Below are 56,772 nucleotides of genomic sequence, written 5' to 3'. Positions count from 1 at the left end.
TCTCCTCGTCCGCCGTCTCCAGGCCGTGGGTGTGCAACCGCACCCCCTTGCGGCGGGCCGTCTCGGCCGCGCCGCGCATCAGGTCGTCGGTGACGGCGAAGGGCGCGGAGGGGGCGACCGCGACGTGGAGCATCGACCCGAAGGAGGGGTCGTGGTACGCGTCGATCGCCCGCTCGGTGCCCGCCAGCGCCTCGTCGGTGGACTCCACCGCCGCGTCCGGTGGCAGACCGCCCCCGGACTCCCCCAGGTCCATCGAGCCGCGCGCGACGGTCAGGCGCAGGCCCACCTCGCGGGCCGCGCCGACCACGGCCCCCAACGGATCGCCGGAGCCGCGCGGGAACATGTAGTGGTGGTCGGCGGCGCACGTCACACCGCCCAGGGCCAGCGCCGTCAGGGAGGCCCGGGCGGCGGCGCGCACCATGTCCTCGTCGAGGTGCGTCCAGACCGGGTAGAGGGCGGACAGCCAGCCGATCAGATCGTCGTCCCGAGCCATTCCGCGGGTGAGCCACTGGTGGACGTGGTGGTGGGCGTTGACCAGGCCCGGGGTGAGCAGGTGCCCGGTGCCGTCCACCCGTCGGACCACGTTCCGCAGCCCGACCGGCGCCGGGCCGGCCCCGACCGACTCGATCGTCTCCCCCGCGACGACGACGTGGCCCGGGGCGTGCTCGGTGTCGTCCGCGTCCACGGTGGCGACGGCGCAGTTCTCGATGACGGTGCGGGCGGCGGACGGGGCTGTCATGGGCGGTGTCGTCCCTTCGGTGCTCGGCGGCGGTCCGGGGGCCGAAGCCGGGTCGGGCCCCGGCTTCGGCCTCCCCGGTGCGGGTGCCCCGTCCGGGGCGATCGATCGCCCCTCCGCCCCGCCCCGCCGCCGATCGGTCCCGGACCCGGGCCCGGTCAGCGGCTCCCTTCGCGGTACTCGGTGCCCGTGCCCCTCCCGTCGTCCGCCCCGCCCTCGGCGGCACGCGCCGCGTGCTCGCGCAGTTCGACGCGGCGGATCTTGCCGGAGACGGTCTTGGGCAGCTCCGCGAACTCGATCACCCGCACCCGCTTGTAGGGCGCCAGGACGGCGCGCGAGTGCGCGAAGATCGCCTCGGCCGTCTCCGGGCCCGGCTCCCAGCCGTCGGCGAGGACGACGTACGCCTTGGGCACGGCCAGCCGCACCGGATCGGGCGAGGGCACGACGGCGGCCTCGGCGACCGCCTCGTGCTCCAGCAGGGCGCTCTCCAACTCGAACGGGGAGATCTTGTAGTCGGAGGCCTTGAAGACGTCGTCGGCTCGCCCGATGTAGGTGATCCGGCCGTCCGCGTCGCGGGAGCCGATGTCACCGGTGCGGTAGTAGCCGTCGGCCATGGCCTCGGCGGTGCGCTCGGGGTCGCCGTGGTACCCGGCCATCAGCGCCGGGGGACGCCGGCTCAGGTCGAGGCAGATCTCGCCCTCGTCCACCCCGGCCTCGCCGGTCACGGGGTCCACCAGCTCCACGGCGTAGCCGGGGGCGGGCAGCCCCATGGAGCCGGGCTTCGGCGTCCCGCCGGGGAAGTTGCCGATCTGGAGGGTGGTCTCGGTCTGGCCGAAGCCGTCCCGGACGGTCACCCCCCACGCCTCGCGCACCCGCTCGACGACCTCGGGGTTGAGGGGTTCCCCGGCGGCCACGGCCTCGCGCGGTGGAGTGCGCAGCCGCGTCAGGTCGGCCTGGATGAGCATGCGCCACACCGTCGGCGGTGCGCAGAAGGTGTCCACGCCCACCCGGTCCATCTCCGCCGTCAGCCGGGCGGCGTCGAAGCGGGTGTAGTTGTGCACGAAGATCGTGGCCCCGGCGGACCAGGGCGCGAAGAAGCTGCTCCAGGCGTGCTTGGCCCAGCCCGGCGAGGAGATGTTGAGGTGGGTGTCGCCGGGCCGCAGGCCGATCCAGTACATCGTCGACAGGTGCCCGATCGGGTACGAGGCGTGGGTGTGCTCGACGAGTTTGGGCCGGGCGGTGGTGCCGGAGGTGAAGTAGAGCAGCAGGGTGTCGTCGGCGCGGGTCGGCCCGTCCGGCACGAACTCCGCCGGCGCCCCGTACGCGTCGGCGTACTCCAGCCGGCCCGACGCCGGCCGGCCCGACGCCGCGTCACCGGTCCCCCCGACGATCGTGCGGGTGTAGTCGCCGGGCACCGCGTCGAACTTGGCCGCGTCGGCGGCCCGCACGATCACGTGCGCGATCCGCCCGCGCTCGACGCGGTCGACCAGGTCGGCGGGGCCCAGCAGCGGGGTGGCGGGGACGACGACGGCCCGCAGCTTCATCGCGGCCAGCAGCGTCTCCCACAGTTCGACCTGGTTGCCCAGCATGACGAGGACCCGGTCGCCCGCCCGTACACCCGTCTCGCGCAGTCGGTTGGCGACCCGGTTGGAGCGGACGCGCATCTCCTCGAAGGAGACGCGCAGTTCGCCGCCGTCCTCCTCCGCGATGTGCAGGGCCGTTCGGTCGTTGCCCTCCGCCAGCGGGTCGAACCAGTCCAGTGCCCAGTTGAAGTGCTCGGGCCGGGGCCACCGGAACTCCGCGCGGGCCGCCGCGAGGTCCTCGCGGTGCCGCAGCAGGACGTCGCGCGCGGCGCGGAAGGCCTCGGTCGGGGTGGGGGCCGACGTGGCGTCCGAAGTGGCGGGTGCCGTCATGCGTCCTCCTCGCCGCTCGGAACCGCACCCCGTCGTACGGTCCCGCGCGACCTTGTGTGACTCGTGTGACCTGTGCACCGATCCCATCACCCCGAGGCCCGGCGGGGGAAGGGTCCGGGCGGTGCGGAGGGCCGTCCGTTCGGGGGAGGCGAAGGACGTGCGGGACCGGTCGGGTCGGTTCGTGCCCGGTCACTTCCGAGTGGGCGCCGTCCGTCTCCCGGTCGAGGTCGTGGTCGGCGTCCGGGGCGTGGAAGGCCGACAGGGCGGCGGCGTCTCGACGCTCGCGGCGCGGCAGCGGTTGCCGGGCGAGGGTGGCCCGGCCGAGCTCGCGGAGGCCCAGGGCCCGTGTCATGGGCCCACCGTAGGAGTCGTCGAGGACTGTTGCGGCCCTCGTTCGCTCCGCGTCCGCGTGACGGACGTGTCCACTGGTCAATTTTGACCAATCGACGGTTCGGGTTACCCTGGCTCCCGCTAGTCAAACTTGTCTACCGAGGAGCGGCCATGCAGCGCAGCGAGATCGCCGAGGCCCTGACCGGCTACGCCCCCACCGAGGAGGACCTGGAGGGCCTCCGGAAGTGGTTCGAGACCTATGACGCGCTCGCCGCCGAACCCACGGACGAGGGCGTCGAGCGCATGGCCGATCTGGCCGTCTTCCCGCTCAACCTGGTGACCGACGGCTCCGGCGGCGACGGTTGGACCGGACAGTGGGACCGCGCGGAGTACGTGCGGACGATGCGCGCGGTGATGGGTGGCGCGAGCGGCGGGGGCGACACGGCCGGCGGGACCGGCGGGGAGCTGCGGTTCGAGTCGACCCGCACCCCGTTCTTCCTCACCCCCCGCATCGCCGTCGTCTTCACCGAGGCCACGATGACCACCGGGGACGGTGAGGAGCACCGGCTGAACTACGCCGACGTCCTGGTGCGCAGGGGCGACACCTGGGCCTTCCAGACGATGATCCAGGGCGGTTGGGCCGACATGCTGGAAGGAGGGGACGGCGGGGCCCGCTGATCGGTCCGCCGCCGTCCGGAGCGGGAGGGCCGGACGGCGGCGAGCGCCCGTCGGCCCCGCCCGCCGGTCTTGTAGATTCGAACAAGGTCCGGGGCCCGTCCCCGCGCCCCACGAGTGGTACGAGAGATCGGCGGACGACGAGAATGCGGTTGCGCGCGCTGCTGGAGACGGGATCCCTCGGGCTTCGCCTGCTGAGCGGCGCGGAGGAGCTGGACCGGCCGGTGCGGGGCGTGATGACCACCGACCTGCGCGACCCCAGCCGCTACCTGTCGGGCGGCGAGCTGGTCCTCACCGGGCTGGCCTGGCGCCGCTCCCCCGAGGACTCCGAGCCGTTCGTCCGCATCCTCACCTCCGCCGGTGTCGCCGGACTGGCGGCCGGCGAGGCGGAGCTGGGTCCGGTCCCCGACGACCTGGTGGCGGCCTGCGCGCGGCACCGACTGCCGCTGTTCTCGGTGGACGAGGACGTCGCCTTCGCCACCATCACCGAGCACGTGGTGCGCCAGGTCTCCGGCGAGCGCGCCGGCGACCTGGCCGCCGTGGTGGAACGACACCGCCGGCTGATGTCCTCCGGGCCGACGGGCGGTGGGCCGGACGCGGTGCTGGACCTGTTGGGCTCCGACCTGGACCTGCGGGCGTGGGTGCTGTCCGCCACCGGTCGCCCGGTCGCGGGCCCGGAGGCCGGCCGCCCCTCCGCCCCGGTGCGCGCCGTACTGGCGGGCGAGTACCTGGCGGCGGTGCGGGCCGGACGCGACGGGCCGCACCGCGTGGAGGTGGACGGGACCGTCCACTCGCTGTTCCCGGTGCCGGCCGGCCCGGGGGACGACGAGGAGGGACGGGACCCGCGGCGTGCCGTGCTGGCGGCGTTGCCCGGCTGGCTGCTGGCCGTCGAGGCCGACACGGACGACTGGCCGGCCGAGCGGCTGGACCTGCTGCACGGCGTCACCCAACTGATCGCGGTCGAGCGGGACCGCCGGGACGCCTCCCGCACGGTGGCGCGCCGGCTCGCCCGGGAAGTCCTGGAACTGGTCCGCGCCGGGGCCCCGGCGGCGGAGATCGCCGCCCGGCTGCGGGTCACCGCTCCCGTGTTGCTCCCCGGGCTCGGCACCGCGCCGCTGTGGCAGGTGGTCGTCGCCCGGCTGGAGTGGGAGGACGGTCGGGGCGGCACCGAGGCCGAACGGGCCCGCGCGGCGGGGGCGCTGTTGGAGGAGCTGTCGATCGCCGCCGGGGACGGGACCGCGACCGGCGGCGACCGGGAGCAGCCGGGGGACCGGGTCGCGGTGGCGGCGGTGGACGGCGAGGCCGTGGCGCTCGTCCCGCTCCCGGCCGTCGCCGGGAGCGCGGAACCGCCCCGGACCGAGGACGGGGCTCCCGCGGACGGCGGGGGCGCCGGAGGCACCGGGGGCGGCGAGGCGGCCGACGGCACCGCCGGGGGCGGCGCGTTGGACGCCGCCGCCCTGCTGCGTGCCCTGCGCTCCCCGCTGGAGCGCGGACTGGGCGGCGCCGAGGGGGCCGACGGGCCGGAGGCCGGTGCCGGCGGCCGGTTGACCCTGGGCGTCAGCGCCGCCGTCCACTCCGCCGAGGGGCTGCACGGCGCCCTGGAGGAGGCCCGCCACGCCCGGCGCGTGGCCGCCGCCCGCCCGGGACGGGTGTGCGCGGCGGGCCACGACGAGTTGGCCTCCCACGTGCTGCTGCTGCCGTTCGTGCCCGACGACGTGCGCCGCGCCTTCACCGCCCGGCTGTTGGACCCGCTGCGCGAGTACGACCGTCGCCACCGCGCCGAACTGGTCCCCACCCTGGAGGCCTTCCTGGACTGCGACGGCTCCTGGACGCGCTGCGCGGCCCGCCTCCACCTGCACGTCAACACGTTGCGCTACCGGGTGGGTCGCATCGAGCAGTTGACGGGCCGGGACCTGTCCCGGCTGGAGGACAAGGTCGACTTCTTCCTGGCCCTGCGGATGGGGTGACCCCGGACGCGGTCCGCCGTCCGGGGCCCACCGGGACGTCCGGGCCCGCCCCTCCTCCCCTCACGCCTCCGCGTCACCCGCCGCCGGTCCCGCCGCCGCTTCCGGTACCGGGCATCACGCGCGGCAGGGCCCCGCCGGGCGCGGTGAGCTCCTCCCAGGTGCCCTCGGCCGCGATCCGACCGGCCTCCAGCACCGCGACGCGGTCGGCACGACGGACGGTGGCGGCCCGGTGGGCGATCACCAGCGTGGCCCGGTGCGGGGCGTCCCGTGCCAGGGCGGCGGCCAGTTCGGCGTCCCCGGCGGTGTCCAGGTTGGCGGTGGTCTCGTCCAGCACCAGGACCCGGGGACGGACCAGCAGGGCGCGGGCCAGGGCCACCCGGGCCCGCTGCCCGCCGGAGAGGGTGGCGCCACGCTCCCCGAGGACCGTCGCGTACCCGTCGGGCAGGCCGGCGGCGATCCGGTCGACGCCGCAGACGCGGGCGGCCGCCGCCACCTCGGCGTCGTCGGCTTCGGGCGAGGCGAGCCGGAGGTTGTCGGCGAGGGTGCCGTGGAAGAGGGGGGCGTCCTGGCCGACGACGGCGACGGTGCGCCGCAGGTCGCCGTCGTCCACCCGGCGGAGGTCCAGCGGGGCCCCACCGGGCGGCAGGAGTTCGACCGAGCCCGCCGACGGATCCCAGAAGCGGGCCAGCAGGTGGGCGCAGGTGGACTTGCCCGCTCCCGAGGCGCCCACCAGGGCGGTGGTGCGCCCGGCCGGCACGGTCAGGTCGACGCCGTCGAGGACGGGCGCGCCGCCGTAGTCGAAGCGGACTCGACGCATCCGTATCCCCAGGGGGCCGTCCGGCACCGGACGCGGGTCCAGCGGGGCCGGGGCGAGGGCCGGGGCGCCGATCGCCGTGCCCACCCGGGCGGCGGCGGCCCGCAGGCTCCCCGCGCGTCCCAGCGCGGCCGCCGCCTCGGCGACCGGGGCCAGCACGCCCAGGGCCAGCGCCACCGCCGCCGGTGCCCAGGCCCCCGTCAGCCGCCCCGCGCCGGCCGACCAGGCGGCCACCGCGACCGTGGCGACCACCGCCGCCACCACCAACGTCTCCCGCACCGCCGCCGCGGCCGCCTCCCAGGAGGCCTCGGCGCGTTGGGCGGCGCCCAGCGCACGGCCGCGTTCGGCGAGCCGGGCGCGGTACCGGTCCAGGGCTCCGAACGCCAGCAGTTCGCGCAGTCCGTCCACCGCCTCCACGGCCTCCGCCGACAACCGCGCCGCCTCCCGCCGGGTGCGCGTCCCCCGCTCGGCCCGCACCCGCAGGTCGGCCGGCGGCAGGAGCACCAGCAGCACGGACACCGGTACGACCACCGCCGCCAGCCACGGTTCCACCGCCGCCAGAACGGCCGTGCCGGCGACCAGGACGGTGCCGGAGGCCAGGACGGTGGCGGCGGTGTGGGCGTACAGGAACTCCAGCGCCTCCACGTCCGCCATCGCCGTGGCCGCCAAGTCGCCGCTGCGCCGTCCGGCGATCCGGGCGGGGGCGCTGCGGGCCAGTCCGTCGAAGACGCGGACCCGCAGTTCGGCCAGGATCCGGTAGGCCAGGTCGTGGGAGAGGTCCATCTCCCGCCAGGTGGACACCGCGCGCACCAGTACCAGGACGACCAGCGCGGCCACGGCGGCCGGGTGCGGGGCGGCCCGCTCCAGCACGGCGGTGCCGGTGGTGTGCGCGGCCAGGGTGACCAGGGCGGCCAGGGCCGCGTGGTCGGCCACGGCCGCCGCGCAGGTGCGGGCGGCCATGGCGCGGTGCCCGGCGAGGGCGGGCAGCAGGGCACGCAGCGCGCCGCGGGGCGGGCCGGTCCCGGACGCGACGGCGTTCGAGGGGGCGGCCGGTGCGGTGGAGGACGCCGTGGGGGACGCCGTGGGGGACGCCGTGGGCGTCGGTGCGGTGGTCACGCGGCTCGCTCCTCGCTGTCTCGCCCGCCGTCGCTCACGCCCCGCCCCTCCGGCTCGACCGGCTCGACCGGTCCCGTGGTGGTCGCGGGCTCTGTGGGGGCCGTGGGGTCCGCGGACTCTGTGGGGGCCGTGGGGTCCGCGGACTCTGTGGGGGCCGTGGGCTCCGTCCCCCCGGCGGCGACCAACCCGGCGTACACACCGCCCCGGGCGAGCAGCCCGCCGTGGTCGCCGACCGCCTCGACCCGGCCGCCGTCCAGGACGACGATGCGGTCCGCGTGGCGCACCGTCCGCAGCCGATGGGCGACCACCAGCAGCGTGCGTCCCCGTCCGACGTGTGGCAGCTCGGCGGTGATGGCGGCCTCGCGGCGCTCGTCGACGGCGCTGGTGGCCTCGTCCAGCACCAGGACGGGGGCGTCCGCCAGCAGCGCGCGGGCCAGCGCCAACCGTTGCCGCTGCCCGCCGGAGAGGGTGGCGCCACGCTCCCCGAGGACCGTCGCGTACCCGTCGGGCAGCGCGGCGATCTCGTCGTGGACGCCCGCGGCCCGCGCCGCGCGCTCCAGTTCCGCGTCGCTCGCCTCCGGGCGGGCCAGCCGCAGGTTCTCGGCGACGCTCACGGGAAAGAGGTAGGTCTCCTGCGAGACGACGGCGATGCCGCGCCGCAGCGCCTCCAGGGCGTGGTCGGTGGTGGGGACGCCGCCGAGCGTGATCCGGCCCCGGTCGGGGTCGTGGTGCCGCAGCAGCAGCGCCAGCAGCGTGGACTTGCCCGCGCCGGACGGCCCGACGACGGCCGTGGTGCGCCCGGCCTCGGCGGTGAAGGTCACCCCGCGCAGGGCGGGTCGGGCGGCCCCGGGATGGGTCAGGTGGACGTCCTCGAAGCGGATCTCGGGCGCCTTCGGCCACGCGGCGGTGTGCGCTCCGTCGTCCGCGACCGGTGGCCGCGCGGTGCGCAGGGCGGCGATGCCGTCGGCCGCCGAGACGCCCAGGTAGCCCGCGTGCCATTCCCTCGCCAGGTCGCGCACCGGCCGGAAGCACTCCGAGGCGAGCAGGAGCAGCAGGTAGGTGCCGGTGGCGGTGGTGCGTCCGGAGGCGGCCGAGGCGCAGGCCAGCAGGGCGGCGGCGACCGTGCCGCCCTGGACGGCGAGGTCGGTCAGGGCGGTGTCCACCAGCGACACCCGCAGCTTGGCGACCGTGGCCCGGTGCAGGGCGGCCGACCGTCGCTCCAGCCGCTCGCGGACGCGGCCCACGGCTCCCGCCGCGCGCAGCGCGGGCATGCCCTGGAGGGCTTCCAGGTAGTCGGCGCCCAACGCCTCGTAGGTGTCCCAGTGCTCGGTGCCGCGCCGGGCGAGCAGCCGGTCCCACCAGCGGGGCACCAACAGGGCCGACAGCAGCGCGGGCACCAGCACGGCCGGGGCGTACGGCTCGACGGCCGCGACGGCGACCAGCAGCGGCAGCGGCAGCAGACAGGTGGCGACCAGTTGGGGCAGGTAGCGCGAGACGTAGGCGTCCACGCCCTCCACGCCGTCCACCACCGTGGCCCGCACTCCGCCCGCACGGGCGGAGGTGAGGTGGGCCGGCCCCAGCCGCCCGAGGTGTTCCAGCAGCGCGTCGCGCAGTCGTACGCGCACCAGCGCCCCGGCCCGGGTGGCGGTGCGCCGCTGCCACCAGCCCAGCAGCGCCCGTGCCGCGACGGTGCCCAGGACGGCGGCCAGCAGCGGCGGCACCTCGTCCGTCGCGCCGCGCGCGACGGCGGCCAGGGCGTGCGCCAGCAGGACGGCCTGCGCCAGGTGACAGGCGGCGACGGCGACGAGCAGCGCGGTGGCGCCCACCAGCGGACCGCCCGCGGTGCGGGCGGCGGTGAGCAGTTCCCGGTGGAGCATCACGGCCCTCCCACCTCCCGTCCGTCCGGTTCGGCGGCCTCCTCGGGACCGGCCAGCGCGAGTCCGTGCACCACCCAGGCCCGGCCGGGCGGTTCCCCGAGCGCGGCGCCCAGGTCCGCGCCCTGCCACGCTCCGACGGGCCGGGAGCGCAGGCCGAGGCGGACGGCGACCGCCTGGGCCGTCCCGGCGGCGTACCCGGCGGCCAGGTGCGCGGTCCGCACCCGGTGCGGCGGGGCGCCGGTGGGACACCCGCGGGCCAGCAGCACGGCGCCGGCCTCGGCGAGCCAGCCCTGACGGGCGGCCCAGGCGGCGAGGGTGGGACGGGCCTCTCCGACGGCCGACCGCCGCGGTGCGCCGGAGCCGTCGGAGGCGGGTTCCAGCAGCGCGGGCCGGGGGGAGCCGACGGCCGCGCACCACGTCGGGCCGCCGGGTCCGAAGCCCGCGCCGGCGGCTGCGGCCGCGGCCAGGACGGTCGCCAGCGCGGTGTCGCCCACGGCCCCCGTCAGGGGTGGGGCGGCGCTGCGCCGGGCGAGCAGGTCCGCCCCCGAGGGGGCGGGCGCGGTCGGCGGGGGCGTCCACCAGGTCCCCTGGCCCGCCTGGCCCGGCCGGCCCGGATCCGGCTCCGGCGCGGCGGTGAGCGCCCGCAGGACGGCGCCGGCGTCCTCGCCGTCGAGGGGCCGGGGTCGGCCCCCACCGGCGGGGGCCGCCCAGCGGCGGAGGTCGTCGGGCCGGGGCCGGGTGCCGGGAGGCGTCAACCGCACGGCGAGCACGGGGTGTTCGTCCTCCTCCCGCGCGGGGTGGTCCAGTCCCGCGGCGGCGACCAGCAGCGGGCCGTCCGCGTCCGGGCAGACGGCCGCGCCCACCGGGGTGCCCGCTCCGTCCGGCGCGGCGGCACGGGCGGCCAGGACCAACGCCGCCGCCGCGTGCCCGGCGTCCAGCAGGAGCAGCGGTACGGCGCGGTGGCCGTAGTGGGCCGTGGTACGCCGGGGCGTGACGGTCAGCACGGCGACGACGCCGGCCGGCGCGTCACCGGGGGCCGGGCCGCGGGCGTGCGCCCGGTGGGTGAGCGGGTCGTAGGCGTAGCGGCCGGGCGGCAGTGGGCAGCCGGGGCCCACCAGGAGGTGGGCGCCGACGGGGTGGCAGCCGCCCGCGGAGGGGTGGGGGCGCAGTCTGCCGCCCCCACCGCCGTCCCGCCGCCGCTCGCCGCTCCCGACCGCGGACAGGGAGAGGCGCAGCACGGCCTCCAGCGGGACCTCCCCGGGGGCGGCCGGGGGGACGGGAAGCGCCGGGTAGGGCAGCGCCGGGACGAGGGGGCCGGGGTCGCGGTCGGGGCCGGGTTCCTCGGTCGAGCGCGCTCGGGCCAGGGCCTCCGCCACCAGCCGGTGCGCCCGCGCCCGGTCCGGTCCGGTCGGGGGCGGCTGTGCCGTGGGGGCCGTGGGGGTCGTCGGGTGATCCGTCGTCATGGTGTCCGCCCTCACATGTGCGGCGGCGGGGCGAGGGTGAAGTCGCCCGGCCCGGCCGGGGCCGTGGTGCGCCCGCCGCGGGCGAGCGCGACCTCGGCGAAGCGGGGGCAGCCGTAGTAGGCGAAGGCGGCGGGCGCGTTGGGGACGAGTCCGGAGACCAGGACGCGCGCCACGCGCAACGGCGTCTCGGCCACGTCCCGCGTCGTCAGGTCGAAGGTGACGACGCGGTGGCCGCCCCCGCGCAGCCGGTCGTCCAGCTCCGCGCGGCTGCCGGACGGCACCTCGTCGACGCCGACGGTGCCGAGCGCGGGACGGGTGAAGCGTCGGGCCAACGGTGCCACGCGGTCGTCCAGCCACACCTGGACGTGCGCCCCCAGGTCGCGCACGGCGGCGAAGTCCCGGCCGCAGTCGTCGAGGTACCGGCGGTCGGCGCGGTGGTCCAGGTAGAGGCCCCGGGCGAGGAGCCCGGCGTCGATGGCGCGGAACACCCAGCCGTCGGCGTCGGTGAGGCCGAGGGTGAACACCCAGGTGTGGACGGCTTCCAGCACGGCCTTGCGGGCGGCCTCGGCCGGGTCGAAGCGGCAGGCGAACCCGGCGGCGTGGATGCCGCGCCGCGGGTCGTGGACGAGCGCGGCCACGCAGGGCGCGAACTCCGAGGGCATCTCCACGATCCACGTCTCCAGGCCGGAGCCGGCCAGGTCGTCGGTGAGGCCGGGGACGCTGTCGGGGTCGATGCCGAGCGCGGGAACGTCCAGGTGCCACCACAGCTCCAGGGCGTCGCGTTCGACGACCTCCAACAGGGCGCGCTCGACGGCGTCGGCCGAGCCCTGGCCGGTGGCGATCCCCGCGTAGTTGAGGTGGTGGGTGCGGGGCAGCGAACGCAGTTCGCCCTGGCGCCAGTTGAGGTGGGTGAGCGCCACCGGGGCCCAGCACTCCCGCCCCTCCCCGCCGGGGTCGACGCCGTCGCCGAGGACCTCACGGCCGCGCGTCCACAGCGCGGGGGTGTCCGGGGTGAGGGGGCGGTAGGGGAAGCGGGGGCGGGCGTACTGCCAGTCGGCGTACCGCGGCACGTCGTCCGGTCCGTACGACCGCAGCCCCTTCTCCGCCAGTTCCCGCGCGGTGGCGCGCAGCGGGGCGTCGGGCCGGCCGGGCGGCGGGACGCGGTTGCCGCAGTACCGCTCGACGGCCTCGGCGACGGCGGCGATCCGGGCGCCGGCGGGATCGTCGAAGGTGGTGCCGAGCGCGACCCGGTCGGCGGGCCAGGCGCCCAGCCGTCGGGCGTCGGAGACGTCGGCGGTCATGGCGGTGTAGCGGGGCGGGGCGCCCTCGGGGCGGGCGACGGGCTCGACCGAGCGGACGATCCCGCACACGGGGTCGACCAGGAAGTCGAGCGGTAGGGCCCGGTCGGGGGCCGGGCTCGTCGGGGGGTTCAACGGCAGATCTCCTGGAAGGGGTCGACGGGGCGCGGGCCGGGATCGGTCACCGGCAGCAGCAGGGCGCTGCCGTCCGGCCGCACGGCCCTGCGGGAGGGACGCAGCACGGTGGCGGTGACCGGGTCCTCGCCGGTGTGCGGGTTGCGGGCGTGGGCGGGGAAGTGGTGGCCGGCGACCTCCAGCCGCAGCCGGGTTCCGGCGGGCAGTCGCCGGGCCAGGGGGCCCAGCGGCACACGGGCCTCCACCGCGCGTCCGGGGGCGGCGCGGACGCGCTCGACACCGGTGGCGAGCGGGGCCGCCGTCCCGTCGGGGCCGAGGGCGACCAGGCGGACGGCCCAGTCGGCGTCGGGGGCGTCGGCGAAGACGGTCAGCCGTGCCTCGGCTCCGCCCAGCAGGTCCAGCGGGCGGGGCAGCGGCGCGGAGACCAGCAGGCAGCGGTCGGGGGCGCCGTGGGCGGGGACGGACAGGTCGTCGGAGCGCACCGGGTGCCGCGGGTCGGCGGTGAACTCCCGACCGCGCACCAGGCGCAGGACACCTTCCGCCGTCCACCCCGTGCCGTCCCCGCCGTCGGAGCCACGGAGGTCACGGGAGTCACGGAAGCGGTATGGGACGGTTCCGCGCGGGGCGAGCGCGTCCGCCGCCACCCACAGGTCGCTGCCGCCCAGGGCCACGGCCCCGCCGCGTCCGGGCGCCGTCCGGCCCGAGGTGGCGGCGCGGGCCCAGCGCGCGTACAGCCGTCCCAGGGGGAGCCGGTGGGCGGCCGGGGAGGCGTCGGGACCGGGGGCGGCCGTCAGCCGGTGTCCCCACGGCCCCAACAGCAGCCGCGTCCGGCCGCCCCAGTGGCGCCACAGCGCCACGGTGTCGGCGGCGAAGGGGTCGTGGGTGCCGCCGACGGCGAGCAGCGGGACCCGTGCCGCACCGGCTCCCGCGAGGCCGCGGGGACGGCCCTCCTCGGTCGCCTCTCCCCGCCGGGCCCGCCACACCCGCGGCCAGGACGGCATCGCACGTCCCAACCGCCGGGGCAGGTCCAGCACGGGGAGGTGGTCGAGGAGGTCCGGATCGCGGTCGAGGGCCCGGTCGAGGGCGTGTTCGTCGCTGTCGCGGCGGTCGCCGTGGGCCGCCCACCAGCCGGCGCGGGCCAGCAGCCGCTCGCAGCCGGAGGGCTCGCGGGCGGTCTCGGCGAGGCCGAGGGCGGGCACGGCGGCGATCACGGCGTCGGCGCGTGCCTCGGGGGCGGCCAGGGCCAGTTCCAGGGCGCAGTGGGCGGCGTAGGAGGAGCCGACGGCGACGAGGGTGCCGTCGCTCCAGGGCTGTTCGCGCAGCCGGCGGGCCGTGGCGGCGCCGTCGTCCGCCTCGTGCCGGTACGGCAGCCACCGTCCGGCGGAGCCGTGCCGGCCGCGGACGTCCTGGGCGACGGCCGCGAAGCCGTGCCGGGCCCAGGCACGCAGTTCGGCGCGGTGGTGGTGACGGCCGTAGGGGGTGCGGAGCAACACGACGGGGAAGGGGCCCTCCCCCTCGGGCAGACAGTGGTCGGTGGCCAGCGCGGTGCCGTCGGGGGCGGGCACCACCGTGGTGGTGACGGTGTCCGCGCGCCCAAAGGCTCCGGCGCGGGCGGTGGACGTCATGCCGCACCTCGCGGGCGTGGCAGCGGGGCGACCTCGGGCACCGGCAGGACGGGGTGTGCGGTGACGGTCAGGTCGCGCAGGTCGACGCGGCGCAGTCGGCGCCGCGGGGGGAGCCGGTCGGGCGCGGCCGGGACGGTATGGGTGGCGTCGGTACCGGTGCCGACAGTGGCGCCGGCGGCGAGGTCGGCGGCGAGCAGCGCGGTGACCAGGGCGGCCGGAGTGGGGCCGGTCGGCCGGTCGTCGCCGGTGACGCGCTCACCGGCCCAGTAGGCGGCCAGTTCGTGGTGGGCGGGGGTGGCGGCGAGTCGCCGCAGCCGTACATGGGCGGAGGTGACGTCTCCCCCGTCGAACGCGGGCGGCTCCACCCACGCCTGCCATCCCTCCCGGTGGCAGCGGAGCCAGGCGACGCCGAGGGCGGGCAGCCGGTCCGCGTCGTCCCACAGTCCGGTGGGCACCGGCCGGTCCAGGCACCACACCACGGCGGCGGGCCGCTCTCCGGCGGAGCCGGCCGCGCCCGGGGCGGCACCGGCCCGCACCAGCGCGGTGACCTCCTCCGGAACGGCGGTGCGCGGTGCGGCCCCCGCCTCGCGCAGGTGGCCGGCCAGCGGCCGGGTGAGGACGTCGTCACCCAGCAGCCACACCGTGTCCGGGTGTGCCGGGCGGGGGCGCGTCGCCCCCTCCCCCTCGCGGTCGGCCCGGTCCGTCCGGTCCGTCCGGCCCGTCCGGTCGGCCACGGTGTGGCCGGCGGCGGCGAAGGCGCCGAGCAGCGCTTCGAGCCCGGGGACCGCGTGGGTTCCGGGGGCGTCCGCGTCCGCCAGGTGCTCCAGCAGGATCCGTTCGGGCACCTCCCCGGTGGTCACGCGCAGGAACTCCCCGTCGGCGGTGCGGACGGCCGTTCCTCGACCGGGGACGGTCACGACGGCGACACCGGGGGCGAGTCGACTGCGGGTCACGTTCTCTCCTGGGGCGGTACGCGGGTGGGCGGGGACGGGCGGGCCCGCCCGGTTCGGAGGTGGGAAGCCGGGCGGGCCCTGGGGCGGTGCTTACTCCTCGCCGTCGTCGAAGGGGTTCTCGACGAGCGCGTTGGAGTGGGTGGCCGAGGCGTGGGCGAGCCGGCCCGGTTCGGCGATGGGGGTGAAGACCTTCTCCTGCTCCATGTGCTCCATGTGCTCCATGACGGAAGCCTCCTGATGGGTCGTCGGATGGTGCGACACCCGTTCGAGCGCCGCACGCACACACTATTGAAAACGGTTATCGGATTCAAGGGTGATCGGGTGATCCGGATAGCACACCGGCCAGCCGCCCTCGGGATCCCGCCCCACCCGACCGGCGACGCCCAGCACATCGGCGAGCAGGCCGGGCGTGACGACCCGGGCCGGCGGTCCGTCGGCGGCCACCCGTCCGTCGCGCAGGGCCACCAGCCGTTCGGCGAACCGGGCCGCGTGGGCGAGGTCGTGCAGGACCATCACCACCGTCAGGGCACGCTCCTCGCGCAGCCTCACGACCGTCCGGAGCACCTCCAACTGGTGCCGCAGGTCGAGGTAGGTGGTGGGCTCGTCCAACAGCAGGACGCGGGTGTCCTGGGCGAGCGCCATCGCCAGCCGCACCCGCTGCCGTTCGCCACCGGAGAGGGAGTCGACCGGGCGGTCCGCCCAGTCGGCGACCCCCACGTCCGCCATCGCGCGGCGGCACACCGCGTCGTCGCCCTCGCGGAGCATCCCGAGCGGACCGCGGGCGGCGTACCGGCCCTGCCGCACCAGGTGGCGCACCGTCATGCCGGGAACGGCGGGCGCGGACTGGTGGAGCAGCGCCACCCGCCGGGCCGCCGCCCGGCGCGGGAGGCGGGCGAGGTCGTCGCCGCCCAGCAGCACCCGGCCGGCGGCGGGGCGCGACAGCCCCGCCACCAGCCGCAGCAGCGTGGACTTGCCACAGCCGTTGAGGCCGACGAGGGCCACCAGCTCCCCCGCGCCGATCCGCAGGTCCACTCCCCGCAGCACCGGCCGTCCGGGGTAGCCGAACTCCACTCCCTCGACCACGAGGTCCACTCCGCCCTCCCCCCGGAGGGGCTGCGGCGAGGGTCCCGGGGAGGGGGGCGGCGCGGGTCGGGGCAGGAGGCGGGTCCGGAGCCGGCGGGGACGTGGGGGGTCCGGCTCGCTCCGGAGCACGGGCTCGGTCATGTCCGTCCTTCCTTCCGTCGTGCGGCGCACCGGGGCGCCCGGTCAGTACGTGCGCTCCGGCGCACGGCGCACCACGAACAACAACAGGGCCGCGCCCAGACAGGTGGTGAGCGCGCCGACCGGCAGGGTGAGCCGGTCGGCCTCCAACGCCGAGGCCGCCGCCCGGGAGAGGAGCTGCGCGGCGGCGTCCGCGCCGCCGACCACCACCGCACCGGTGAGCGCGGCACCCGGCAGCGCGAGGCGCAGGTCCGCGCCGACGAGGAAGACGGCCAGGTGCGGGACCAACAGCCCGACGAATCCCAGCGCCCCGACGGCCGAGACCGCCCCGGCCGTCAGCGCCACCGCGCACATCAGCGCCGTCGCGCGGGCCCGTCCGGTCGCCAGCCCCGCCGCCGCGGCCTGCTCGTCGCCGCAGCGCAACAGCGTCAGCGGCCCGGCCGACAGCCAGGCGGCGACCGACCAGACCAGGGCCCAGGGCCACAGCAGGTGCCAGTGCTGCCACACCCGTCCCTCGGTGGTGCCGACCAGCCACTGCACGACGCTGCCCAACTCCCCGGGCGCGACCAGCAGGACCATCGCGGTGAGCCCCGACAGGACGGCCGAGACGAGCACCCCGTGCACGGCGGTCGCGGCCGGGTCGCCTCGCTCGCGGCCGGTCAGCAGCCACAGCAGTCCCGCCCCGGCGAAACCGCCCAGGCACGCGGCGGCCACCACGGCGGCGGGCGAATCCCATCCCGCCAGGCCGAGCCCGGTCGCGACCACCGCGCCGAGGACGGCCCCCGGTGTGACGCCGGTGACCTCGGGACCGGCCAGGGGGTTGCGCAGCGCGGACTGCAGGACCAGTCCGGCCACCCCCAGGCAGGCCCCGGCGACCAGCGCCACCAGCGTCCTGGGCAGCCGCAGCCGCAGCACGAGGTGACGGGCGGTGGGATCCCCGCCGCCCGTGAGAACCTCCCACACCCGGTCGGGCGACAGGGCCCGTCCGGCCAGGAGGTCGGCACAGGCGACCACCGCCACCAACACCAGCAGCACGGCGAGCCGGAGCGCCGGCTTCGACTCCCTGCGCGCCGCCCCCGGCGGCCGTGAGGACGCGATCACCGGGCCGCCTCCGTCCCGGTCGGCCTCGCGCGGCGACCGGTGCGCAGCAGGGCCACCCCCACCGGTACGCCCAGCAGCGCGGTCCAGGCGCCCACCGGGGTCTCGACCGGGGCCAGCGCCAGCCGTGCCGGCAGGTCGGCGCAGACGACGGCCACCGCGCCGAGGACGGCGGAGAGCGGCAGCCATCGGACCGCGCCGGCGTCCGGCAGCAGCCGGCGGGCCAGGTGCGGGGCGAGGAAGCCGACCCAGGCGACCGGCCCGCACACCGCCACCACCGGGGCGATCAGCACCACGACGACGGCCAGCGCGGCCGTCCGGGCCCGGCGCACCCGCACTCCCAGGGCGAGCGCGTCGTCGTCGCCCAGCCGCAGCACGGCGAGCACGGGCGCGCACACCACCAGCGCGGGGAGCGCGAGCAGCAGCCAGGGCCACAGGCCCGTCACGTCGTCCCAGGTGCGGGCCGACAGGCTGCCCAGCAGGTAGCGGTAGATCAGTTGGAGGTCGAGCCGGTCGGCCATCACCATCAGCACCAGCAGCCCGGCCTGGAGGGCGGCGGCCACGGCCGCCCCGGTGAGCAGCACCGCCGAGGGGCCGCGTCCGAACCCGGCCGCCAGCAGCGTCAACGTGCCGCCGAGCGCGGCTCCGAGCAGGGCGAGCACCGGCTGCAGGAGGACGGGCACGGCCAGGTTGAGCACCAGGGGCGCGGCCACGCCCAGGGCGGCCCCGGAGGAGACGCCGAGCATCTCGGGGACGGCCAGCGGGTTGCGCAGCGCCTCCTGGAGCACCAGCCCGGCCGCTCCCAGGCAGGCCCCGGCGACCAGCCCCACCACCACTCTGGGCAGGCGCAGTTCGGCCACCACCACCCCCGCGAGTCCGACCTCGCCGCCGCTGCCGCCCGCACCGCCGAATCCGTCCGCCAGCGCGGCGGGCAGCTCCCACGGCGGCAGGACGGGATCGCCCAGGCACAGCGCGGCCGTCGAGGCGGCCGCCAGCAGGAGGGCGACGGCCGTCCACTGCCGTGCGGCGCTCACCGCAGCGCGGCCGTGGCCTCGGCGACGACGATGCCGAGCGAGCGGGTGCCCCGGCCCTTGGCCCACACCTCGGAGTCCACCTCGTGCACCTCGCCGTTGCGGACCGCGGGGATCTTCGACCACAGGGGGTTGTCGGCGAGCTTCTCGGAGAGCTTCCCGTCGCTCTCCCCGAAGGAGAGGGTCTCGACGAAGAGCACGTCGACATCGCGGGCGAGGATCTCCTCCAGGCTGTAGCTGCCCTCCACGCCGCGGGACTCCCACGGGTAGTGGGCCAACCCGGGGAAGAGGCCGGCGGCGACGTCGGTGCCGGGGGTGGCGACACCGAAGTTCTCGTCGCTGCCGAAGACGATCAGCGCGGTCCTGTCGCTGCGGTGCTCCTCGGCCTCCGCCAGGGTGGTGCGGAAGCGCTTCTCGGCGGCCTCGCCCCGGTCGGTGCGGCCGGTGAGGGCGGCCAGGGCCCGCAGGTAGCCGACGCTGTCCCGCCAACTCTCGGGCTGGACGGGCCAGAAGACCGTGGCGCCCTCCAGGGCGGGGGCGAGCCTGCCGTGCGTGTCGCCCAGGCCGATCACCAGGTCGGGCTCGTGGGAGAGGATCGCCTCGACCTCGGGGGCGAGGAAGCCGCCGGGTATCACCGGGACCTCCTTCGCCTTCTCGGGCCCGAGGAACTCGGGGTGGGCCAGCAGGGAGGAGTTGGTGGCCACCGGGGTGATGCCCAGCTCGGTCAGCATGTCGTCGCACAGGGCCACCAGGCAGACGATGCGCCGGGGTTCGGCGTCGGTGGCGACGGTGGCGCCGTCGGGGCCGGTGACCCTCCGGGCGGGCTCGATGGGCTCGACCGTGACCTCGGTCCTCGGTCCGGCGTCCGGCCCGCCCTTGTTCGAGGCCGCGTCCGGACCGGTGTCGGTCCCCGCGCCGCACCCGGTGATCAGGACCCCCAGCGCGGCGGCGGTGGCGAGCAGGCGGACGGCGCGCGTCGGTGGACGCGTCATGGGCGACTCCCGGTTCTTCCTGTTCCGGGGGTGCGGGCGGGAATCGGCTCGGTGCGGGCCCCCCGAGTCACCCGCACCGAGCATCACACGATAATCATTATCAGATTCATCCGATCGGTCCACCCCTCACGGAGGTTTCCGTCCATGACCACCACCCCGCCCTCGGACTCCCCGCCCCTGCTGCTGGTCGCCGACCACGTCGCCGGCGCCGTCCACCTGCTGACCCTCCCTCGGGGCGAGCTGCTGACCTCGCTGACGGGGCGCCACGCCTCGGAGCACGCGGGCTTCCTGGCGCTGCCCGGCGACCGGGTGGCCTTCGTCGACGACCGGGCCGGCGAGCTGGTGGTGCTCGCGCCCTTCGAAGCGGTGCGCGGCGGGAACCCGGTCGCCGCCACCGTTCCCGTCGCCGTCCCCGCCGAGCACCTGGCCGCCGCCCCGGACGGGCGGCACCTGGTCGTCACCACCGGACTGGGCCGGAACGAGGAACCGTGGAGCGACCTGCTGACCGCCGTGGACCTGGCCGCACCCGGCGGCCCGTACGCGGTCCGGGTGCGGACGCGGCCGGGCGAACCGGGCGCGGCCGTCCCGGCCGGCACGCCGGGCACGTCCGGCGACGGCGGCCCGCTGGCCGTCGTGCGGCACCGGGAGCCCGGCTCCCTGGCCGTCCACCGCCACGCCGACCTGCTGGCGGCCGGGCCCGGCTGTCCGCCCGCCGGCCCTCCGCTCGCGGAACTGCCCCTGCCCGACGACGGGCACGGGGACGCCCACGATCCGGCCACCGGACGGCTGTTCACCGCCACCGGCGCGGGGGTGCACCGGACGCGCTGCTCGGACGGCGGGCCGACCGTCGAACCGCCGCTGCCGTGGGAGGCGGACGGACGGTCCGGCGGGCGTGGGTACTTCCTGCGGATCGACGTCCGCCGCCGGCTGCTGTGGTCCTGTCTGCGCGGCGGCCCGTCCGCCCCGACCGCCTGGCCCGCCTGGACGAACGACGCCTGGTGGCACCACCTGGACACCGGCCGCACCGGCCGGGTGGAGCTGGGCGAGGGACTGGTGTTCCGCATGGCCGTCGCCGAGGAGCACGTGGCGTACGCGCGCTGTCACCCGGACGGCGACGAACTGGTCGTCCTGGCCGCCGCCCCCTCCGGCGCGGGGCGTCCGACCGTCGCCGCCCGGGTGCCGCTGCCGCCGATGGACGGCGCCCCCCGCCCCGGCGCGTCCCCCTGGGACGGAGTGCAGCGGCGGGCCCTGGCCGCCTCGCCGGGCGCGCCGTGGGTGGCCGTCTCCCGGGGCGGACACGGCGAGATCCACCTGATCGACGCCGCGAGCGGGGTCGAGCGGGCCCGGCCGACCCTCCCGACCCCGCTGGACGAGGGCGGACGGCTGGCCCTGCTGGTGCCGGGCGACGGCGCCCACCTGGATCCGGCCGGCCGCTGACGGACACCCGGCGCGCGCCGTCCTCGGCACCCGCCAAGAAAGCGCCAAGATTGTGAAATGATTCACACTTTCCTCTTGGCCGGGCTCCCCGGTTCGTGCTGAGATTCGCTCACATCCGGCTCGACGGCGCGCTTGGGGAGGGCACTGTGGCGGAGACCGCCAGGTCACGTTCGGCACGGCTGGGGGGTACGGACGAGGCGGTCGGCGATCCGCTCGACCACGCGGTGTGGCGGTTGAGGTCGCGCGGCTGCTGGGAGGACGCGGCGGCGCTGCTGGAGCCGCACGTGGCGCGGGACGACGCGACGGCGGCGCTGCGGCGGGCGAGTCTGCTGGTGGAGCGGTGCCTGTTCACCGCCGACGGCTGGGAGCGCGCCGAGGACGCCCTGCGCACGGCGGAGGCGCTGGCGTCGCAGGACGAGGAGCGGGCCGCGGCCGCCTGCGAGCGCGGCTACCTGGCGTACGCCGCCGCCGTGCTGGGCGTACGCGACCGGGCCGACGAGGCGCGCGCGGCGCTGGGCCGGGCGGCGGCGCTGCTGCCGCCCACGTCCCCGCGGCGGGCGCTGTTGGACTTCCGGCGCGGCCTGATGGCCGAACACTTCGGCGACAGCCCCCAGGCGGCACGGGCCGCCTACCGGCGGGCGCACGCCGCGGCCACCGAGCGGGGCGACGCGCTGCTGTGCTCCTTCACCTGGCGGCACCTGGCCGGACTGGCGCGGCGCGCCGGCGAGACGGCCGAGGCCCGGCACGGCTTCGTCGAGTCGCTGCGCCTCCGCGAGGAGCTGGGCTTCCTGGTGGGCATGGCCCCGGCCCTGGTGTCGCTGGCGGACGTCCAGCCGGAGCCGGAGGCACAGCGCCTGGTGGCGGAGGCGCGACGGTTGTTCCGCCTGCTGGGAGGGGTGCCGAGCTGGCTGGCCGACCGCCTGGGGCAGGACGAGGGGTCGGGTGGAGGGCAGAGCGGCGGGCAGAGCGGTGGGCGAGCCGGCGAAGGGGTCGGCGAGTGAGTCGCGTCACTCTCACGGCGTCCCCCGGGTGCCCTTCTCGATCGACTGAGCTAAGGTAAGCCTTACCTGTTATAGCCGTCGATTCGGTGGTACCCGCATGGCCATGAGCACTCTCGCCCCAGCGCCCACGGCGTCCACGGCGTCCACCGGATCGCCCTTCTCGGCCGCGTACGGCCGGTTGGCCGAGGTCTTCCCGGCCCTGCGGGTCCTGGAGGTCGCGCCGGGCGACGCGCTGCCGCACGGCGGCGGCTGGGTGCGGGCGGAGGAGCTGGCCGGGGGCGGCGCGCCGTTGGACGCCTTCCTCGCCTGGGACGACGAGCAGACGCTGCGCGACCACGGCGAGCGGGCCCGCCCCGACGTGATCGCCAGCTTCGGCCTGCACCGCTACGCCTGGTCGGCCTGCCTGCTGATGACGCTGCCCTGGTTCCTGCACCGCCGGGTGCCGCGCGTCCCGGCCGGCGCGGTCGCCTTCGACCGCGCCTCGGGCCGACTGGCGGTGCGGGTCGAGGAGTTCTCCTGCCTGCCGAACGACGCGTCCGCCACGCGGCCCGGCGCCCGCGTCGTCTCCGACGAGGAGGAACTGCGGGCGGCCGTGCGGGAAGCCGTCGCCGAGCACATCGGCCCGGTCCTGGAGGGCTTCCGGCCGCGCATGCGCCGCGGACCGCGCGCCCTGTGGGGCATGGTGACGGACGAGATCACCGAGGGCCTGTGGTACATCGGCCACCTGCTGGGCGAGGAACGGCGCGCGATGGCCGAGGCCGAGCTGCTGCTGCCGGGTTCCGTCGCCCCCTACCCGGCGGGAGCGGGCTTCCGCGAGCTGTCCGGGCCGAACGGCGAGACGTACTCCACCCGCGACCGGGCGAGCTGCTGCCTGTTCTACACGCTGCGTCCGCAGGACACCTGCATCACCTGCCCCCGGACGTGCGACGCCGACCGGATCGAGCGCCTGACCGGAACGAGCGCCTGACCGGAACGAGCGCCTGAGCGGGGCCACCGTCACCCGACCGACCCGGAACGACGACCCGGAACGATCGGGAACCATTCGGTATCGATCGCTTGACCGGCCGTCGACCACAAGTCCGAGTCGCTACACTCCTGTTCGCACGTTCTGGCCACCATCGGCGGTTCTTTGGGCGCAAAGCGCCTGCCTCCCCATCCTTTTTCCGCCAGGATGCTGCGCGTCAACGAAGCCAACGCGAGCACGGCGGAGCCGTTTTCGGCACACCGCCAGGCAAGGGACACCCCCGGATGAGACTGACGGAGATATCTGTGAACTGGGTACTGGCGGGTTCCGTACTGCTCGTCGGTGCCTTGACCGCGGTCGTGTTGATGGGCCGCGGACGCGGCCGCCACCGCACCGAGGAGGAGCAGGGCTCGGACTCCTGGGAGCGCATGGAGGAGCGGCGGCGCCGCAAGGAGACGATCTACGCGATCGCCTCCTACGTCCTGCTGTTCTGCTGCGCGGGGGTCGCCGCCGCGCTCTCCTTCCACGGTCTGGTCGGCTTCGGCCGGGAGAACCTGGGCCTCTCGGACGGTTGGGAGTTCCTCGTTCCCTTCGGTCTGGACGGCGCGGCCATGTTCTCCGCCGTCATCGCCGTCCGCGAGGCCAGCCACGGCGACGCCTCCCTCGGCTCCCGTCTGCTGGTGTGGCTGTTCGCGGGCGCCGCGGCGTGGTTCAACTGGGTGCACGCCCCGCGCGGCGACGAGCACGCCGGTGCCCCGCAGTTCTTCGCCGGCATGTCGATCGCGGCGGCCATCCTCTTCGACCGCGCGTTGAAGCAGACCCGCCGGGCCGCCCTGCGCGAACAGGGCCTGGTACCGCGTCCGTTGCCGCAGATCCGGGTCGTACGGTGGCTGCGCGCGCCGCGCGAGACCTACGCGGCCTGGTCGCTGATGCTGCTGGAGGGCGTGCGGACGCTGGACGAGGCGGTCGACGAGGTCCGTGAGGACCGGCGCCGCAAGGAGCAGGAGCGGGACCGGCGCCGTGAGCAGAAGAAACTGGAGCGGGCCCGTCTGAAGGCGATCAGCCGGATGGGGCGCCGGGGCGGCGAGGCCCCCGTGGAGTTGGAGGTCAGCGCGGGCACCCCGCAGCCGACCGCCCGGCCGCGTGCCGCGCTCCGTCCCGCCGACGACGCCGCCGGGACCGGCGGCGGACTGGGCGCCGAGGGGCTGCGCAAGGTGGAGCCGCCCCGTCCCGCCGATCAGCTCGGCTCGGACGAGAGCCTGACCAGCCCTCGGCTGGACTCCCTGGAGGCGAAGCTCGCCGCGATAGAGAAGCAGTTCGGCTGAGTCGACCGGCTCGGGCGGCGCCCGGCCGGACGGCACGTCCCCCTCGTACGGCCGCCGCGGTCAGTGTTCCCAGACCGCGGCGGCCGTACGGTCCTTCCCGTGCCCTTCGGCGTCCAGCCGAGCGTCGGTCAGGAAGCCCGCCGGGTCCGGGGGTTCGGCCCCCGACCAGCGTCCGGCCAGTCGCTCGGCGAAGCCGGCCGCGTCGAGCATCGGCTCCGCCAGGCCCGCGCCGCACAGCAGCAACGTATCGCCGGGGCGCCCCAGCGAGGTCCGGAAACGGAACGGGCCGGGGGCCGGGCTCGGATCCGTCTCCTCCCGCTCCCCCTTCCCCTCCGCCGCGTCGGCCACCACACGCGGCGGGCGGCTCCCGCGACCGCCGGGCTCGATGTCCTGCCAGACGCCGTCCCTCAACCGGAACAGACCGCCCGCCCCGGTCCCGAAGAACACCCGGACGCGGCACCGGGGGTCCACGGGCAGCAGCAGACACCGCACGCCGACCGTGCGCTCCTCGCCCTCCGAGTCGGCCGCCTCCGCTCCGGTTCCGGTCCCGGAACCGTCGGCGCCGGCGCCTGGCCTGCCGTGGGCACGGCCGGTCAGCCGGTGCAGCCCGGACTTCAGGGCGTCGCGCCGGGCCCCGCGGATGTCCTCCGACAGCCGGGCGTGGTTGCGGCCCACGAAGGCCCCGACGCGGTGGCAGACCTCCCGCGCGGCCCGGTGCGCCCCGGTGCCCGTTCCGGACCCGGTGGCGAGGGCGACCAGGATCAGGGCCCGGTCGCCCTCCCCGAAGCGGGCGGTGAGGAGTGCCTCGCGGCGCGGCTCGCCCCGGTGCCGGGACACGTCGCCGCGCGTGGCGACGGCCCACAGGGTGAAGGGCCCGTACCGCGCGCCGTCGAGTTCGGTGTCGGACGGCAGCCGGGACAGTCCGTCGGGGTCGGCGGCGGGCAGCGCGAAGGGCTCGACGCCGGAGGAGGCGACGGGGGCGGGGGCCGCCGGCCGCTCCGGGGAGGTTCGGGGAGCGGGCGGGAGCGCGGGAGCGGACACGGGGTCGGGGTCGGGGTCGCCGCCGGTGGCGGATCCCGGGGCCTCCGCGGGCTTCTCGCCCGCCACGGTCGGTGCGGGGTTCCGGCCGACCGCGCGGGCCGCCGAGTCGTACCGCTCGTCGATGCTGTCCCGCGCCGGCGCGCGACCGGTGTCCGGGGTGTCACCGTCGTAGAGCCGGCTCCACCAGTCGGATTCGCCCGCACGTTCGCCCTGTTGACCCATGTCCACATTGTCCATGTCCCGGGCGGTAGGGCCACCCCGCCCGACACCCGCGCCCGCGTCCGGAGTCGGCGCGACGGGCGCGCCGGGCGGTGGCGGTCGGCGCCGCCCTCGGGAGCGGTGGTGACGGGGCGTCCGGTACCGTCCCGGTCCCGTTCCGCGCCGGCCGCGGTGGGGCGCCCCTCAGCATGATCCGGCGAGGAACCCCGGGCGTTCACGCCCGGGAGGAATCGCTTCTCTCAATAGGGGTGACCCGCACCGGAGCACGGGTCTGCACTCCGGAAGCGTCCCGACTGTTGACATCGGTCGGGACGCTTCCGGTTCTCGATGTACTCCTTGATGGTGGCGGATGCGCTCAAGGTGCTCCGGCAGTACCGCGAAGGCGAGTCCGACCTGATCGAGCGTGACGGCGTCTTCCACCTGATCGTCACGTGCGAGGTTCCCGAGGCCGAGCAGTACGAGCCCGAAGCCTTCATCGGTGTGGACCTGGGCATCGTCGACATCGCCACCACGTCCACCGGCTACCGGGCCGCCGGGCGCAGCCCGAACCGCTACCGCAAGCGTCAGCTTGCCCCGCGGGCCAAGCTCCGGAAAAAGCGCACCAAGAGCGCGAAGCGCCGGCTCAAGGAGCGCTCCCGCCGCGAACAGCGGCACGTCGAGAACACCAACCACGTCATGTCCAAGACGATCGTGACCGAGGCCGAACGCACCGGGCCCGGCCTGTCCCTCGAAGAACTCAAGGGCATCCGCGACCGGGTACGGCTCCGCAAGCCCCAACGGGTCGCACTCCACTCCTGGGCCTTCGCCCGGCTCGGAGACTTCATCGTCTACAAGGCCAGGCGGGCGGGTGTGCCCCTGGTCTTCGTCGATCCCGCGTACTCCTCCCATGAGTGCGCCCAGTGCGGCTACATCGACCGCCTCGACCGGATCTCCCAAGCCAAGTTCGCGTGCCGGAAGTGCGGGGTCGTTGCCCACGCCGACCGGAACGCTTCCCGCGTTCTCGCCCGCAGGGGCGAGAACGCGTGGACTGCGGGGCGTGAGTCACGCGTCCCTGCCACCCCATAACGGGGTGTCCGGACGGGGGAGCCCACCCGGCAGCCAGTTGGGCGCTACCTCCAAGCCCGGCCGTTCACGGCCGAGTCAGGTTGACAGCACTCCCTCGTGGGTGAGCAGCCACCGCTTGCGCTCCAGGCCGCCCGCGTACCCGGTGAGCGTCCCGTCCGCGCCGACGACGCGGTGACAGGGGCGCACCACCGTCAGCGGGTTGGCGCCCACCGCTCCCCCGACGGCCCGTACCGCCCTCGGCCCCAGCCCGGCCATGGCGGTCAGCTCCCCGTAGGTGACGGTGGCTCCGTGGGGGACGCGGTCCAGGGCCGACCAGACCCGCTCGCGGAACTCCGACCCCCGGGTGGCCAGGGGCACCTCGAACTCCTTCAGCTCCCCGGCGAAGTAGGCGTCGAACTGCCGCACCACCTCGGCGAAGGCGGTCTCGTCGCGCCGCCAGTCGGGCAGTACGCGGGCCCCGCCCTTCTGTCCGGGCACGGTGACCGAGGCCAGGACGCCCGGTTCGGGGCCGGCGAGCAGCAGTTCGCCCAACGGGCTCGGGTGGGTGGTGTAGAGGGTGCTCATGACGTCTCCGGTGTCGTGTGCCTCGAAAGGGTGCGGGGGGCGCGGGGGGCGCGGGGGGCGCGGGGGGCGCGGGACGGGCGGGGGTTCCGCGCGGCCGCGTCCCACAGGTGGTGCAGGGCGTAGGAGCGCCAGGGTCGCCAGTCCTCGGCGTGCTCCGCGTCGGCTCCGATCCGCTCCAGCCCGTGCCGTACGCCCGCGTCGCCGGGCGGAAGGACGTCGGGGTCGCCCAGCGCGCGCATCCGGATGTAGGCGGCCGTCCAGGGGCCGATGCCGCGCAGCGCGAGCAGGGTCCGCTCGGCCTCGTCCCGGTCGGCACCGGGGTCGAGGACGACGGTGCCGTCGGCGAGGGCGACGGCGAGCGTGCGGAGCGCTCGGCGGCGGGCGTCGGGCATCCGCAGCTCGGTCAGGGGCGCCTCGGCGAGGGTGGCGGGGTCGGGGAAGAGGTGGGTGAGGGTGCCGTCGGGGGCGGGCAGCGGCTTGCCGTACGCCGCCGTGAGCGCTTCCGCCAGGGCGCGGGCCGCGCCGACGGTGACCTGTTGGCCGAGCACGGCGCGCACCGCCTGCTCGTGCGGGTCGGCCGCGCCCGGCGAGCGCAGTCCCGGGCGTTCCCGGACCAGCGCCCCGAGGTGCGGATCGTCGCCCAGCCGGTCGGTGACGGCGTAGGGGTCGGCGTCCAGGTCGAACAGCCGCCGCACCCGCTGGACGGCGGTGGTCAGGTCCCGCAGGTCGGTCAGGTGCAGTCGGCACGGCAGCCAGCCGCCGCCCGTCCCGCCGCCCTTGCCGCCCGCCTCCCGGACCTCCACGACGCCGTGCCCGTAGGGCAGGGCGAGGGTGCGCCGGTAGACGCGGTCGCCCGGCTCCCCGGTGACCTCCTCGACGCCGGAGACGGCCCGCGGCCCGAGGAAGTCGAAGACCCCGGCGGCGTCGTACGGCCCCCGGTGGGAGAGCCGCAGGACCACTCCCCCGCCCTCGGCGGCCACCGCGTCGGGCCGGGTACGGGCGCCGGCCCGCAGCCCCCGGGGGGTGTGGGCGTAGATCTCGCGGATCGTGTCGTTGAACTGGCGCACGCTGGCGAACCCGGCGGCGAAGGCGATCTCGGTGACCGGCAGCGCCGTCGTCTGCAGCAGCACCCGGGCGGTGTGCGCCCGCTGCGCGCGGGCCAACGCCACGGGCCCCGCGCCGAGTTCGGCGGTGAGCTGGCGGCGGACCTGGCGGACGCTGTAGCCCAGCCGTCGGGCGAGCCCCTCGACGCCCTCGCGGTCCACGACGCCGTCGGCGATCATCCGCATGGCGCGGCCGACGAGGTCGGCCCGCGCGTTCCACTCCGCCGAGCCGGGCACGGCGTCCGGTCGGCAGCGGCGACAGGCGCGCAGCCCGGCCCGCTGGGCCGCGGCGGCCGAGGGGAAGAAGCGCACGTTGTGGCGCTTGGGGGTGACGGCCGGACAGCTGGGACGGCAGTAGATCCCGGTGGTGAGCACACCGGTGAAGAACACGCCGTCGAACCGCTCGTCCCGGCCGCGGACCGCCTCGTACCTGGTGTCGTCGTCCATCACACGCTCCAGTGTGCGCCGCTCGCCGGGCCGCCACTGGCGGGAATCGGCCACGGCGGTCGGCGGTCGGGAGGGAAGGCGGAGAAGTGGTTGCAACGAAACCCTTGCAAAGCTTTCTTTGCATCCATACGGTCGTCGTATGGCCGACTCCGCACGCCCGGAACACTCGATCCGCACCCTCGACCCGCGCTCCCTGCGCGCCCTGGCCCACCCGCTGCGCATCCGCATCCTCGGCGCGCTGCGCGAGTACGGCCCCTCGACGGCCTCCCGGCTGGCCGAGCGGCTCCACGAGTCCAGCGGGGCGACGAGCTACCACCTGCGGCAGTTGGCCGCGTACGACTTCGTCGAGGAGGAGCCCGGACGCGGCACCGCGCGGGAGCGCTGGTGGCGCGCCGCGCAACAGGGGACGCAGTTGGGCGACGTCGAGGAGTACGTCCACCACCCCGACCCGGAGGTGCGAGGCGCTCTGATGCTGTTGATGCACGAGGTGGCCACCACCCACGCCCGCGAGTTGAACACCTGGCTGGGCACGGTGCACGAATGGCCGGAGGAGTGGCGGCAGGCCTCGGACCTCAGCGACTTCACCCTGCGGCTGACCCCCGAACTCGCCGGTGAGTTGAACCAACGGCTCCACGAACTGATCGAGAGCTACCGGAAACGGGCCGTCGAGGGCGAGGAGGGCACCCGCTTCCGCGTCCACCTGCACGCCTTCCCCCGCACCGAGGACTGACCGCCCGGCCCCGACCCCGGCGGACCCGCCGACCGTCCCGACCCCCCAGGAGGACCCCGTGCACCCCGGCCACCCCGACGTCCACCTCGTCCTCCTGCGGGCGCGGTCCGCCGAGTTACGGCGTCAGGCCCGCCTCCACCACCTGGCCCACACCGTCCGTCCCCCGCGTCCGGCGCACCACCCACCGGGGGCGGGGGCGCGTCGGACGGCCGCCGTACGCCGCCGGATCGGCTGGACCCTGATCGAGGTCGGCCTGCGCCTGGTCCACTCCGGGCGCGGCGTGGCGGCGCCATGAACGCCGTGAACGCCGTGAGCGCCGTGAGCGCCGTGGGCACCGACCGCCGGCCGCTGGCGCTGCTCCTGACCGCCCACGCCGTCTCCGTCGCCGGCAACGCGCTGACGCTCGTCGCCGTCCCCTGGTTCGTCCTCCAGACCACCGGCAGCGCCGCCCGCGCCGGGCTGGTCGCCTTCTGCGCCACGGTGCCGGTGGTGGTCGCGGCCGTCGTCGGCGGACCGGTCATCGACCGGCTCGGGCGGCTGCGCACCAGCGTCGTCTCGGACACGGTCTGCGCCGTCGCCGTCGGTGCCGTGCCGCTGCTGCACCACACCGGGACGTTGCGCTTCTGGCACCTGTGCGCGCTGATGGCCGTCAGCGGCCTGTTCCACGCCCCGGGCGAGACCGCGCGCGGTGTGCTCCTGCCCGACCTGGCCCGGTGTGCCGGAACGACGGTGACCCGGGCCGCGAGCCTCCACGACGGGGTGTCGCGCGGCGCCCGGATGGTGGGCGCCGCGGCCGGTGGGACGCTCGCCGCGCTGCTGGGCGCCGGGACGGTGCTGCTGGTGGACGCCGTCACCTTCGCCGGCTCCGCGCTGCTGGTCGCCGGCGGGCTGCGCGGCCTGTCCGCCGCCGCCCCCCGCCGCCCGGACCCGTCCGCGACACCCCGTTCCCGGCGGACCTACCTCGCCGAGCTGCGCGAAGGGTACGCGTACGTGTTGCGCACCCGCCTGATCCTGGCCGTCGTCCTGATGGTGATGGTCACCAACGGCCTGGGGCAGGCGTGGCTCTCGGTCCTGCTCCCGGTGCACGCCGAGAGCGCGCTGGACGGCGCGCGGTCCGTGGGCCTGCTGGTGTCGCTGTCGGGTGGCGGAGCGCTGGTGGGAGCGCTGGTGTACGGGGCGTTCGGACACCGCCTGCCGCGCCGACCCGTGTTCGCCGTCTGCTTCCTGCTCACCGGGTCGCCGCAGTACGTCACGGCCGCCCTCACCGACGGGCTCGCCGCCCTGGCGGTGGTGACGGTCCTCTCCGGGGTGGCGGCGGGCGCGCTCAACCCGATCCTGTCCACGGTGCTGTTCGAGACGATCCCCGAGTCCCTGCGCAGCCGTGCGATGAGCGTGACGACGGCCGGGGTGCTGATGGCGATGCCGCTGGGCGGGCTGGCCGCCGGGCTCGCGGTGGAGGGCGTCGGACTCGTTCCCACCCTGCTCACCGTGGGCTGCCTCTACTTCGTGACCACGCTGGGTCCGCTGGTCTTCCCGGTCTGGCGCGCGATGGACCGCCCCGCGGGAGTCGACGACCCGGACGGGACGGGCGGCGGGGGCGGCGGGGGCGGCGTCAGCGCTCCACGAGCCGCTGGAGCAGCCCCCACCCGAATTCCGCGATCACCTCGTGCCGCCTCCCCTCCCGGTCCGGGGCGGTGAAGGCGAGCCGCCACCGGGTGGGGGCGGAGCCCTCCATCGGACGGGCCGGCGCGAACGCCCGGGCGACCTCGTCCACCGTGCACGACCACGGCAGCAGGTCCTCGACGGTGCGCAGCTCGGGCCCGGCCTCACCCGGGGCGCGCACCAGCCACTCGTTCCACACCGCGCCGCCCGGCGCGGTCAGCACCTCCAGGCGCAGAGCGGGCCAGAGCGGCACCGGCCAGCGCAGCGCCCGACAGTCCAGGTCGCCCACCCGACGCTCCTCCACGGCCTCGGGCTCGCCGAGCACGGACCGGTAGCGCGCGACCGCGCCACGGGCGCGGGACGAGCGGCCCGTCGCGCTCCGGGCCTGCCAACGGCGGTTGGCCTCGCGCATCTCGGCCCGGTCCGCGCCCAGCTCGCGCAGCGCGTCGAGCACCTTGTCGGGCTGGAAATCGGCCATCCGGCGCAGCAGGACGAGTTGGAGCTGTCGGGGACCGAAGGGCGCGGCGGGGCTGTCGGGCGTCACGGGCCCCACCGTAGCCCCACCGTGGCCTCGCCGCGGTCCCACCGTGCCCCGCCCACGGCCCGTCCGCGGCCGCGCCGAGTGCCCGGCCGTCCCGTCCGGTCCGGGGGGACGGCCGGGCGGCGGTCACCGGCGCGGGCCGCGCTTGCGCTCCATCATGTGACGGCCGAGCGCCTGCTTCTGTTTCCAGTCCCGCCGTAGCTCCGCCCGCAGCCGGGCGTCGGCGCGGGCCGCGAGGTACCGGTTCTCGCGCAGCAGCTTGCGGTAGCTCTCCAACCGACGTTCGGGCAGGGTGCCGTCGTCGACGGCGGCGAGGACGGCGCACCCCGGCTCGACGGAGTGCGCGCAGTCGTGGAAGCGGCAGTCGCGCGCCAGTTCCTCGACGTCCGCGAACGTCCGGCCGAGCCCCTCCTCGGCGTCCCACAGTCCGACGCCGCGCAGGCCGGGGGTGTCGATGAGGACCCCGCCGCCGGGCAGGGCGAACAGCTCGCGGGTGGTCGTGGTGTGCCGCCCCTTGCCGTCGCGCGCGCGGGTCTCCGCCACGGTCAGGACCTCCTGTCCGACCAGCGCGTTGACGAGGGTGGACTTGCCGGCGCCGGACTGGCCGAGCACCACCGCGGTGCCGCCGGCGAGCACGGCCGCGAGCACGTCCAGCCCCTCCCCGGTGACGGCGCTGACGGCCAGCACCGTCACGCCCGGCGCGACGGCCTCGGCATCGGCGACGGCGTGGGCGGCGTCCGGGGCCAGGTCGGTCTTGGTGAGGACGACCAGCGGCCGGGCGCCGCTCTCCCAGGCCAGGGCGAGGAAACGCTCCAGCCGCCCGAGGTCGGGCGGGACGGCCAGGGAGACGGCGACGACGGCGTGGTCGACGTTGGCGGCCAGCACCTGTGCCTCGGAGCGCTTGGAGGAGGTGGAGCGGACGAAGGCGGTGCGGCGGGGCAGCAGGGCGCGCACCTCGGGCAGCGGCCCGGGGCCGGGGCCGAGGGCGGCCCAGTCGCCGGTGCAGACGGCCTGCGCCGGATCGGGGCCGGCCACGGGCGCGGTGTCGGCCCGCACGGGCCCGTCGGCGGTGACGGCGTCACAACGGCCGCGGTCCACGCGGACGACGCGGGCCGGGGTCAGGCCCCGCCGTTCGTGGGGGGTGAAGGCTTCGGCGGTGCGCTCGTCCCAGCCGTAGGGGGCGAGCGGGTGTGCGGACGTGCCGGGCACGCCGGAGACGTCGAGGTGACTCAACGCGGATGACCTCTCGGGGAGGGCGGCTCCGGAACGCGCGGGACGGGGCCGGCCGGGCGCGCGGTGGCGCCGACCGGGCGTCGGGCTCTCAGCCGGAGACCGCCGGGGTGGTGGGAACGGGTGTGTGCTCGCGGGACGTGCCCGCGGCGATCGCGGCGACGGTCATCGTGCCCACCTCCTCTGCTCCGGTTCGCTCTTCCGGTTCCTCGGCCGCGCGGACGCGCGGCGGGAGGGCGGGGCCCTCCTCGCCCGGCAGACCCTAGACGGGGGCCAGGGCGCGCGCCACCCGTTTTCCCTCGCGTCCCCCGGAGCTCGGGGCGCGGAAGGGTCCGGAGGTCCCGGGAGGGGCCGAGGGGCGCGGGGGCCGCGAGAGGCACGAGAGGCGCAAGGGGCGCGAGGGGTGTGAGGGGCCAGAGGGTCAGGGGACGTCGGGAAAACAGCGGCCGCGATGGAGGAGACCGAGGGAGACAGAATGCGACATAAGGGTGAAAATTGACTTGTATCGGGAAGCTCTCCGAGGAGGTGGCTCAGATGGCCACACCCACGTCGCGCATCGAGGAACACCCCGACCTGAGGGAGATGCGCGCACGCTACGCGCAGGCGGCGGCGACGCCGACGGCACAGGGGCTGGAGGCGCTGACCATGCTGGCCGGCGTCTTCCTGCTGCTGTCGCCATGGATCGTGGGGTTCACCCGGTTCAACGCGCTGACCGTCAACAACTTCGTCACCGGCATCACCCTCGCCGTGATCGGCCTGGGACTCGCCATGGCGTTCGAGCGGACCCACGGCCTGAGCATGGCCGTGTGCGCGATCGGCGCCTGGACGGTCCTCTCGCCGTGGTTGGTGACGGGCAACGTGGACACCACCCGGACGATCCTCACCAATGTGATCACCGGAGGAATCGTCTTCCTCCTCGGCCTGGCCCTCCTGGCTCTCGGCAGGAAGGGCGGCAAGGGGAGCCGGGCCCGTCGGGAGAGCGGCGCGAGCGGCTGACCCGAACGGCCGGTACCGGCGGGCGCCCGGCGGGGCGCCCGCCGGGCGGCGCCGTCACCCCCGACGCCGGGAGCGCAGCCGGGAGCGCACGTCGGCCGGAGGCAGGAACTTCGTCCAGCGCTCGGGGAACTCCGCGGGCGGCTCCTCCGCCTCCCCGTCCTCGCCGCCCCCCGCCTCCTGTTTCGCGCGGCGCGCCGCCGCGGCGGCGATGACCTCGGCGGCGGCCTGCTCACGGGCCCGCTCGCTGGCGCGGCGGGCGGCGGCGGTGGTGACCGAGGGCCACACATGGTCGATGGCGGCGTTGACGGCCGCGCCGACCAGCACGGCGAAGGCGAAGACACCGATCCACAGCAGCACGGCCACCGGCGCGGCCAGCGACCCGTACAGCGACGGGCCCTCGACGGTGCGGACGAGGTAGATCCGGAGCAGGACGCTGCCCAGGATCCACATCAACAGCGCGACCAGCGAGCCGGGCACGTCCTCCACCCAGGGCGAGCGGACGGGCACCGAGACGTGGTAGAGCGTGGTGAGGAAGACGACGGAGAGCACCACCACCACGGGCCAGTAGAAGATCGCGACCAGCGGCTCCACCTGGGGCATCCACCCCACCACCGCGTCCGGCCCGACGATCATCAGGGGCAGGGCGACGGCTCCCAGCGGCAGGGCCACCAGGTAGAGGCCGAAGGCCAGCAGCCGGGTGGCGACGATGCCGCGGTGCCCGTCGAGCCCGTACATCACGGTGATGGTGTCGATGAAGACGGTCACCGCGCGCGAGCCGGACCACAGGGCCAACGCGAAGCCGAAGGAGATGACATCGGGCCGTCCGCCCTCGATCACGTCGTCGACCAGCGGCTCGGCGAGCTGGCTGACGCCCCGGTCGGAGAGGACGGCCGCGGAGGCGTCCAGGAGGTTGGCGCGGACACCGGCGATGGTGTCGATGCCGATCCAGGCGTCGAGGTAGCCGAGCAGGCCGATGAGCCCCAGCAACAGCGGCGGCAGAGACAGCAGGGTGAAGAACGCGGCCTCCGCCGCGAGCCCGAGGACGCGGTACTCCATGCAGGAGTTGACGGTGTCCTTCAGCAGCAGCCAGGCGAGTCGCCGTTTGGGGACGTCGCGGTACAGGACGCGGGCCCTGCGCAGGGTGCGGGTGGAGGAGCGCTTCGAGGATGACGGGGCCGGTTGCACGATCCCAACGTATCCGGCCGACGGGGTGCGACTCGCACCGTGGCCTGCCGACTTCCCCCCGAGGACCGGCCGCGTCCCACCGGGCCCGGGGCCCCGGCCCGGTTGCCGGAACCGGCGTGTTTCACTTCCCGGCATGAGCGGAACCGTCACCGTCACCACCTGGTCGCTTGAGCAGACCTCGCCCCACGACCTCTCCCCCGCCCGGATCCCGGACCCCGAGTCCGACGTCCGGATCGTCCGGGCGGAGATCCCCAGCCCCGAGTTCAGCCGCTTCCTCTACACCGCCGTCGGCGGGGACGTCCTGTGGACGGACCGGCTGGAGTGGACGTACGCGCGGTGGCGGACGTTCCTGGACCGCCCCGACGTGGAGACGTGGGTGGCGTACGAGCGCGGCACCCCGGCCGGCTACATCGAACTGGAGGGCCGGCCGGAGGGCGTGGTGGAGATCGTCCACTTCGGCCTGATCCCCGCCTTCCGCGGCCGGGGGATCGGCGGCCACCTGCTGTCGTACGGAACCGCCCGCGCCTGGGACCTGGCGGAGCGCCGGCCGGAGCGGGAGCCCACCCGGCGGGTGTGGCTGCACACGTGCAGCAAGGACGGCCCCCACGCGTTGGCCAACTACGAGCGGCGCGGCTTCCGGCTCTTCCGCACCGAGGTCACCGTGGAGCCCGCCGTGCCGACACCCGGACCGTGGCCGGGGGCCGGCCCCACGGCGAATCCCGCGGTGGCCTCCACGGTGGCTCCCGCGGGGGTCCGCACCGTGGCCCGGTGACGTGAAATCGATGTGACCGGCACCACACTGTCTCGCACAGCGGGACATTGCTGTCCGGATCGTGGATAGCGGTGGACTGTCGCGAGATTCGCGTGCCACGCTTCTGCCATGTCCAGAGCTGGAATCGCCTTGGTGAGTCGACGACACGTCGACCTCGGCCGCATGTCCAGCGCCATCTGTCCGGCGGGCTGACAGTCCCAGCACCGCCGCACCTCCGCCGCCCTCGTCGTCGCGGGCCGGCGCCCCCTCCGTCTCGCGTCCGTCCTCGGGGCCGCGCACCTCGGCGCGCCCGGACGGACCCGGGCCGCATCCAGCGCAGCCGAGTCCAGTGAAGGACGTCAACACCGCCATGGCCGACACCACCAAGCCTGCCAGCGCCGCCCCGACCCGCCGCAAGGCCGGCCGCCACCGCGGCGAGGGACAGTGGGCCGCCGGGCACTTCACCCCGCTCAACGGCAACGAGCAGTTCAAGAAGGACGACGACGGTCTCAATGTGCGGACACGCATTGAGACGATCTACTCCCGCACCGGTTTCGACTCCATCGACCCCAACGACCTGCGCGGCCGGATGCGCTGGTGGGGCCTGTACACCCAGCGCCGCCCCGGTATCGACGGCGGCCGGACGGCCGTCCTGGAGCCGGAGGAGCTGGAGGACGAGTACTTCATGATGCGCGTCCGCATCGACGGCGGACGGCTGACCACCGAACAGCTGCGCGTCATCGGCGAGATCTCCCAGGAGTTCGCCCGGGGTACCGCCGACGTCACCGACCGGCAGAACGTCCAGTTCCACTGGATCCGGATCGAGGACGTCCCGGAGATCTGGCGCCGTCTGGAGGCCGTCGGCCTGTCCACGACCGAGGCGTGCGGCGACACCCCGCGCGCCTTCCTCGGCTCACCGGTCGCCGGGATCGCCGCCGACGAGATCATCGACGGCACCGCCGCGCTGGAGGAGACCAAGCGCCGCGTCGTCGGCAACCCGGCCTACTCGAACCTGCCGCGCAAGTTCAAGACGGCGATCTCCGGCTCCCCGCTGCTGGACGTGGCCCACGAGATCAACGACGTGTCCTTCGTGGGCGTCCGCCACCCCGAGCTGGGCCCCGGCTTCGACGTGTGGGTGGGCGGCGGCCTGTCCACCAACCCCAAGTTCGGCGTCCGGCTGGGCGCCTGGGTGCCCGAGGAGGACGTGCCCGACGTCCACGAGGGCATCGTGTCGATCTTCCGCGACCACGGCTACCGCCGGCTGCGCAACCGCGCCCGGCTGAAGTTCCTCGTCGCCGACTGGGGCCCGGAGAAGTTCCGGCGGGTGCTGGAGGACGAGTACCTGAAGCGGAAGCTGGCCGACGGTCCCGCGCCCGAGTTCCCCTCCCAGCGCTGGCGCGACCACGTCGGCGTCCACGCCCAGAAGGACGGCCGCTTCTACGTCGGCTTCGCCCCGCGCGTGGGCCGCGTCGACGGCGCCACCCTGACCAAGATCGCGGACCTGGCGGAGGCCCACGGCTCGGGCCGGGTGCGGACCACCCCCGAGCAGAAGATGATCATCCTCGACGTGACCGAGGACCGGGTGGCCTCCCTGACGGCGGGCCTGGAGGCACTGGACCTGACCACGGAGCCGTCCGTCTTCCGGCGCGGCACCATGGCCTGCACCGGCATCGAGTTCTGCAAGCTGGCCATCGTCGAGACCAAGGGCCGCGCCTCCTCGCTCATCGACGAACTGGAACGCCGCCTGCCGGACTTCGACGAGCCGGTCACCATCAACGTCAACGGCTGCCCCAACTCCTGCGCCCGCATCCAGACCGCCGACATCGGCCTCAAGGGGCAGCTCGTCACCGACGCGGACGGCAACCAGGTGGAGGGCTACCAGGTGCACCTGGGGGGCTCGCTCGGTCTGGACCCGGCCTTCGGCCGGAAGGTCCGCGGCCTGAAGGTCACCGCCGCCGAGCTGCCCGACTACATCGAACGCGTCCTGACCCGCTACCGCGCCGAGCGGCAGGACGGCGAACGGTTCGCCCAGTGGGCGGCACGCGCCGACGAGGGGGCCCTCAAGTGAGCGAGCGGGCCGTGCCGTTCCACTGCCCGTACTGCGGCGACGAGGACCTGCGGCCGTCCGAGGCGGGCGGTCACGGCGCCTGGGAGTGCGCCGCCTGCAACCGCGCCTTCAAGCTTTCGTTCCTCGGACTGCTGGCCGCCGGTCTGCGGCGGCCCGGCACCGGTGATGAGGGGGACCCCACACGATGAACACCACCCGGACCCGGCACACCTCGCGGCCGGGCGCCGACGCGCTGCGCCGGCTGGCCGAGGACGCGGGCCGCGACCTGGAGGACGCCCCGGCGCTGGAGATCCTGCGGTGGGCCGCCGACACCTTCGGCCCGCGCTTCTGCGTGACGTCCTCCATGGAGGACGCCGTGGTCGCGCACCTCGCCTCGCGCGTGCTGCCCGGGGTCGACGTGGTCTTCCTGGACACCGGCTACCACTTCCCGGAGACCATCGGCACCCGCGACGCCGTCGCCGCCGTGATGGACGTCAACGTCGTCACGCTCACGCCCCGTCAGACCGTCGCCGAGCAGGACGCCGAGTACGGTCCGCGCCTCCACGACCGCGACCCCGACCTGTGCTGCGCCCTGCGCAAGGTCGGACCGCTCCGGGCGGGCCTGGAGAAGTACGACGCCTGGGCCACCGGTCTGCGCCGCGACGAGTCCCCGACCCGGGCGAACACCCCGGTCGTCGGCTGGGACGAGAAGCGGGGCAAGGTCAAGGTCTCGCCCATCGCCCGCTGGACGCAGGACGATGTCGACCGGTACGTCGACGAGCACGGCGTGCTCACCAACCCGCTGCTGATGGACGGCTACCCCTCCATCGGCTGCGCGCCCTGCACCCGGCGGGTGTCGGAGGGCGAGGACGCCCGGGCCGGACGCTGGTCCGGGCGCGCCAAGACCGAGTGCGGACTGCACGGCTGACGGAGAACCCCACGACCGGACAGGTCCAGACAGTTGAGGAGCGGCAGATGAGCGGGGCCACCGCCTCCGGCGGCGACGGAACCGGCGCGACGCCCGGGACGGCCACGGGAGCCACGATCTGGCTCACCGGCCTGCCCAGCGCGGGCAAGACCACCATCGCCCGCGCGCTGGCCGAACGGCTGCGCGCCGAGGGGCACCGGACGGAGGTGCTGGACGGCGACGAGATCAGGGAGTTCCTCTCCGCCGGCCTGGGCTTCTCCCGCGAGGACCGCGACACCAACGTGCGGCGGATCGGCTTCGTCGCCGAACTGCTGGCCTCCAACGGCGTCAAGGTCCTGGTGCCGGTGATCGCCCCGTACGCCGACAGTCGGGAGGCGGTGCGCAAGCGCCATCAGACCGAGGGCACGGCGTACCTGGAGGTGCACGTGGCCACCCCGGTCGAGGTCTGCTCCGAGCGCGACGTCAAGGGGTTGTACGCCCGGCAGGCCCAGGGCAGGCTCTCCGGACTGACCGGGGTCGACGACCCGTACGAGGAGCCGGCCGATCCGGACCTGCGGATCGAGGCGCACACCGAGACGGTCGAGGACTCCGCCGCGAGGCTGTACGCGCTGCTGGGCGAGAGGGGTCTGGTGTGAACGTCACGATCCGCAGGCACGAGAGCGAAAGGGGCATGGCATGACGGCCGTCGCCGACGTCGCCGGAGGCACCGGCACCGACTCCACCTCCCCCTCCGCCGACCGAAGTCGCCCCCGCGCGCTGAGCCACCTGGACGCGCTGGAGTCGGAGGCGGTGCACATCTTCCGCGAGGTGGCCGGGGAGTTCGAGCGTCCGGTGATCCTGTTCTCCGGCGGCAAGGACTCCATCGTGATGCTGCACCTGGCGCTGAAGGCGTTCGCCCCGGCGCCGGTGCCCTTCGCCCTGCTGCACGTGGACACCGGACACAACTTCCCCGAGGTCATCGACTACCGGGACCGGGTGGTGGCCGAGCACCGGCTGCGCCTGCACGTGGCGTCGGTGCAGGAGTTCATCGACCGCGGCGAGCTGCGCGAGCGCCCCGACGGCACCCGCAACCCGCTGCAGACGGTGCCGCTGCTGCACGCCATCGAGACGAACCGGTTCGACGCGGTCTTCGGCGGCGGCCGGCGCGACGAGGAGAAGGCCCGCGCCAAGGAGCGGGTGTTCTCCCTGCGCGACGAGTTCGGCGGCTGGGACCCGCGCCGGCAGCGGCCGGAGCTGTGGCAGCTCTACAACGGTCGCCACGCGCCGGGCGAGCACGTGCGCGTGTTCCCGCTGTCGAACTGGACCGAGCTGGACGTGTGGCAGTACATCGCGCGGGAGAAGATCGAGCTGCCCGCCATCTACTACGCCCACACCCGTGAGGTCTTCCGCCGAGACGGCATGTGGCTGGCGCCGGGCGAGTGGGGCGGCCCGAAGGACGGCGAGGCGGTGGAGGTGCGCCAGGTGCGCTACCGCACCGTCGGCGACATGTCCTGCACCGGCGCGGTGGACTCCGACGCGGTCACCATCGAGCAGGTCATCGCGGAGATCGCGGCCTCCCGACTCACCGAGCGCGGTGCGACCAGGGCCGACGACAAGCTGTCGGAGGCCGCCATGGAGGACCGCAAGCGCGAAGGGTACTTCTGACGATGACCACCGGCACCACCCCCGCCACCACCGGCTCCGCCGACGTCGCGAGCGCCGTCGCCGAGACGCTCTCGGCGACCTCGGCGACCTCGCTGCTGCGCTTCGCCACCGCCGGAAGCGTGGACGACGGCAAGTCCACCCTGGTGGGAAGATTGCTGCACGACTCCAAGTCGGTGCTGGCCGACCAGTTGGAGGCCGTCGAGCACGCCTCCCGCAGCCGCGGCGCCGAGGGCCCGGACCTGGCGCTGCTGACCGACGGCCTGCGCGCCGAGCGGGAGCAGGGCATCACCATCGACGTGGCCTACCGTTACTTCGCCACGCCCCGCCGCCGGTTCATCCTGGCCGACACCCCCGGCCACGTGCAGTACACCCGCAACATGGTCACCGGCGCCTCCACCGCCGAACTGGCCGTCATCCTGGTGGACGCCCGCAACGGCGTGGTCGAGCAGACCCGCCGGCACGCCGCGGTCGCCGCCCTGCTGCGCGTGCCGCACGTGGTGCTGGCCGTCAACAAGATGGACCTGGTGGACTACGACGAGGCCGTCTTCTCGGCCATCGCCGCCGAGTTCACCTCCTACGCCGCCTCCCTGGGCGTCCCGGAGATCACCGCCATCCCCATCTCGGCGCTGCTGGGCGACAACGTGGTGACGCCCTCGGCCCACACGGACTGGTACAGCGGCCCGACCGTCCTGGAGCACCTGGAGACCGTCGAGGTCGCCCACGACCCCGAGCGGGACGTGGCCCGCTTCCCCGTCCAGTACGTCATCCGTCCGCAGACCGCCGAGCACCCCGACTACCGGGGCTACGCGGGCCAGATCGCCTCCGGCGTGCTGCGCGTCGGACAGCGGGTGACCGTCCTGCCCTCCGGCCGGACCTCCACCGTCACCGCCATCGACGCGCTCGGCCGGTCCGTGGCCGCCGCCTGGGCGCCGCAGTCGGTCACCGTCCACCTGGCCGACGACCTCGACGTCTCCCGCGGCGACCTGATCGCCCCGGCCGACGACGCCCCGGCCACCGGCCAGGACGTCACCGCCACCGTCTGCCACCTGCACGACACCCCGCTGCGGGTGGGACAGCGGGTGCTGCTCAAGCACGCCACCCGCACCGTCAAGGCGATCGTCAAGGAGATCCCCTCCCGACTGACCCTGGACGACCTCTCGCCCCACCCCGAGCCCGGCGAACTGGTGGCCAACGACATCGGCCGGGTGCGGCTCCGCACCGCCGAGCCGCTGCCGTTGGACCCCTACGCCGTCTCCCGCCGCACCGGATCGTTCCTGCTGATCGACCCGGCCGACGGCGCCACCCTCACCGCGGGCATGTCCGGCGACGCCTTCGCCGAGGCCGCGAAGGCAACCCGGGCCGCCGCGAAGGACGGCGCGGAGGACGACGGATGGGACTTCTGACCGCGCGGGACGCCGCGGCACCACCGTCGATGCCGGCGTCGCCTTCGACACCTTCGACGTCTTCGACGCCTTTTCGACGTTCGACCTCACGGGCGGCCGCATCGGCAGCGGCGCCCGGGGCAGCGGGCAGGGCGGACTGGCGGGTCGCCGCCGATGACTCCGAGAACCCCGCTGCCGCACACCGCCCGGTTCATTCGGTTCGCCCGGTACATCCCGCACGTCCCGGCCGCTCACGCCGGCTCGCCCCTGCCGTAGCCGCCCGCCCAGGGTGGCGGACCACGAGAGGACCCGACCGTGTCCACCGACCTCGCCACCCCCACCCCGGCACCGTCCGTCACCGATGCCGGGGCCGGGCAGCACCGCCCGTACGCGGTACGCCTCGACCACGTCTCGAAGTCCTTCGGCTCCTCCCCCCGCGCCCGCCAGCAGGTGCTGGACGACATCGGTCTGACGGTGGCGCCCGGGGAGTTCGTCTGTCTGCTGGGCGCCTCCGGGTGCGGCAAGTCCACGCTGCTCAACCTGGTCGCCGGTCTGGACCGACCCACCTCCGGCGAGGTGCGGGTGGCCCACGGCCGTCCGGCGCTGATGTTCCAGGACCACGCGCTCTTCCCCTGGCTGAGCGCGGGCCGCAACGTCGAACTGGCCCTGAAGCTGGCCGGGGTGCCCAGGGGCGAACGGCGCGAGCGCGCCGAGGAACTGCTGCGACTGGTGCGGCTGCCGGACGCCTACGGCAAACGGATCCACCAGCTCTCCGGTGGGATGCGGCAACGCGTGGCACTGGCGCGCTCCCTGGCGCAGGGCAGTCGGGTGCTGTTGATGGACGAGCCGTTCGCCGCGCTGGACGCCATCACCCGCGACCTGCTCCACGAGGAGCTGACCCGGGTGTGGCGCGAGCGGGAGCTGACCGTCCTGTTCGTCACGCACAACGTGCGCGAGGCGGTGCGGCTGGGCCGGCGGGTCGTGCTGCTCTCCTCCCGGCCGGGGCGCGTGGCCCGCGAGTGGGAGGTCGACCTCCCCTACCCCCGCCGCATCGAGGACTCCGGCGTCACCTCCCTCGCCCGGGAGATCACCGGCCACCTGCACGAGGAGATCGTCCGCCATGCCCGCCACTGACACCGAGGACTCCCGCCGGGACCCCCGACGGCCGACGGACGACGAACCCGGCGGCACCGACAGGACCGACGGGGCCGACGGCGCCGACGAGATGGCGTCCGGTCTGGACGCCCTGGAGTCGTCCCCGTCCGCGACGGCGGCCGGCTCGCGTCGGGTGCTGGCCAAGATCGCGCCGCCGCTGACGGCCGTCGCCCTGGTACTGGCGCTGTGGCAGTCGGTCCACGCGCTGGGCTGGTCGGCGACGCTGCCCGCCCCCGCCGCGGTGTGGGGAGAGCTGACCGGCGCCTGGTCGAACGGCACCCTGCTGCCCGCGCTCGGCCACAGCCTGCTGCGCTGTCTGCTCGGTTTCGCCGCCTCCGTGGCCATCGGCGTCCCGCTGGGACTGCTGTTGACGAGGACGGCGCCGCTGCGCACGGTGCTGGGCCCGATCCTGTCGGCCGTGCAGTCCCTGCCCGCCGCCGCGCTGGTGCCGGTGGCGGTGATCGCGCTGGGCAACTCCGAGGGCGCGGTGTACGCCGTGGTGCTGCTGGGCGCCGTGCCGTCCATCGCCGTCGGGGTGACGGCCGCCGTGGACCAGGTGCCGCCGCTGTTGCTGCGCGCGGGCCGGTCGATGGGTGCCACCGGGCTGCGCGGCGCCGTACACGTCCTGGTGCCCGCCGCCCTGCCCGGCTTCGTGGCGGCGCTGCGGCAGGGCTGGACGTTCGGCTGGCGGGCCCTGATGACGGCCGAGCTGATCACGGCGACCCCGCTGCCCGGCATCGGCCGGATGCTGGACACCGGCCGGCAGAGTGGCGAGATGGGCCTGGTCCTGGCCTCGGTGGTGCTGATCCTGGCCGTCGGCGTGGCCGTGGAGTCCGCCCTGTTCTCCCCGGTGGAGCGCCGGGTGCTGCACGACCGCGGGCTGGCCGCGGCCCGGAGGTGAGCGGAACCGTGGAAACCGTGAAAACCGCGCGAGCCCTCCGCCTCCCCTCCGCTTCCTCCCCGCCCTCGTCCTCGCCGGACGCGCCCGGCGTCCCCGGTGAGCGGCCGGCCCTGCTGGTCGTCGCCCACGGCAGCCGCGACCCCCGCCACGCGGCGACCGTGGCGAGGCTGTGCGCCCGGCTGCGGCGGCTCCGCCCCGAGCTGCGGGTCGCCGTCGGCCACCTGGACTTCAACGCGCCGTCGGTGTCGCAGGCGCTCGCCCGTCTCCACGAGGAGGGCGCGCGACGGGTGGTGGCTCTCCCCCTGCTGCTCAACCGCGCCTTCCACGCCAAGACGGACATCCCGGGGGTACTGGGCGAGGCGGCCGTCCGACTGCCGCGGCTGTCGGTGCGCCAGGCCGCGGTCCTGGGCCCGGACCCCCTGCTGACCGGCGCCCTGGAACGGCGGCTGCGCCGGGCCGGGCTACGGCCCGGCGACGAGGGCTCGACCGGGGTCGTCCTGGCCTCGGCGGGCTCCAGTGACCCGGAGGCGATCGCAGTGATCGCTGATATCGCGCGGGAGTGGCGGCACACCTCCGGTTGGTGCGCCGTGCGGCCTGCGTTCGCCTCCGCATCCCTTCCCCGCACCGCCGACGCGGTGCGGGAGCTGCGCGCGGCGGGCGTGCGGCGCGTGGCCGTCGCGCCGTACGTCATCGCGCCGGGTTTCCTGCCGGACCGCATCGCCGCCGGGGCCCGTGAGGCGGGCGCCGACCTGCTGGCACCGGTGCTGGGCGACGCGCCGGAGCTGGCGGAGCTGATGGGCCGGCGCTACGACGAGGCGGCGGAGCGCCGGCCGGCGTACGGGGACGTGCCCGTCAGCGCGTGAACCGGCGGCCGGGCCGCGCTCACAACCGCGCTCACAACCGCGGCCGCACCCCGGGCTCGTCCCCGACCGGCTCCTTCCGCAGCACCGGCAGCACGGTCCGTCCCCACGCGTTCTCCAGGAGGAAGCCGAGGGCGGCATAGCAGGCCAGGGCCGCCAGCACCAGGCCGACGACCCCGGCGGCCCGCTCCCAGCCGGACGAGGCGGTCAGTTCGGCGATCCCGGTGACGGCGAAGCGGACCGCCGCCAGTGCCACGACGGCAGCCGCCAGGAGTTTGCCGGTGTCCGCCGCGGCCGCCACCAGCAGGGCGACGGCGGAGGCGAGCAGCGCCAGTCCCAGCACGTCGCTGTGCGAGCCGGGAGGCGTCAGGGCCGTGCCGGCCGCGGCGACGGCCCAGGTGCCCGCCAGCACACCCATCCCCGTGCCCGTGCCGGGATCCCGGGTCAGGAAGCCGACCACGGACGTCATCAGCTGCAGCGGCACGGTCAGCACCAGCACGGCCACGGCCACCAGGCGTCCCTCGGACGGCTGGAGCCAGCCGAGCTGGAGCGCGGCGAAGAGGAAGGTGGCGAAGCCCAGGGCGAGGAAGCCCAGGGGCAGCGGGGTCGCGGTGGGACGCAGGACGATCCTGGTCCTTTCCTCCTGCGCTGCGCTCTCCACGGTCGTCCTCCCGGTCGGTCTGCTCCGTGCTGCTCCGTGCCCCGACACGGGTGCCCGGCGGCCGGGTGGGCACACCCGCCCGGCCGGGTGCCCGGTCGCCCGTCAGGAGACCCGGTCCAGCAACCGGGTGACCGTGCGCCAGTTGCGGCCGGTGACGGTGCGGCCTCGACAGGCCGCCTCCAGGGCGGCGGGCAGCCTGCTGCGGCCCATGCCGTCCGGGAACCGGCAGTACAGCTCGCGCTCCCCCACCCGGAACTCGTCGGGTGCGTACGCCGCCGCGTCCACCGCCGCGAGCCGGCCGGTGTCCGGGGCGCGGTCCAGGAAGAGGACCAGCAGCCCGGTCGGGTCGATGTCGGCGGTCGGGTACGGGCAGGCGCCGACCGCCGCGCGCAGCTCGCCGGCGGTGCGGACCAGGCAGGGGACGGGGAAGCCGAAGCGGTCGGCGATCGCCGCCTCCAGCTCGGCCGCCAACTCGGCGGTGCCCCGCTCGCCGGCGGCGAAGACGGCGTTCCCGCTGTTGAGGTAGGTCCGCGCGTCCTCCCAGCCGAGCCCCGCCATCACCTCGCGCAGCTCGGCCATGGGCACCTTCCTGTTCCCGCCGACGTTGACCCCGCGCAGCAGCGCCGCGTACCGTTCCATGCCCCCAGTCTGGCGGCGGGGTGTGACAACGGTCACCGTGCCGGCCGCCGGCCGGCTCGGGACAGCTCCGCCTCGATCAGGTCGGCCGCCCGCCGGGTGCCGCCCTCGGCCGCCATCTCCGCCCGGATCGCGCGCAGCCGCTCGGCGACGGCGGGATCGTCGACCAGCTCCGTCACGGCGGCGCGGAGCGCGGCGGCGGTGGCCTCCTCCTTGGGCAGGTGCCGGGCCACGCCCAGGCTCTGGAGGATCTCGGCGTTGCCGAACTGGTCCACCGCCTGCGGTACGGCCACCATGGGCACCCCGCAGGCCAGGCCCTCCTGGCTGCCGCCGGCGCCCGCGTGGGTGACGAACGCGTCGGCCTGCTTGAGGATCGCCAACTGCGGCACCCAGGAGTGCACCTCGACGCCGTCCGGCAGGCCACGGCCGTCGGGGTCGAGTTCGGACGGGTCGACGTGCTTGCCGATCTGGAGGACGACGTGCCAGCCGGGCAGGTCGCCGAAGGCGGCGACGCACTCGCGGTAGAAGGCGGGCTCCTTGGTGAAGGCGGAGCCGAGGGAGACCAGCAGCACCTTCTCGGCCCCGGCCGGGCGCTTCCACTCCCCCTCGTCGGCGCGGTCGCCCTGGCAGGCGCCGACGAAGGTGTACACGTCCTCGTTCACCCGGTCGGCGTTGGGCTGGAGTACCCGGGGAATCAGCACCAGACAGCGGTCGGGACGGCCCACGAAGCGGTCCGGGTCCGCCCGGACGCCGTTCTCGGCCAGCCAGCGCTCGAAGCGCTCGTGGTAGGCGATGCCGCGCGGGTCGCGCTTGAGCTCGGCGTACATCGGCTCGGCCACCTCCTCCTCGTAGCCCTCCCAGGCGACGAGGTTCGGCGAGAGCTGGACGTGGGGCACGCCCCAGCGGTGGGCGAGGACGCGGGCGGGGTAGGAGGTGATGTCGGCCAGGACGAGGTCGGGCTCGTCGCCCTCGTACGCCTTCGCGAGCTGCGGCAGCGCCTGGATGGCGTCGTCCAGGAAGGGCTCGACGTTGTCGATGAGCTCCGTGCCCCAGGCGTCGGGGTCGTCGTCGGTCGGCAGGGTGGAGGTGTAGGTCTTCGGCTCGGCGCCGGTGGTCGCGATCTTCTCCGCGTAGGAGGGCGGGATGGCGTAGGTGACCCGGTGTCCCCGCCGAACGAGTTCCCGAATCACTTCCAGGGACGGGTTCACGTGACCCGCCGCGGCGATGCTGAACATGGCGATGTGGGCCGGGGCTCCGGCCGTGCGGGGGGCGGTCATGGGACGAACCTAGGGCGGGCCGCACGGCCGGCGCACCCGTTTTTCGCCCCGCCGTCCGACGGGCCCGGCAGCCCCGGGCCCGTCAGGAGACCGGGCGCGAGTCCGTCCAGGCCGACTCGAACTCCTCCCGGTACAGGTGGAACAACCCGTGCTCGCCGCCCTCCCCCGCCGGGCCCCCCGGGCCGCCGTGGACCAGGTCCCGTCCGCCGCCGCGCAGCACGAACACCGGGGCCTCCATGCCCCGGGTGCGGCGCAGGTACGACTGGACCACCGCGACGCCGTCCGGTCCGTCGCCGTCGACGAGGTAGGCGGTGAAGCGGGGGGTCTCGTCGAAGACGTGGATCTGGAAGGCGTCGGTGTCGCGCAGCCGGGCGCGGACCCGGCGCACGTGGAGGATGTTCGTCTCCACCGAACGGCTCAGCTCGCCCTTCTTCAGGCCCAGCTCCCGCTCCCGGCGCCGCATCGTGCTGCTGGCCGGGTTGAGGAAGAGCAGTCGCACCCGGCAGCCCGCCTCGGCCAGCCGCACCAGTCGCCGCCCGGAGTAGTTCTGGACGAGCAGGTTGAGACCTATGCCGATGGCGTCCAGCCGGCGCGCCCCGCCGAACAGGTCCTCGGCCGGAAGCTGCCGCTGGAGGCGCACCCGGTCCGGGTGGACGCCGACGACGTCGGCGAAGCGGTCCCCGACCAGCTCCTCCACCGCGTCCACCGGCAGTCGGTGGGCGGAGGGGACGTCCCGGCCGGCGCCCAACAGGTCCAGCAGCCGGGCGGAGATCCGCTCGGCCTGGGCGAGGACGGCCGGGGTCAGCGCGCGGTTGCGCGCCACGGCGCTGCGGGCCACCTCCAGCTCGTCCAGCGCCAGCTCCAGTTCGCGCCGCCCCTCGAAGTACGGCTCGAAGCAGGGCCAGTGCTGCACCACCAGCTCGCGCAGCTGCGGAAGCGTCAGGAAGGACAGCAGCGTGTCGTCGGCCGGGTCCAGCAGGTAGCCCTTGCGGCGGCTGACCTCCCGCACGGCCACGGCCCGCTGGACCCACTCCTGACCGGCCGGTCCGGCCGCCGCCACAACCCACTCCTCACCGTGCACCGGCTCGTAGATCGGTCGCAGCACCGCCGCGACGACCGCCCGCAACCGCTGCTCGACGAGGTTGAGCCAGATGTACGCCCGCCCCGCCCGCTGGGCGCGCTGCCGCACCTCGGCCCAGTCGCCGGCGTCCCACGCCAGGTCCGCCCCGATCTCCATGGGACGGGTCAGGGACACCGTGCCGGGCGGCGTTCCGGGCGGGCCGGCGGCACCGCTCTCGCCCCCGCCGCTCTCACCTGGGGGGAGCTCAAGCCCTCCCGAGCTCACCTGTGCACCGCCTTCCGGACCCGCTGATTCGATCAAGGAGCCTACTGCCCCCTCCGGCGGGACCGCAGCAGTATGCCCCGACCAAGTTCCTTTGCCCGTACGCTCATCCGGGGGAAGATGGATGGTGTGTTCGTCCCCGGCGCCCTTCCTGCGCAAGGATCCAGGCAAGGATTCAGCGAAAACGGGTAACGGTTGGAAGACCGCAACAGGAAGAGTCGACATGCAGGTCTGGCCGGGACGGGCCTATCCCCTCGGTGCCACCTACGACGGGGCGGGCACGAACTTCGCCGTGTTCTCGGAGGCGGCGGAACGCATCGAGTTGTGTCTGCTGCACGACGACGGATCGGAGACGGCCGTCGAGCTGCGCGAGTCCGACGCGTTCGTGCGGCACGCCTATCTGCCGGGCGTGATGCCCGGCCAGCGGTACGGCTTCCGCGTGCACGGGCCGTACGAGCCGGAGAAGGGCAAGCGGTGCAACAGCGCCAAGCTGCTGCTCGACCCCTACGCCCGGGCGATGAGCAGGGCGATCGACTGGGACGAGGCGGTCTACGGCTACCACTTCGACGACCCCGAACGGCGCAACGACCTGGACTCGGCGCCGCACACCATGGCGTCGGTGGTGGTCAACCCCTACTTCGACTGGGGGGACGACCGTCCGCCGCGCACGGACTACCACCAGACGGTCATCTACGAGGCCCACGTCAAGGGTCTGACCATGCTCCATCCGGAGCTGCCGGAGGACCTGCGCGGCACCTACGCGGCACTCGGCCACCCGGCGGTGATCGAGCACCTGACGAAGCTGGGCGTCACCGCGCTGGAGCTGATGCCGGTGCACCAGTTCGTCACCGACCACCGGCTGGCCGACGCCGGGCTGACGAACTACTGGGGCTACAACACCATCGGCTTCTTCGCCCCGCACAACGCCTACGCCTCCTGGGGCGACCGGGGCCAGCAGGTGCTGGAGTTCAAGCAGGCGGTCAAGGCGCTCCACCAGGCCGGCATCGAGGTGATCCTCGACGTGGTCTACAACCACACCGCCGAGGGCAACCACCTGGGGCCCACCCTCTCCTTCCGGGGGCTGGACAACGTCTCGTACTACCGGCTGACGGACGATCCCCGGTACTACATGGACACCACCGGCACCGGCAACTCGCTGCTGATGCGCTCCCCGCACGTCCTCCAGTTGATCATGGACTCGCTGCGCTACTGGGTCACCGAGATGCATGTGGACGGCTTCCGCTTCGACCTGGCGGCCACCCTGGCGCGCCAGTTCCACGAGGTGGACCGGCTGTCGTCGTTCTTCGACCTGGTGCAGCAGGATCCGGTGGTCAGTCAGGTGAAGCTGATCGCCGAACCGTGGGACGTGGGCGAGGGCGGCTACCAGGTGGGGAACTTCCCACCGCTGTGGACGGAGTGGAACGGCCGCTACCGGGACACCGTGCGGGACCTGTGGCGGGGCGAACCGCGCACCCTGGCGGAGTTCGCCTCCCGGCTGACCGGCTCCTCCGACCTGTACCAGGACGACGGGCGGCGCCCGCTGGCCTCGATCAACTTCGTCACCTGCCACGACGGCTTCACCCTCCACGACCTGGTGTCGTACAACGAGAAGCACAACGAGGACAACGGCGAGGACAACCGGGACGGCGAGAGCCACAACCGCTCGTGGAACTGCGGGGTCGAGGGCGACACCGACGACGAGGACGTGCTCGCCCTGCGCGGCCGGCAGATGCGCAACTTCATCGCCACCCTGCTGCTCTCCCAGGGCGTGCCGATGCTCAGCCACGGTGACGAGTTCGCCCGCACCCAGAGGGGCAACAACAACGCCTACTGTCAGGACGGCGAGCTGTCGTGGGTGCACTGGCCCGAGCCGGGCGAGAAGCATCCGCTGTGCGAGTTCGTGCAGGCCATGGTCGGGATGCGCCGCGACCACCCGGCCTTCAGGCGGCGGCGCTTCTTCCACGGGCGGCCGGTGGAGGGCACCCACGACGAGCTGTCCGACATCGCCTGGTTCACCCCCGAGGGCGAGGAGATGACGCAGCGGGACTGGCAGGAGGCGCAGGCCAGGGCGCTGACGGTGTTCCTCAACGGCAACGCGATCTCCGAGCCGGGCGAGCGCGGCGAGCGGATCACCGACGACTCGTTCCTGCTGATGTTCAACGCCCAACCGACGCCGCGCGAGTTCACCGTGCCCGTCGGCCACGGCAAGGAGTGGCAGGTGGTGGTGGACACCGCGCGGGAGGACGGCGTGCCGCCCGGCACCGGCCCCATGGTGGCGGCCGGGGCCCGGGTCACCCTGGTGGACCGCAGTCTGACGGTGCTCCAGCGGCCCGCCTGACCACCCGTTCGGCGCGGCCGGCGGCTTTCGGGGCCGGTCGCGTCCCCCGACAGGCGGCGGGTTCGGTGTCCCCGCGCCGGGAACATGCTGCTGTATGACCTCCCCGCCGCCCGCCGTGCCGACCGCCACCTACCGGCTCCAGCTCCAGCCGGGGTTCCCGTTCGCCGCCGCCGAGCGGGTGGTGCCCCACCTCGCCGCGCTCGGCGTCTCCCATCTGCACCTGTCGCCGGTGCTGGAGGCCCCGCCCGGCTCCTCGCACGGCTACGACGTGACCGGGCACGCCCGGGTCCGCGAGGAACTGGGCGGCGAGGAGGGCCTGCGGTCGCTGGCGCGCACCGCCCGGGAGCACGGGATGGGCCTCGTCCTCGACATCGTCCCCAACCACATGGGCGTGCCCGTCCCCGAGGACCTGAACAGGGCCCTGTGGGAGGTGCTGCGCGAGGGCCGCTCCTGTCGGTACGCCCGCTGGTTCGACATCGACTGGGAGGCGGGCGGCGGCCGCGTGCTGCTGCCGGTGCTCGGCGGGCGGCTGGGCGACGAGATCGGGTCGATGTCGGTGCGGGGCGGCACCCTGGTCTACCACGACCACCGCTTTCCGCTGCGCGAGGGCACCGAGCACCTGCCGCTGCCCGAGCTGCTGGACGCCCAGCACTACCGGCTGGCCTGGTGGCGCCTGGCCCGCACCGAGCTGAACTACCGGCGGTTCTTCACCATCTCCGACCTGATCGGTGTCCGCGTGGAGGATCCGGAGGTCTTCGCCGCCACCCACGCGTGCGTCCTGCGGTTGGTGCGGGAAGGCGTCGTCGGTGGCCTGCGGATCGACCACCCGGACGGACTGGCCGATCCGGGTGCGTACCTGCTGCGGCTGGAGGGGGAGACCGGCGGCGTCTGGACGGTGGTGGAGAAGATCCTGGGCGCCGGTGAGCGGCTTCCGGTCTCCTGGCCGGTCGCCGGAACCACCGGCTACGACGCGCTCCGCCACATCGACGGGCTGTTCGTGGATCCGGCGGGCCTGGCGGAGCTGACCGAGGTGTACCGCCGCTTCACCGGTGTCGCCCCCGACGCCGGCGGCGGGTGGGAGCCGACGGTGCGGCGGGCCGCGCGGGAGGTCGTCACCCGCGACCTGGCCGCCGAGGTCGAACGGCTCACCCGTGCGGCCGTCGCGGTGTGCGAGGCCGCCCCCGGCGCGGCGCTGCGCGACCACGCCCCCTGGGCGCTGCGCACCGCGATCCGGGAGGTGCTCGTCCGGCTGCCGGTGTACCGGCCGTACGTCACCGTGGGCGGCCCGGTGAGCGCGGAGGACCGGGCGATGCTGGAGGAGGCGGCGGAGGGCGCGCGGGAGGCGTTCGCCGTGCCGGAGGAGGCGGCCTCGGTGGACGTGGTGCGGGACCTGGCGTTGGGCCGGCTGGGCGACGGGGAGGCGCAGCGCGACTTCTGCGCGCGGTTCGCCCAGGTCGGTGCGGCGCTGCGGGCGAAGTCGGAGGAGGACACCGCCTTCTACCGCTACGCGCCGCTGCTGTCGGCGACCGAGGTCGGCGGGGACCCGGGGCGCCCGCAGGTGACGCCGGAGGAGTTCCACGCCTACTGCGCCCGTCTCCAGCGCGACTGGCCGACCACGGGCACGGTGCTGTCCACGCACGACACCAAGCGGAGCGCGGACGTGCGGGCGGCGATCGCGGTGCTGAGCGAGTGCCCCGGCCGGTGGGCGGAGCTGTTGGAGCGGGTGACGGAGGAGACCTCGCGCACCGCGGGAGTGGAGGCGCCCGACCGCCACCTGGCGTGGGTGGCCTGGCAGACGGCGTACGGGATGGGCTTCCCGTACCAGGAGCGGTTGGTGCCCGCGCTGCTGAAGGCCGTGCGGGAGACGGGGCTGCGCACCACCTGGACGGAGCCGGACGTGGCGTACGAGGAGGCCGTCGAGCGGTTCGCGGCGGCCGGTCCGAGCGGGCCGCCGCTGTACACGGTCGCGGAGTTCGCGCGGGAGGTGGCGGAGGCGGTGCGGGCCAACGTGCTCGGCGCGGCGCTGCTGCACCTGGCGATGCCGGGCGTGCCGGACGTCTATCTGGGCAGCGAACGGCTCCACGTCGCGCTGGTGGACCCCGACAACCGGCGGCTGCCGCAGTACCCGCCCTTCCGGCCGGGCGCGCCGGAGAGCGCGGAGGGGCGCGAGGAGGCGCCCGACGGGTTGTCCGAGCGTCTGTCGGAGGAGAAGCTGCGGCTGACCGGGGCGGTGCTGCGGTTGCGGCGGGAGCACCCGGAGTGGTTCGGCGCGCGGGCGTCGTACGAGCCGCTGCGGGCCGAGGGGCCGGCGGCCGGGCACTGCGTGGCGTTCGTGCGCTCCGGGGCGGTCGTCGCGGTGGCCACCCGGCTGTCGCTGCGGCTGGCTGAGTCGGGCGGCTGGCGGGACACGGTGCTGGAGCTGCCGCCGGGGCGGTGGCGGGAGGCCTGGGACGGTCGGAAGGTCGAGGGGCGCACCGCCGTGGCGGAGTTGTTGGAGGAGCGGCCCGTCGCCCTGTTGGCGCGGGACCCGCTGCCCCTCTGACACGTCGAAGGGGAGAAACGTTCCGGCCCCGCCGGGCACCTGCGCCGCCGTCGTCCGCAAGGTCGACGACCGGGGCAGCGGCTGCCAGGGCGAGGTGACCGTCACCGACAACGGCGACACCACCCTCCACCGCCGGACCGTTCGCTTCGGCCCGGCCCCGCCAGCCGGCGGGTGGACAGCCCGTGGAACGCCTCGCCCGCCCACGGCGGCACCGACGCCCGCGTCCGGAGCCGGCCGGGCGGCGGCGCGACGGACGCGCGGGGAGGTGAGGGCGGGTCAGCGACCGCTCAGGCGGAAACCGGCCCGCCCGAACCGCACGTGGTCCCCCGGACGCACGCTCACCGACCCGGTCACCCGGCGCCCGTTGACCCACGTGCCGTTGGACGAGCCGAGGTCGCGCAGCACCCAGCCCCGCGCCGAGGCGTGGAGCTGCGCGTGGGTCCGGGAGACCGTCTCGTCGTTGAGCCGGAGCATCGAGCCGGGGGCCCGACCGATGCTCATCGGGTACGGTCCGGGCGGCGGCAGGAGCAGTTCCGGCAGCCGTGCCGTCCGCCAGGCCCGCCGCAGCCGCCCCGGCAGCGCGGAGACCGCGCCGACGGCCCGCAGGACCGCGGGCTCGGACGGGCCGGGACGCAGGTCGTGCAGCGCGGCCTCGATCTCGGCGGAGCTGCGGGCGGTGAGGACGATCTCCATCCGGCTCTCGAACGTGTGCTGCGAGACCCGGCCCTCGACCGCGCCGTCGCGCAGCACCTCCATGGCACGCTCCCGTTCCTCGTCCGACGGGCGCGGTGGTACCGCCCGGAACTCCAGAGACGCCATGACCGGTCATTCTCCGGTCCCGGGGCGGGGCTGTCCAGCTCGCGCCCCACCGGCGCGGGGGCGCGGAAAAGGAGTGGACACCCGCCGTCCGGTCCGGTTGGGTTGTCGCCACGCCCCGGGACCGGAAGAGGGAGGTGACAGCCGTGTACGTCGTCCACACATCTGCCGTCGCGCGCTCCCGCCCTGTCCGCCGGGCGTCCTTTCCCTGACGGGAGCGCGGTGACGTCCGCGTCCTCCGAAGGATCCTCCATGACGTCTCCGACCTCACCGGTCGTCCGCGCGCTCGCCCCGGGCGAGGCGCGCGAGCTGTTCGCCTCCCTGTCCGACCCCACCGCCGAACTGGTCGGCCGGTCCGTGCTGGGGCGGCCGTACGCCACCGTCGCCGAGGGCGGCGAGTACCGGCCCGAGTGGACCTGGGTGGCCCTGCGCGACGGCGAGGTCGTCGCGCGCGCCGCCTTCTGGGGCGGGCCCGACGACACCGAGCCGATCGCGCTCGACCGGTTCGACTTCACCGACCGCGACGCCGCGGTCGAACTGCTGCGGCGCGTCCCGCTGCGCGCCGAGTACGAGCTGATGCTGCCTCCGAACTGGCGCGAGCGGGACGAGGTGCGCGCCGCCGCCGAGGCCCGGATCGCGGCGGCGGAGGCAGCCGGGTACACCTTCCTGGTGGAACGTCACCGCTATCTGTGGACCCCGGAGTGCGGGCTGCCCGAACGGCCCGGCCGGCTGGAGTTCCGTCCGGTGCCCGACGGCGCGGAGGGCGACGAGGCGGTCCTGGACGCGCTGCGCCGCATCCACTCCGTCACCCTGGACGCGCACGCCCGCCGGGCGATCGCCGAGGGCGGCGTCGAACGGGCGGCGCGGCAGGAAATGGACTTCTTCCGCTGGTGTCCGTCGCCGCGCGCCTGGTGGCGGCTGGCGTACGCGCCGGACGGCGCTCTGGTCGGCCTCCAGGTCCCGGCGCGCAACCCGTCCGGTCCGTGCGTCGGTTTCGTCGGCGTGGTGCCGGAGCGGCGCGGCCACGGCTACGCGTACGACCTGCTGGTGGAGTGCACCCACCAACTCGTCGCCGAGGGCGCAAAGAGCATCGCGGCGGCCACCGACGTGACCAACACCCCGATGGCCGCGCACTTCGCCCGGGCCGGGTATCCGGTGACACAGCACCGCGTCTGCATGGGGTGAACGGCCCCGCACCCGGCATGCTGGTCCTCTGACGCGCCGTCGGCCGAAGGAGACGCCAGTGCTGTTCGAGGTGTGGGCACCCACCGCGCGACGGGTCGCGCTGCACGTGGAGGGCGAGGACCTTCCCATGGAGCGCGACCCGGAGCGCGGGGGGTGGTGGCGGGCCGAGGCGTCCGCCGGGCACGGGACCCGCTACGGCTTCTCGCTCGACGGCGGGCCCGTGCGGCCCGACCCCCGCGCGCGGCGGCTGCCGGACGGCCCCGGCGGGCTCGGCGCGGTGGTGGACCCCGACGCGTACGTCTGGCGCCACGCGTGGGCCGGACGGGAGTTCGAGGGCGCGGTGCTCTACGAGCTGCACGTGGGCACCTTCACCCGCGAGGGCACCTTCGACGCGGCGGCCGGGCGGCTGGACCGGCTGGCCGACCTGGGCGTCACCCACGTGGAGCTGATGCCGGTCTGTCCGTTCCCGGGCACCCACGGCTGGGGCTACGACGGGGTGGCGCCCTGGGCGGTGCACGAGCCGTACGGCGGCCCCGACGGCCTGCGGCGCTTCGTGGACGCCGCGCACGGCCACGGGCTGGGCGTGGTCCTGGACGTGGTGCACAACCACCTGGGGCCGTCCGGCAACCACCTCCCGGAGTTCGGCCCGTACTTCACCGACCGGCACCACACCCCGTGGGGCGCGGCCGTCAACCTCGACGCACCCGGTTCGGACGAGGTGCGGGCGTACTTCGTCGGCAGCGCGCTGGCCTTCCTGCGCGACCACCGGCTGGACGGGCTGCGCCTGGACGCGGTGCACGCGCTGGTGGACGAGCGGGCCGAGCACTTCCTGGCGGAGCTGTCGGCGGCCGTGGACGCGTTGGCGGAGGAGCTGGGACGCCCGCTGTTCCTGATCGCCGAGTCCGACCGCAACGACCCGCGCACCACCGCCCCGCGCGGGGCGAACGGGCTGGGGGTCCACGCCCAGTGGAACGACGACGTCCACCACGCCCTGCACACCGCCCTGACCGGCGAGGCACAGGGCTACTACGCCGACTTCGCCCGCGCCCCGCTGGCGGCCCTGGCCAAGACCCTGACCGACGTCTTCTTCCACGACGGCACCCCCTCCTCCTTCCGCGGGCGCCGCCACGGGCGTCCGGTGGACCGCGCCGCCGTCGAGTCGCATCGCTTCGTCGCCTACGCGCAGACCCACGACCAGATCGGCAACCGGGCGCGAGGGGACCGGCTGGCCTCCCACCTCTCCCCCGGGCTCGCGGCGTGCGCGGCGGCCCTGGTGCTGTGCGGGCCGTACACGCCGATGCTGTTCATGGGCGAGGAGTGGGGGGCCCGCACCCCCTGGCAGTACTTCACCGACCATCCCGACCCCGAGCTGGCGGAGGCCGTGCGGCAGGGGCGGCGGCGGGAGTTCGCCGAGCACGGCTGGGCCGCCGAGGACGTCCCCGACCCCCAGGACCCGGCCACCCGGCTGCGCTCCTGCCTGGACTGGGACGAACCGCGCCGCGAGCCGCACGCCGCCCTGCTCGCCTGGCACCGGGCGCTGATCGCGCTGCGCC

Annotated in this window: 50 protein-coding genes (2 of these 50 running past the window's edge); 26 read left to right on the top strand and 24 right to left on the bottom strand. The window is 75.4% G+C overall.

Annotation, left to right across the window (positions count from 1 at the left end; translation table 11 throughout):
• Positions 1–739, bottom strand: partial view of an 8-oxoguanine deaminase gene (locus F0L17_RS21120; protein ID WP_155072286.1) — the 5' portion only. Its footprint begins 650 nt before the window's first position; only the first 739 of its 1,389 coding nucleotides appear in the window; its start codon is at positions 737–739; its stop codon lies off the left edge, out of view.
• Positions 740–894: 155 nt separating this feature from the next.
• Positions 895–2,649: an AMP-binding protein gene (locus F0L17_RS21115; RefSeq protein ID WP_155072285.1), complete on the bottom strand. Its 1,755-nt coding sequence runs from the start codon at positions 2,647–2,649 to the stop codon at positions 895–897.
• Positions 2,650–3,150: 501 nt separating this feature from the next.
• On the opposite strand from F0L17_RS21115, the gene F0L17_RS21110 reads away from it, so the two are divergent.
• Both F0L17_RS21110 and F0L17_RS21105 read left to right on the top strand, forming a co-directional pair.
• A complete protein-coding gene (locus F0L17_RS21110; protein ID WP_155072284.1) occupies positions 3,151–3,657 on the top strand; it encodes a nuclear transport factor 2 family protein in 507 nt (168 codons plus the stop codon).
• Positions 3,658–3,800: 143 nt separating this feature from the next.
• Positions 3,801–5,621: a PucR family transcriptional regulator gene (locus F0L17_RS21105; RefSeq protein WP_155072283.1), complete on the top strand. Its 1,821-nt coding sequence runs from the start codon at positions 3,801–3,803 to the stop codon at positions 5,619–5,621.
• 73 nt (positions 5,622–5,694) lie between these two features.
• On the opposite strand, the gene F0L17_RS21100 is transcribed toward F0L17_RS21105, so the two are convergent.
• The 11 genes from F0L17_RS21100 to F0L17_RS21055 all read right to left on the bottom strand — a co-directional run bounded on the left by F0L17_RS21100 (position 5,695) and on the right by F0L17_RS21055 (position 19,244).
• Entirely contained in the window at positions 5,695–7,551 is a 1,857-nt protein-coding gene (locus F0L17_RS21100; RefSeq protein WP_420802441.1) for an ABC transporter ATP-binding protein, read from the bottom strand.
• A complete protein-coding gene (locus F0L17_RS21095; protein WP_162466516.1) occupies positions 7,548–9,431 on the bottom strand; it encodes an ATP-binding cassette domain-containing protein in 1,884 nt (627 codons plus the stop codon). The genes F0L17_RS21100 and F0L17_RS21095 overlap by 4 nt, the downstream gene beginning before the upstream one ends.
• The gene (locus tag F0L17_RS21090) at positions 9,428–10,891 is read right to left on the bottom strand and encodes a nitroreductase family protein (RefSeq protein ID WP_155072282.1); all 1,464 of its coding nucleotides are present in this window, start codon (positions 10,889–10,891) and stop codon (positions 9,428–9,430) included. The genes F0L17_RS21095 and F0L17_RS21090 overlap by 4 nt, the downstream gene beginning before the upstream one ends.
• A gap of 11 nt (positions 10,892–10,902) precedes the next feature.
• Positions 10,903–12,324: a YcaO-like family protein gene (locus F0L17_RS21085; protein ID WP_155072281.1), complete on the bottom strand. Its 1,422-nt coding sequence runs from the start codon at positions 12,322–12,324 to the stop codon at positions 10,903–10,905.
• Complete coding sequence (locus F0L17_RS21080) at positions 12,321–13,949, bottom strand: CocE/NonD family hydrolase (RefSeq protein WP_155072280.1); 1,629 nt, start codon at positions 13,947–13,949, stop codon at positions 12,321–12,323. Before F0L17_RS21080 ends, F0L17_RS21085 begins: the two co-directional genes overlap by 4 nt.
• Positions 13,946–14,902, bottom strand: a complete 957-nt coding sequence (locus F0L17_RS21075) for a hypothetical protein (protein ID WP_162466515.1) — start codon at positions 14,900–14,902, stop codon at positions 13,946–13,948. The genes F0L17_RS21080 and F0L17_RS21075 overlap by 4 nt, the downstream gene beginning before the upstream one ends.
• A 90-nt stretch (positions 14,903–14,992) precedes the next feature.
• Positions 14,993–15,106 carry a streptamidine family RiPP gene (gene amiA / locus F0L17_RS28120; RefSeq protein ID WP_274389143.1) on the bottom strand — a complete coding sequence of 38 codons (114 nt, stop codon included), beginning with the start codon at positions 15,104–15,106 and terminating at the stop codon, positions 14,993–14,995.
• Between the two features lie 81 nt (positions 15,107–15,187).
• Positions 15,188–15,994 (bottom strand): ABC transporter ATP-binding protein, encoded by an 807-nt coding sequence (locus F0L17_RS21070; RefSeq protein ID WP_338018162.1) that lies wholly within the window; start codon positions 15,992–15,994, stop codon positions 15,188–15,190.
• Between the two features lie 174 nt (positions 15,995–16,168).
• Positions 16,169–17,158 carry a FecCD family ABC transporter permease gene (locus F0L17_RS21065; protein WP_420802478.1) on the bottom strand — a complete coding sequence of 330 codons (990 nt, stop codon included), beginning with the start codon at positions 17,156–17,158 and terminating at the stop codon, positions 16,169–16,171.
• A gap of 62 nt (positions 17,159–17,220) precedes the next feature.
• Positions 17,221–18,255, bottom strand: coding sequence for a FecCD family ABC transporter permease (locus F0L17_RS21060; RefSeq protein ID WP_338018161.1), 1,035 nt, complete (start codon positions 18,253–18,255; stop codon positions 17,221–17,223).
• Entirely contained in the window at positions 18,252–19,244 is a 993-nt protein-coding gene (locus F0L17_RS21055; protein ID WP_155072278.1) for an ABC transporter substrate-binding protein, read from the bottom strand. Before F0L17_RS21055 ends, F0L17_RS21060 begins: the two co-directional genes overlap by 4 nt.
• A gap of 144 nt (positions 19,245–19,388) precedes the next feature.
• On the opposite strand from F0L17_RS21055, the gene F0L17_RS21050 reads away from it, so the two are divergent.
• The 4 genes from F0L17_RS21050 (at position 19,389) to F0L17_RS21035 (ending at position 23,971) form a co-directional block, all read left to right on the top strand.
• On the top strand, positions 19,389–20,681 hold the full coding sequence (locus F0L17_RS21050; RefSeq protein WP_155072277.1) for a hypothetical protein: 1,293 nt from the start codon (positions 19,389–19,391) through the stop codon (positions 20,679–20,681).
• 146 nt (positions 20,682–20,827) lie between these two features.
• Positions 20,828–21,682, top strand: coding sequence for a hypothetical protein (locus F0L17_RS21045; RefSeq protein ID WP_338018160.1), 855 nt, complete (start codon positions 20,828–20,830; stop codon positions 21,680–21,682).
• 103 nt (positions 21,683–21,785) lie between these two features.
• Positions 21,786–22,649 carry a (2Fe-2S)-binding protein gene (locus F0L17_RS21040; protein ID WP_155072276.1) on the top strand — a complete coding sequence of 288 codons (864 nt, stop codon included), beginning with the start codon at positions 21,786–21,788 and terminating at the stop codon, positions 22,647–22,649.
• Between the two features lie 281 nt (positions 22,650–22,930).
• A complete protein-coding gene (locus F0L17_RS21035) occupies positions 22,931–23,971 on the top strand; it encodes a DUF2637 domain-containing protein (RefSeq protein ID WP_155072275.1) in 1,041 nt (346 codons plus the stop codon).
• A 60-nt stretch (positions 23,972–24,031) separates the two neighbouring features.
• Here the strand turns inward: F0L17_RS21035 and F0L17_RS21030 are convergent, their stop codons facing one another.
• On the bottom strand, positions 24,032–25,234 hold the full coding sequence (locus F0L17_RS21030) for a protein phosphatase 2C domain-containing protein (protein WP_155072274.1): 1,203 nt from the start codon (positions 25,232–25,234) through the stop codon (positions 24,032–24,034).
• Positions 25,235–25,570: 336 nt separating this feature from the next.
• On the opposite strand from F0L17_RS21030, the gene F0L17_RS21025 reads away from it, so the two are divergent.
• Positions 25,571–26,296 carry an RNA-guided endonuclease InsQ/TnpB family protein gene (locus tag F0L17_RS21025; RefSeq protein ID WP_420802440.1) on the top strand — a complete coding sequence of 242 codons (726 nt, stop codon included), beginning with the start codon at positions 25,571–25,573 and terminating at the stop codon, positions 26,294–26,296.
• 75 nt (positions 26,297–26,371) lie between these two features.
• Here F0L17_RS21025 and F0L17_RS21020 read toward each other — a convergent pair whose 3' ends face one another.
• Both F0L17_RS21020 and F0L17_RS21015 read right to left on the bottom strand, forming a co-directional pair.
• A complete protein-coding gene (locus F0L17_RS21020) occupies positions 26,372–26,860 on the bottom strand; it encodes a methylated-DNA--[protein]-cysteine S-methyltransferase (protein WP_155072273.1) in 489 nt (162 codons plus the stop codon).
• Positions 26,857–28,410 carry an AlkA N-terminal domain-containing protein gene (locus F0L17_RS21015; protein WP_155072272.1) on the bottom strand — a complete coding sequence of 518 codons (1,554 nt, stop codon included), beginning with the start codon at positions 28,408–28,410 and terminating at the stop codon, positions 26,857–26,859. The genes F0L17_RS21020 and F0L17_RS21015 overlap by 4 nt, the downstream gene beginning before the upstream one ends.
• A gap of 139 nt (positions 28,411–28,549) precedes the next feature.
• On the opposite strand from F0L17_RS21015, the gene F0L17_RS21010 reads away from it, so the two are divergent.
• The 3 genes from F0L17_RS21010 to F0L17_RS21000 are packed head-to-tail and all read left to right on the top strand — an operon-like array spanning position 28,550 to position 30,838.
• A complete protein-coding gene (locus tag F0L17_RS21010) occupies positions 28,550–29,140 on the top strand; it encodes a winged helix-turn-helix domain-containing protein (RefSeq protein WP_155072271.1) in 591 nt (196 codons plus the stop codon).
• Positions 29,141–29,198: 58 nt separating this feature from the next.
• Entirely contained in the window at positions 29,199–29,435 is a 237-nt protein-coding gene (locus F0L17_RS21005) for a hypothetical protein (RefSeq protein WP_162466513.1), read from the top strand.
• Positions 29,432–30,838 (top strand): MFS transporter, encoded by a 1,407-nt coding sequence (locus F0L17_RS21000; protein WP_155072270.1) that lies wholly within the window; start codon positions 29,432–29,434, stop codon positions 30,836–30,838. Before F0L17_RS21005 ends, F0L17_RS21000 begins: the two co-directional genes overlap by 4 nt.
• On the opposite strand, the gene F0L17_RS20995 is transcribed toward F0L17_RS21000, so the two are convergent.
• Together F0L17_RS20995 and rsgA are read right to left on the bottom strand one after the other, a co-directional pair.
• Positions 30,753–31,346 (bottom strand): RNA-binding protein, encoded by a 594-nt coding sequence (locus tag F0L17_RS20995; protein WP_420802439.1) that lies wholly within the window; start codon positions 31,344–31,346, stop codon positions 30,753–30,755. The two genes, F0L17_RS21000 and F0L17_RS20995, sit on opposite strands and share 86 nt — an antisense overlap.
• A gap of 123 nt (positions 31,347–31,469) precedes the next feature.
• Positions 31,470–32,576 (bottom strand): ribosome small subunit-dependent GTPase A, encoded by a 1,107-nt coding sequence (rsgA, locus tag F0L17_RS20990; RefSeq protein WP_155072269.1) that lies wholly within the window; start codon positions 32,574–32,576, stop codon positions 31,470–31,472.
• Between the two features lie 531 nt (positions 32,577–33,107).
• On the opposite strand from rsgA, the gene F0L17_RS20985 reads away from it, so the two are divergent.
• Complete coding sequence (locus F0L17_RS20985) at positions 33,108–33,569, top strand: SPW repeat protein (RefSeq protein WP_155072268.1); 462 nt, start codon at positions 33,108–33,110, stop codon at positions 33,567–33,569.
• A gap of 54 nt (positions 33,570–33,623) precedes the next feature.
• Here the strand turns inward: F0L17_RS20985 and F0L17_RS20980 are convergent, their stop codons facing one another.
• Complete coding sequence (locus F0L17_RS20980) at positions 33,624–34,754, bottom strand: YihY/virulence factor BrkB family protein (protein ID WP_338018159.1); 1,131 nt, start codon at positions 34,752–34,754, stop codon at positions 33,624–33,626.
• Positions 34,755–34,887: 133 nt separating this feature from the next.
• Here F0L17_RS20980 and F0L17_RS20975 point away from each other — a divergent pair, with 133 nt between their 5' ends.
• From F0L17_RS20975 to F0L17_RS20930, 11 genes are all read left to right on the top strand, one after another.
• Positions 34,888–35,526: a GNAT family N-acetyltransferase gene (locus F0L17_RS20975; protein WP_155072266.1), complete on the top strand. Its 639-nt coding sequence runs from the start codon at positions 34,888–34,890 to the stop codon at positions 35,524–35,526.
• A 108-nt stretch (positions 35,527–35,634) separates the two neighbouring features.
• A complete protein-coding gene (locus tag F0L17_RS28355; RefSeq protein WP_309471194.1) occupies positions 35,635–35,718 on the top strand; it encodes a putative leader peptide in 84 nt (27 codons plus the stop codon).
• A 157-nt stretch (positions 35,719–35,875) separates the two neighbouring features.
• Complete coding sequence (locus F0L17_RS20970; RefSeq protein WP_155072265.1) at positions 35,876–37,573, top strand: nitrite/sulfite reductase; 1,698 nt, start codon at positions 35,876–35,878, stop codon at positions 37,571–37,573.
• Entirely contained in the window at positions 37,570–37,761 is a 192-nt protein-coding gene (locus F0L17_RS20965) for a hypothetical protein (RefSeq protein WP_155072264.1), read from the top strand. Before F0L17_RS20970 ends, F0L17_RS20965 begins: the two co-directional genes overlap by 4 nt.
• Complete coding sequence (locus F0L17_RS20960) at positions 37,758–38,480, top strand: phosphoadenylyl-sulfate reductase (RefSeq protein WP_155072263.1); 723 nt, start codon at positions 37,758–37,760, stop codon at positions 38,478–38,480. The genes F0L17_RS20965 and F0L17_RS20960 overlap by 4 nt, the downstream gene beginning before the upstream one ends.
• Before the next feature lie 47 nt (positions 38,481–38,527).
• Positions 38,528–39,115, top strand: coding sequence for an adenylyl-sulfate kinase (gene cysC / locus F0L17_RS20955; RefSeq protein ID WP_155072262.1), 588 nt, complete (start codon positions 38,528–38,530; stop codon positions 39,113–39,115).
• Positions 39,116–39,155: 40 nt separating this feature from the next.
• The gene (gene cysD, locus F0L17_RS20950; protein WP_155072261.1) at positions 39,156–40,124 is read left to right on the top strand and encodes a sulfate adenylyltransferase subunit CysD; all 969 of its coding nucleotides are present in this window, start codon (positions 39,156–39,158) and stop codon (positions 40,122–40,124) included.
• A gap of 2 nt (positions 40,125–40,126) precedes the next feature.
• Positions 40,127–41,527: a sulfate adenylyltransferase subunit 1 gene (locus tag F0L17_RS20945; protein ID WP_155072260.1), complete on the top strand. Its 1,401-nt coding sequence runs from the start codon at positions 40,127–40,129 to the stop codon at positions 41,525–41,527.
• Positions 41,528–41,821: 294 nt separating this feature from the next.
• Positions 41,822–42,640: an ATP-binding cassette domain-containing protein gene (locus tag F0L17_RS20940; RefSeq protein ID WP_162466511.1), complete on the top strand. Its 819-nt coding sequence runs from the start codon at positions 41,822–41,824 to the stop codon at positions 42,638–42,640.
• A complete protein-coding gene (locus F0L17_RS20935) occupies positions 42,627–43,562 on the top strand; it encodes an ABC transporter permease (protein ID WP_155072259.1) in 936 nt (311 codons plus the stop codon). Before F0L17_RS20940 ends, F0L17_RS20935 begins: the two co-directional genes overlap by 14 nt.
• A 110-nt stretch (positions 43,563–43,672) precedes the next feature.
• Complete coding sequence (locus tag F0L17_RS20930; RefSeq protein ID WP_155073952.1) at positions 43,673–44,425, top strand: sirohydrochlorin chelatase; 753 nt, start codon at positions 43,673–43,675, stop codon at positions 44,423–44,425.
• A gap of 31 nt (positions 44,426–44,456) precedes the next feature.
• Here the strand turns inward: F0L17_RS20930 and F0L17_RS20925 are convergent, their stop codons facing one another.
• From F0L17_RS20925 to F0L17_RS20910, 4 genes are all read right to left on the bottom strand, one after another.
• Positions 44,457–45,083 (bottom strand): GPR1/FUN34/YaaH family transporter, encoded by a 627-nt coding sequence (locus tag F0L17_RS20925; protein WP_155072258.1) that lies wholly within the window; start codon positions 45,081–45,083, stop codon positions 44,457–44,459.
• A 102-nt stretch (positions 45,084–45,185) separates the two neighbouring features.
• Positions 45,186–45,722 (bottom strand): DUF1697 domain-containing protein, encoded by a 537-nt coding sequence (locus F0L17_RS20920; protein WP_155072257.1) that lies wholly within the window; start codon positions 45,720–45,722, stop codon positions 45,186–45,188.
• 32 nt (positions 45,723–45,754) lie between these two features.
• The gene (mgt, locus tag F0L17_RS20915) at positions 45,755–46,996 is read right to left on the bottom strand and encodes a macrolide-inactivating glycosyltransferase (protein ID WP_155072256.1); all 1,242 of its coding nucleotides are present in this window, start codon (positions 46,994–46,996) and stop codon (positions 45,755–45,757) included.
• Positions 46,997–47,078: 82 nt separating this feature from the next.
• Entirely contained in the window at positions 47,079–48,341 is a 1,263-nt protein-coding gene (locus F0L17_RS20910; RefSeq protein ID WP_162466510.1) for an SAV2148 family HEPN domain-containing protein, read from the bottom strand.
• A 220-nt stretch (positions 48,342–48,561) separates the two neighbouring features.
• Here F0L17_RS20910 and glgX point away from each other — a divergent pair, with 220 nt between their 5' ends.
• A complete protein-coding gene (gene glgX, locus F0L17_RS20905) occupies positions 48,562–50,676 on the top strand; it encodes a glycogen debranching protein GlgX (protein WP_155072254.1) in 2,115 nt (704 codons plus the stop codon).
• Between the two features lie 94 nt (positions 50,677–50,770).
• Positions 50,771–53,218, top strand: coding sequence for a malto-oligosyltrehalose synthase (gene treY / locus F0L17_RS20900; protein WP_155072253.1), 2,448 nt, complete (start codon positions 50,771–50,773; stop codon positions 53,216–53,218).
• A 276-nt stretch (positions 53,219–53,494) separates the two neighbouring features.
• Here treY and F0L17_RS20895 read toward each other — a convergent pair whose 3' ends face one another.
• A complete protein-coding gene (locus tag F0L17_RS20895) occupies positions 53,495–54,037 on the bottom strand; it encodes a DUF1707 and FHA domain-containing protein (protein WP_155072252.1) in 543 nt (180 codons plus the stop codon).
• A gap of 249 nt (positions 54,038–54,286) precedes the next feature.
• Here F0L17_RS20895 and F0L17_RS20890 point away from each other — a divergent pair, with 249 nt between their 5' ends.
• Together F0L17_RS20890 and treZ are read left to right on the top strand one after the other, a co-directional pair.
• Positions 54,287–55,219, top strand: a complete 933-nt coding sequence (locus tag F0L17_RS20890; protein WP_155072251.1) for a GNAT family N-acetyltransferase — start codon at positions 54,287–54,289, stop codon at positions 55,217–55,219.
• 58 nt (positions 55,220–55,277) lie between these two features.
• A protein-coding gene (treZ, locus tag F0L17_RS20885) for a malto-oligosyltrehalose trehalohydrolase (RefSeq protein ID WP_162466509.1) crosses the window boundary here: on the top strand, positions 55,278–56,772 show its 5' portion. Its footprint extends 245 nt past the window's final position; the window shows 1,495 of its 1,740 coding nt (coding positions 1–1,495); the start codon lies at positions 55,278–55,280; the stop codon falls past the right edge of the window.

The organism is Streptomyces taklimakanensis (assembly GCF_009709575.1).
Lineage (GTDB): Bacteria > Actinomycetota > Actinomycetes > Streptomycetales > Streptomycetaceae > Streptomyces > Streptomyces taklimakanensis.
Note: the sequence above shows the minus strand (reverse complement) of the source record. Positions and strands in the feature narration are given on the sequence as shown.

What these genes read in the sequence shown, in the direction of transcription:
- F0L17_RS21105 (WP_155072283.1), top strand. Translation starts at nt 3,801, where the DNA reads ATGCGGTTGCGCGCGCTGCTGGAGACGGGATCCCTCGGGCTTCGCCTG.
- mgt (WP_155072256.1), bottom strand. Translation starts at nt 46,996, where the DNA reads ATGACCGCCCCCCGCACGGCCGGAGCCCCGGCCCACATCGCCATGTTC.
- F0L17_RS20945 (WP_155072260.1), top strand. Translation starts at nt 40,127, where the DNA reads ATGACCACCGGCACCACCCCCGCCACCACCGGCTCCGCCGACGTCGCG.
- glgX (WP_155072254.1), top strand. Translation starts at nt 48,562, where the DNA reads ATGCAGGTCTGGCCGGGACGGGCCTATCCCCTCGGTGCCACCTACGAC.
- F0L17_RS21010 (WP_155072271.1), top strand. Translation starts at nt 28,550, where the DNA reads ATGGCCGACTCCGCACGCCCGGAACACTCGATCCGCACCCTCGACCCG.
- cysD (WP_155072261.1), top strand. Translation starts at nt 39,156, where the DNA reads ATGACGGCCGTCGCCGACGTCGCCGGAGGCACCGGCACCGACTCCACC.
- F0L17_RS20935 (WP_155072259.1), top strand. Translation starts at nt 42,627, where the DNA reads ATGCCCGCCACTGACACCGAGGACTCCCGCCGGGACCCCCGACGGCCG.
- F0L17_RS20970 (WP_155072265.1), top strand. Translation starts at nt 35,876, where the DNA reads ATGGCCGACACCACCAAGCCTGCCAGCGCCGCCCCGACCCGCCGCAAG.
- cysC (WP_155072262.1), top strand. Translation starts at nt 38,528, where the DNA reads ATGAGCGGGGCCACCGCCTCCGGCGGCGACGGAACCGGCGCGACGCCC.
- amiA (WP_274389143.1), bottom strand. Translation starts at nt 15,106, where the DNA reads ATGGAGCAGGAGAAGGTCTTCACCCCCATCGCCGAACCGGGCCGGCTC.
- F0L17_RS21090 (WP_155072282.1), bottom strand. Translation starts at nt 10,891, where the DNA reads ATGACGACGGATCACCCGACGACCCCCACGGCCCCCACGGCACAGCCG.
- F0L17_RS20890 (WP_155072251.1), top strand. Translation starts at nt 54,287, where the DNA reads ATGACGTCTCCGACCTCACCGGTCGTCCGCGCGCTCGCCCCGGGCGAG.
- F0L17_RS21030 (WP_155072274.1), bottom strand. Translation starts at nt 25,234, where the DNA reads ATGGGTCAACAGGGCGAACGTGCGGGCGAATCCGACTGGTGGAGCCGG.
- F0L17_RS20975 (WP_155072266.1), top strand. Translation starts at nt 34,888, where the DNA reads ATGAGCGGAACCGTCACCGTCACCACCTGGTCGCTTGAGCAGACCTCG.
- F0L17_RS21025 (WP_420802440.1), top strand. Translation starts at nt 25,571, where the DNA reads ATGGTGGCGGATGCGCTCAAGGTGCTCCGGCAGTACCGCGAAGGCGAG.
- F0L17_RS21110 (WP_155072284.1), top strand. Translation starts at nt 3,151, where the DNA reads ATGCAGCGCAGCGAGATCGCCGAGGCCCTGACCGGCTACGCCCCCACC.
- F0L17_RS21020 (WP_155072273.1), bottom strand. Translation starts at nt 26,860, where the DNA reads ATGAGCACCCTCTACACCACCCACCCGAGCCCGTTGGGCGAACTGCTG.
- F0L17_RS21040 (WP_155072276.1), top strand. Translation starts at nt 21,786, where the DNA reads ATGAGCACTCTCGCCCCAGCGCCCACGGCGTCCACGGCGTCCACCGGA.
- F0L17_RS21000 (WP_155072270.1), top strand. Translation starts at nt 29,432, where the DNA reads ATGAACGCCGTGAACGCCGTGAGCGCCGTGAGCGCCGTGGGCACCGAC.
- F0L17_RS20920 (WP_155072257.1), bottom strand. Translation starts at nt 45,722, where the DNA reads ATGGAACGGTACGCGGCGCTGCTGCGCGGGGTCAACGTCGGCGGGAAC.
- treY (WP_155072253.1), top strand. Translation starts at nt 50,771, where the DNA reads ATGACCTCCCCGCCGCCCGCCGTGCCGACCGCCACCTACCGGCTCCAG.
- F0L17_RS21050 (WP_155072277.1), top strand. Translation starts at nt 19,389, where the DNA reads ATGACCACCACCCCGCCCTCGGACTCCCCGCCCCTGCTGCTGGTCGCC.
- F0L17_RS21055 (WP_155072278.1), bottom strand. Translation starts at nt 19,244, where the DNA reads ATGACGCGTCCACCGACGCGCGCCGTCCGCCTGCTCGCCACCGCCGCC.
- F0L17_RS28355 (WP_309471194.1), top strand. Translation starts at nt 35,635, where the DNA reads ATGTCCAGAGCTGGAATCGCCTTGGTGAGTCGACGACACGTCGACCTC.
- F0L17_RS21035 (WP_155072275.1), top strand. Translation starts at nt 22,931, where the DNA reads ATGAGACTGACGGAGATATCTGTGAACTGGGTACTGGCGGGTTCCGTA.
- F0L17_RS21080 (WP_155072280.1), bottom strand. Translation starts at nt 13,949, where the DNA reads ATGACGTCCACCGCCCGCGCCGGAGCCTTTGGGCGCGCGGACACCGTC.
- F0L17_RS21115 (WP_155072285.1), bottom strand. Translation starts at nt 2,649, where the DNA reads ATGACGGCACCCGCCACTTCGGACGCCACGTCGGCCCCCACCCCGACC.
- F0L17_RS20895 (WP_155072252.1), bottom strand. Translation starts at nt 54,037, where the DNA reads ATGGCGTCTCTGGAGTTCCGGGCGGTACCACCGCGCCCGTCGGACGAG.
- F0L17_RS21015 (WP_155072272.1), bottom strand. Translation starts at nt 28,410, where the DNA reads ATGGACGACGACACCAGGTACGAGGCGGTCCGCGGCCGGGACGAGCGG.
- F0L17_RS20985 (WP_155072268.1), top strand. Translation starts at nt 33,108, where the DNA reads ATGGCCACACCCACGTCGCGCATCGAGGAACACCCCGACCTGAGGGAG.
- F0L17_RS20960 (WP_155072263.1), top strand. Translation starts at nt 37,758, where the DNA reads ATGAACACCACCCGGACCCGGCACACCTCGCGGCCGGGCGCCGACGCG.